The sequence below is a fragment of the Asaia siamensis genome (assembly GCF_014635085.1).
Classification (GTDB): domain Bacteria; phylum Pseudomonadota; class Alphaproteobacteria; order Acetobacterales; family Acetobacteraceae; genus Asaia; species Asaia siamensis.
Genome location: NZ_BMCH01000001.1, coordinates 394494 through 451484, shown reverse-complemented (window position 1 = coordinate 451484; position 56991 = coordinate 394494). Strand labels below are relative to the sequence as shown.

Below are 56991 nucleotides of genomic sequence, written 5' to 3'. Positions count from 1 at the left end.
TTCGACAGATCGGCACCCGAGAAACCAGGCGTACCGCGCGCGATGACCTTGGGATCGACGTCAGAGGCAAGCGGCACCTTGCGCATATGCACACGCAGGATCTTCTCGCGACCAGAGACGTCCGGGTTAGGCACCACAACCTGACGATCGAAGCGGCCGGGACGCAGCAGCGCGGGGTCAAGCACGTCCGGGCGGTTGGTGGCGGCAATCAGGATCACACCTTCATTGCTCTCAAAGCCATCCATCTCGACCAGCATCTGGTTGAGGGTCTGCTCGCGCTCGTCGTTACCGCCGCCGAGACCAGCGCCACGATGACGGCCCACAGCGTCGATTTCGTCGATGAAGATAATGCAGGGAGCAGATTTCTTGCCCTGCTCGAACATGTCGCGGACTCGGGACGCACCAACACCTACGAACATCTCGACAAAGTCGGAACCGGAAATCGTGAAGAACGGCACGTTGGCTTCGCCGGCAATGGCGCGCGCCAGAAGGGTCTTGCCTGTGCCCGGAGGACCGACAAGCAGCGCCCCCTTGGGAATCTTGCCGCCAAGACGCGTGAACTTCTGGGGATCTTTCAGGAATTCGACAATTTCCTCGAGCTCAGCCTTCGCCTCATCGATACCCGCAACATCATCGAAAGTGACGCGCCCCTGCTTTTCGGTCAGCAGACGGGCCCGGGACTTGCCGAACCCCATCGCACGACCGCTGCCGGACTGCATCTGACGGAAGAACAGAATGCCAATCCCGAGCAGGAAGATCATCGGTAACCAGCTCGTGACCGCCCGCAGGATGGGGCTGCCATCGGCGTCGAGCGGCTTGGCGACAACCTCAACTCCCTTGCCAGTCATACGGGGCACGAGGCCCGGGTCGACGGGGGCATAGGTCTCGAAGGATGTGCCATCCTTGAGCGTACCGGTGATGTTCTGGTTCTGAACCACTACCGATCGCACCTTACCCTGATCGACGTCAGTGACGAAATCGGAATAGGCGAGTTGCTGGGAGGCGTGCTGGCTTCCACTTGGCTGGAACGCCAGGAAGAGCAGCAGCGCCAGAACGATGATGATCACCCAGAGTGCCAGATTACGGCCGAAATTGTTCATCACTGTCTCTATTGTTTCCAAACTTTGGGTCGAAGACTGCTCGACGATGACACGACAGTCCCTGGTTCTCTGCCAGGGACCGGCAGCAACCACACTTTGCGAACTAACATAAGCATTCGGCAGTATGTTCCCACCCCCTTGCGATCAAGTTTTCACTGTTTCGCGGTATTCCGGCCAGAATGAGGGATCGCTGAGGGGCGTGGCCGGACTGAAAGAGAAACGCAGCCTCGCCCAATGAGGCGCAGCAAAAGCACCCAGCTGAGGCACGGCCATCAAGCGTGTCCCGATCCAGAGCGCAGGCAGCCCGCTCAGGATTTTTGCCGGTAGCGCATGGTCTCGAAAGTGACGCGCCTCGGCGCCAAGAGCCGCGATTTCTGTCCCCGGCTCTGGCACCATGCCCCGAAGGGTGAACCTTCCGTCCCATGTCACACCAGACTGCGCTGCGATACGTCTAGCAATCGCTGCGGGCTCTCTCACCAACAGCCAGGTTTTACCCAGCCGCCCGGCAGCGCAGAGCTGCGCGCCCGCCAATGTCGCCGGCCTTGGCGCCGCAATCAACGCGGCAAGAGCCTGAGGAGACGGTGGATAGGCGGCACCGGAAACGCTCTGCCAAATTCGCCCGAGAAGGGCTGGATCGCCGGGCAAGGAATCCATGACCACAAATCCCAACGGATCGGCATGCAGTTTCGAGAGTGCCGCCACGTTCACCAGAGCGGCCTCGTTTCGCTGTCCTGCATGAAGAGCAAGCTGGGCCCGTGCCGCTCTATGCCCGGATTCATCAAGGGAAAGACGGATACGAACGCGCTCAAACACAGGATTGCGATTGCTGGGATCCTCAACCCACTGGATCCCTTGCTGTCGCAGGGTCGCCCTCAGACGTTCCGGCGCGATTTCGAGCAGTGGTCTGAGGTATCGCAATTGCGGCGTCTCTCTCGCGAACGCCATGGCGGCCAGACCATGGGTCGAACTCCCATGGGCCTCTCGAAGCAGAAACGTCTCGACCTGGTCGCGCTCATGGTGGCCCAGCGCCAGATCGAGAATACCACGAGAATGGCAGGCCGCCTCGAGCGCCTCATAACGAGCGATACGGGCGTTTTTCTGCAGGCTCCCCGTGCGAATAACGGAGTCGAGCCTGAGAATGACGGAGGGGATATCGAGCGCCTGCAGTCGGGACGCCGTCTCTGCCGCCTCGGCTGCGGAATTGTCTCGCAGACCATGGTCGACAACCAGCGCCAGGACCGCATAGCGCCAGCGTCGCATCAGCCAGGCAAGGCACAGACTATCTGCCCCGCCTGACACAGCAATACCGATGGGAAAGCGGGCCTCATCAGGGAGGAAAGGCCCGAAGACAGACATCAGGCTGGCGAACTCACTCTCGCCAACCGGGTGAGCTTTTCTCAATGGCAGCTTGCGCGACCCTTGAAGGTTGTCACAGCGGCCTTCACGCGGGGCGTGGCCGAGGGAAATTCAGCGTCCAGCTTCTGCAGGGCCTGACAGGCAGAATTCTTGTCTCCGAGCGCCAGCATCGACGCGGAAACGCCCAACAGCGCCTCAGGCGCACGCGGCGATTTTGGTGCGCGGTTATAGGCATCGAAATAGGCGACGGCCGAGTCACGATACTGCTTTTGACCGGCGAGAGACTGAGCGAGAAGGAACTGCGATTCGAGCTTGCCATTGGGTGTCTTGGCGAGTTTCAGCGCCTGACTGGCGTCACTGTGCGCTGTCGCGTAATCGCGGCTCTTGAGCGCTGCCTGCCCGGTCTTGAGCAGCTCAAGCGCCGTTACCGGCTTGTCGGCTGCGGCAGGGGCTGCGGGGGGCGAGGCTGGCGCGTCGGATGCCGCAGGCGCTGCTGCCGGTGCACTGCCGCCGCCGCCATTCTGCGCGGCAAACTGCATATCACCAATCTGCTTGGTGAGAGTCGCGTTTTGCGTCTGGACCTGATTCGTGAGCTGATCGAGCTCGCCGCGCATTTCCCGATTCTCGTTTTCGAGGGTCGAGACACGCTGCAGGAGCTGCGAAACCAGATCGCCACTGCCAGCCGGAACAGATGACGCGGCACCTCCACCGGAAACAGGAACGCTCTGCGCGCTGGACTGAACCTGCTGAAGCTGTTCGCTGAGCTGCTGGATCTGGTTCTGAAGGGCGATGCCTTCGCGGCTCGTGACCTGAGCCTGTGCGGCAGAAGCGCCGAGCACGGAGAGCAGGGAAACGGTCGAGAGGATGAAGAACCGGGAAACTCGGGCACCGCGCATGGCGCATCCTTCAGTCAAATCGTGGGAGCGGGCAGCATGCCACGCAAGATTGCATTCACCATAAAACAAAACCGGCTGACGCATAAGCGCCAGCCGGTTTCGAGGCTTTGCTCGCTGGGTACCGTCTCAGGCAGTTGAAGGCCTGAGACAGAAACTTCTCCCCGTCCCGCTTGCGCTGGACGGTCCGCCGTCAGACGTCGGTCGGAGAAACGCCCTTTCGAGCGTCGAACCGATTACTTGACCGAGGTGATCCCGTTACGGTTCTGAGCCCATGCCTGCTCGTCGTCACCATCGGCGGTCGGACGATCCTTACCGTAGGAGATCGTCGTGATGCGCGAAGGAGCAACGCCCTTGGCGACCAGATAGTCGCGCGCTGCGTTTGCACGACGCTGACCCAGAGCAATGTTGTACTCTTCCGTGCCGCGGTCATCGCAGTTGCCGGCGATCTGGACGCTGACCTGCGGGTAGCGGGCGAGCCAGGCTGCCTGCTTGTCGAGGGTTGCCTGCGCATCGCTGGAGAGCGTGTTGCGGTTCAGGTCGAAGAAGACGCGATCGCCGACATTGGCGACCAGATCGGCTTCGCTACCGGGCGCAGCGCCGGTTTCCTGAGCCGTTGCGCCTGCACCGGTCGATGCACCCTTGTTTGATTCGTCCGAGCAGGCAGCCAGAACGACTGCCAGACCAAGCGCACCGAGAAGCTTGAAATTCATTTTTGCCAACCCTGAATATAGTCCCCATCCGGGACCAGGAAGCGTGACGACAACTAATTACGAAGGTCGGAGTTCCCGTTTTGCTTGCTGGTTACCAGAACCATTGGGCCTCACCGATCCCGACGACCAAGATCGGCCATACTCATTCCTGAGAACTGTGGTCAAGCGGGATGATAACCGTCACGAGCCAAGTCGCGCGGAATTCATGAGAAATTCAGAAACTAGTGTCTCCGACGCCACAAAAAGCGGCGCCGGGGACACGAAACTCAGCCCTGCAGCGGCGACCAGGCCGGATCGGATGCACCGGTTTCGGTACGGATCGGACGCTCGTGGAAACCGGTAATGTCGATCGTTCCGATTCCGCTCGAGAATCCAGCGCCACCGGCACCAGCCGCAGACTGGCGGCAGAAGGCAATCACGCGGCCATTGGGGCAGAAGGTCGGGCTCTCTACGGTGAAGCCCTCTGTCAGGATGCGCTCACCCGAGCCATCGGGGCCCATCACGCCCAGAGAGAATCGACCGCCGCTGAGACGGGTAAACGCAATCTGGTCCCCACGCGGCGACCAGACGGGCGAACCGTAAGTGCCATGACCGTAGGAAATGCGTCGTGCCCCGCCGCCCGATGCGCTCATCATGTAAAGCTGAGGGGAACCGCCACGATCGGAATTGAACACGATCTGGCTGCCATCCGGGCTAAAGCACGGGCTGGTGTCGATCGCACCCGAATTGGTAATCTGACGCTTGGCACCCGACCCCAGATCGACAACGAAGATATCTGACCCACCACCACGCGTGGCCGACAGAACGACCTGGCTACCATTGGGAGAGAAGCGCGGCGCGAAGGAAATGCCGTCGAACTCACCCAGCATGCGCTGGCTGCCTGAGCCCAGATCGAACGTATAAACGCGCGGGCGGTTATTCGCGTACGACATGAACGCAATCTGGTCACGCACCGGATTGAAACGCGGCGTCAGGGTCAGCCACTGTCCCGACGTCAGGATGTGGTTGTTTGCCCCATCCTGATCCATGACAGCCAGACGGGTGATCTGATGATGGCGCGGGCCGGTACGGGCGATATAGGCGAGACGCGTGTCGAAATAGCCCTTCTCGCCCAGCATGCGCTCGTAGATCACGTCAGCAATCGTATGGGCGATGCGGCGCCAGTTTCCTGCCGATGCCGTATAGGCCGTACCCTGGATCTGCTCACCGGTCAGGACGTTCCACAGACGCATCTCGACGCGCGTGCTGCTCGACCCGGCGGCGCTGCCCGTCACGGCGGCGCGGGCGCCCTGCGCCTTGAGAGCTGCAAAATCAGGCGTTCCGGACGAGCCGGGCAGAATAGTGAAGAGTCCGGTCGAATCGAGATCGGCCGACACAACACTGGTGATCTGCTCACCAAGCCCCGGTCCGAAGGAGGGGATCGAGATGGGGATCGGTGCCGTACGGGCCTGATCGACCGTAATCTCGGCTTCACCCGGCGCACTGGCTGCCTGGGCAAAGGCACTGAGCGGGGTGGCCATCAGGCCGCCTGCAGCAATGGATGCACCAAGAAGGGAGCGGCGGGAGAAAAGGGTGGAAAGGCTCTGTGCCTGATCGTCGGTCAACAGGGGCATATCGACTGGCATGACTTCGCTTCTCTTGCGCTCTTTGAGGATCATGGGCGGAACACGAATTTGAGTTCGTGCGTCTTGCCCAGAAGGTTTGAAGGTATGGGAAGTTTCGAACAGGTCGGGCTCAACACGGCATCACGTGCCCGCTCGGCCAGCGCCCGATAAGACGGGTCGGCATTTGCCTTCGCCTGTGTATCGGGTGCGAAACGCGCCATTCTTGCCTCTCCGGTCGCATCAACGGTGACGATAAGATGCGCAGTAAATGAGGCATAATTACGTGCTTCGGTGTCTTCCGAGTAGCAGCGCCGCACGGACCCGCCGATTGCCTTCTGCTCGGCTGAGCTCAGGGCGTTGGTGATATCGCCATTGGGGGCACCACCACCATTGGGCGCACCGCCTTGCTGCGGGTTGGCGCGTGCCTTTGGCGGATGGGTCTGCTTCTGGTCTGCACGTAGGGCGTCCAGCGTCGCGAGCAGTGAATGCGAGTCGGCCTGCGTCTTCTTCGTCGGGTTGGGCTGCGTGATATGCGAGAAAGTCGGTGTCTCAGGCAGCTTGTCGACAGGCTGTGTCTGCGGCGAAGGCGGCGCCACCTGCTTGGAAGCGGATGGCGGTGACGGCTTGGGCGGCGAGGCCTTGATGGGCTCGGCCGAGTCGTCGACCATCTTCTCCGGCGTTTTCACGTCGGGTAAAGGCGGCGTCTTGCTCTCTGCCGGTGGCGGAACAGCCTGAGGCGGCGGCGGCGGCGGCTGAGGCTCTTCAACAGGCTCAGGCGTGGGGGGCGTGGGCGCCGGAGGTGCGTCGGTGGGCGTCGGGGCGGGCGCAGGAGCGGGCTTGGGCGCAGGCGTATCAGCCTTGTGCGGCGTCGCCGGCGGGCCGGAATCCTCGAAAGCCATTTCGATCGGCGGGGGTTCGGGGGGCTCGGGCGGCTTGCTCATCGGCAGCCGCACGAGAAGAAAGCCGATGAACAGCGCGTGCGCTGCAACCGACGCTCCCAAAGCATAACGGAAGCGCCGGACATCGGACCGACGGGGACGCAGCAAGGCTGCTTCTCCTCTGGTTACTGGCCCGCGGCGGGCTGCTGGGCAAGCAGCGCCACGTGCGTGAAGCCACCCGAGGTAATCTTCCCCATGATGTCCATCACCTGACCGTAATTGATATGAGCATCGGCACGCACGAAGATGCGATGCTCCTTGTCGTTCTGTGCCGCCTGCTGAAGCTGCGCCACCAGCTGGTCGGCCGAGACAGGATCTTCACCCATGAAAATGCTGCCATCAGCCTTGATCGACACCGTGATCGGCTTCGTATCGGCGTTGAGCGGGCTCGCATCGGTCTTGGGCAGATCCACATTGACGCCGCTCGTCATCATGGGGGCTGTCACCATGAAGATGATAAGCAGCACCAGCATGACGTCCACAAGCGGGGTCACGTTGATTTCCGACGCCGGGCGTCGCCTGCGGCCGCGCGCGGGGCCGCCCCCTGCAGACATGCCCATCGGTCTTAGCTCCGCTCTTCCGACTGGCGCGACAGGATCGCCGCGAACTCGGTGCCGAATGCATCCATACGCTCGGCGAAGTGGTCGAGCGCGCTGCTTGTCACGTTATAGGCGACATAGGCCGGAATGGCGGTCACGAGACCAATGGCTGTCGCGAAAAGCGCTTCGGAAATACCCGGCGCCACAACCGACAGATTGGTGTTGTGCATGGCGGCAATCGAGCCGAAGGCATGCATGATACCCCAGACCGTGCCGAACAGACCAACGAACGGCGCTACAGGGCCGATGGTGGCAAGGGCCACGACACGACGGCTGAGGCGATCCATTTCACGCGTGACGGTGATGTTGATGGCGCGATCCACGCGGTCGCGTACGCCACCGCGTGCAAGATCGATGCCGGTGATACGCGCCGAACGACGCCATTCGCCCATGGCTGCGCCAAATACGGCAGCCATCGGATGAAGCGGCTTGGCGCCGTCGGAATCGTAAAGATCCTCAAGGCTGCCACCGGACCAGAAGCGGTCCTCGAATTCCGTCGCTTCGCGATTGACGCGACGCATCAGAATGATCTTCTCGATGATCACGGCCCAGACAAAGGCGCTGCACAAGATCAGCCCCAGCATGACCAGCTGCACCACGATGGACGCATGAAGGAACAAGTCCAACGGTGACAAACCAGAAGCGGCGGCCCCTAGGTCAGCCGCATTTACCGCTCGATCCAAAAAAACCTCCTGAGGCTTCGTTCTGCGTCACGCCTATACAGTGCAAGCGATACCGGCGCCTATCCCGAATCGTTACGCGCAATCGTTCCCGCCGATCCTCAGCTCTGGTTCGATAACGCCTGCAGGGAAGCACGCCATCGCGGCGGAATTCGGGCGGGCCGCCCGGAATTCTGCATGATGCATGCTAGCTCGACTGTCAGCGTGGCGGCACGCATGTCGCCACACGTCACGATCTGACGCAACTGGCAACGTGCGGCCCCTACCGTATCAATTGTAGTTGTGATCTCGGCCCAGTCATCCAGACGCAGGGGCTGATGATACTCTATGCCCAGCTTTGTTACGACAAAGACCAGACCTGTTTCTTCCTGGAGGGCAGAAACAGGCGTTCCGGCCATCCGCAACGCCTCGGTGCGCGCCCGCTCGGCAAAGGCGAGGTAACGCGCGTGATAGACGATTCCGCCTGCATCGGTGTCTTCGTAGTAAACGCGAAAACCCGTCTTATGCGCCTTCATCATTTTCTCTCAGCAGATCGAACTGGGCAGCGCTGGCCGAGGCAGGCGCCTTCATGCCCAGATGGGCCCAGCCGCGCTCACCGAGCATGCGCCCTCTTGAGGTACGCAGCACGAGCCCTTCCTGGATCAGATAGGGCTCGATGACATCTTCAAGCGTGTCCCGTGCTTCGGCCAGCGCCGCAGCCAGGGTTTCGACACCAACCGGCCCACCATGATGATGCTCGGCGATACGCAGCAGATACCGGCGATCCATGGCATCCAGCCCGACCGAATCGACTTCCAGACGTGACAGCGCAGCATCGGCCATCGGGCGCGTGATCGCCCGCCCCTCCGGCGCGCCTACCGCAGCGAAATCACGAACACGACGCAGCAGCCGACCGGCGATACGGGGCGTGCCACGCGAGCGCATGGCGATTTCCTCTGCGCCTTCTTCGGTCAGATTCATGCCAAGTTTTGCGGCACCACGGGAGACGATCGAACGCAGTTCCTCGGGCGTATAAAAAACGAGACGCAGGGGAATGCCAAAGCGATCGCGAAGAGGCGTTGCAAGCAGGCCTGCGCGTGTCGTCGCCGCAACGAGCGTGAAAGGCGCCAGATCGATACGCACGGAGCGCGCCGCCGGTCCCTCACCGATAATCAGGTCGAGCTGGAAATCCTCCATCGCGGGATAGAGCACTTCCTCGATCGCAGGCTGCAGCCGATGAATTTCATCAATGAACAGCACGTCATTGGGCTGCAGATTGGTCAGGATAGCCGCAAGATCGCCCGCGCGCTGGATGACCGGCCCCGATGTCGCCCGAAACCCCACCCCGAGTTCGCGCGCCACGATCTGCGCAAGCGTCGTCTTGCCCAGTCCTGGCGGACCGTGAAGCAACACATGATCAAGCGCCTCGCCGCGACTGCGGGCCGCCTGAATGAAGACGGACAGGTTTTCGCAACTCGCGCGCTGCCCCGTGAAATCTTCCAGTGTCTGCGGCCGCAGCCCGTGATCACTGTCGTCCATGCGACGCTCGGGGTTCAGGGCACCGCGATCTGTTTCATTCATGATCCTGCTCCGCCCGCTCCGTGGCCTGACCGTGTGGTTGAACGCTTACCTGAACCCTTACGGAGCTGCTCAGACCTCCCTGCCGGGCTCATCGGGCCAGATCCTTCAGAGCCAGCCGGATGACCTTGTCGAGACTCGCCCCCTCATGGTCAACCAGAATACGGCTGAGAACGGGCCATGCCTCGGCACGACGGAACCCCAGACCGGCCAGAGCCTGGAGGGCATCCGCCTCGACGCTCCCGACCGCAGACCCAGCAACCTTCCCCAATGGGGCGCCGCCGCCGCCGGGCATTTTGCCCACCTTGTTCTTGAGTTCGGTCACGATGCGTTCGGCCAGACGTGCCCCGACGCCTGCCGCTCTGGTCAGCATCGCCTTGTCTCCCGCACTGATCGACAGAACGAGATCTCCCGGCGTCGAAACGGAGAGGATGGCAAGCGCCACCTTGGCCCCTACCCCCTGCACCGTCGTGAGCAGACGAAACCACTCCTGTTCTTCCGAGGCCAGAAACCCGAAGAGCTGGATGGCATCCTCACGCACCACGGTCTCGATCAGAAGACGTGTCTTCTCGGGGGCGGAAGGCAGATTGGCGAGCGTTCGGCTGGAGGCAGAAACGAGATAGCCCACCCCGTTCACATCAAGAATGCAGCGATCCGTTTCCGTGCTGACAATCATGCCGGTCAGAAGTCCGATCATGCCATGCGCTTTCCGGCCTGAACGAGACGCGAGGTCTCTCGATGATGTGCATGACAGATTGCCACTGCGAGAGCATCTGAAGCATCGGCCTTGTGGATTACCGCACCGGGCAGAAGGCGCTTGACCATCATCGTGACCTGCTCCTTCGTCGCAGCGCCCGTGCCCACAACCGACTTCTTGACCATCATCGCCCCATATTCGGCAACAGGCAGGCCTTCATAGGCGGGGGTCAGCAAGGCGACGCCGCGTGCATAGCCAAGCTTGAGTGTCGAAGAGCCGTTACGATTGACATAGGTTTCTTCAACGGCAGCTTCGGCAGGCTGATAGTCACGTATCAGCTTCTGCAAGGCGCCGTGCAATTCGCACAGGCGCAGCGGCACCGACTCAGCCCCGTCGGTTGCGATAACGCCTGAGGCCACATGTTGAAGGCGATTGCCTTCAACATCGATCAGACCCCAGCCCATGAAGCGCAGGCCGGGGTCAATCCCGAGAAGTCGGATCAAGCAGCCAATGCCTGGGCGACGTAATCGGGGATATCGAAATTGGCATAGACGGCCTGAATGTCGTCATTGTCTTCAAGCACGTCGATCAGCTTCAGCACCGAGCGTGCCTTTTCCTCATCCAGCGTCACCGTGTTTTCAGGGCGCCAGTCGAGCTTGGCCGAGCTGGGTTCACCAAAACGCGCCTCGAGCGCGTCACGCACGGCAAAGAGGTTTTCCATGGCGCAGGTGATCTCATGCCCGTCTGCTGTCAGCTCGGCATTATCGGCACCCGCCTCAATGGCGGCCTCCAGCATGTCTTCTTCAGACGCGGCGGCGACCGGATAGGTCACGACGCCAAGACGCTGAAACATGAACGACACCGAGTTGCTTTCGCCCATCGACCCGCCATGCTTAGAGAAAGCGGCGCGTACTTCGCTGGCGGTGCGGTTGCGGTTATCGGTCAGGCCTTCGACAATCACGGCGACGCCAGCCGGGCCATAGCCCTCATAGCGCACTTCCACATAGTCCTCGCCACCGCCGGCACCGCTGGCTTTCTTGATGGCGCGCTCGACATTGTCCTTGGGCATGTTGGCTTCACGCGCTGCAATCATGGCGGCACGCAGACGGGGATTGGAGGTGGGGTCAGGCAGGCCCGAGCGGGCCGCGACCGTGATTTCACGCAGGATCTTCGCAAACTGCTTGGCGCGCTTCGCGTCCTGCGCACCTTTGCGGTGCATGATGTTCTTGAATTGCGAATGACCGGCCATCAGAGCCTCTCCTCAACCTTGCTTTTTTTCTTCAGGCCAGACGGCCATGACAATGTTTGAATTTCTTGCCCGACCCGCAGGGGCAGAGCGCGTTGCGCGGCGTTTCCTGCGCATAGGTCTGGGCCTCTGACACGTTCAGCCCATCGGCCGAAGGCGCCTGAAACAGACCTGAAGGCTGCGTCCCGACCTGGCGCGGCTCCAGCCCCGCAGAAGAGAAGCCCTCGTCATTGGGCGCAAATATCTGCTGCGCCTCGGTTCCGGGGAACGGATCGGCCTGCTGCACCACCTCGATACGCGACATGGTGGTGGTCACGCGCAGACGCATGTCATCCAGCATGGCCGTAAAGAGCTGGAAGGCCTCGTGCTTGTATTCGTTCAACGGGTCGCGCTGGCCATAGGCACGCAGGCCGATGCCCTGACGCAGCTGGTCGAGCGCATGCAGATGTTCTTTCCACACGGCGTCGAACGAGGTCAGCAGAACCTGCTTTTCGATATGGCGCATGATATTCGGGCCGATATTGGCCGAACGCGCTGCCTGTGCCTGATTGGCGGCTTCCTCGACGCGCTGGATAACCAGCCCCGCATCCATGCCATCTTCCTTCGACCAGTCGCTGATCGGCAGGTTCAGGTTGAGAAGCGACAGCAGATCGGCCTCGAGCGCCTCGCTCTCCCACTGCTCTGCAAAAGCCTTTTCGGGGATACGCGCATGGACCGCCTCCTCGATACTCTGCTCACGCAGATCCTGAACGATGCTGGAGACATCCTCCATCGCCATGTATTCGCGGCGCTGGGCGTAAACTTCCTTACGCTGGTCGTTCATGACGTCGTCGTATTTGAGGACGTTCTTGCGCATGTCGAAATTGCGCGCCTCGACCTTTTTCTGGGCGCGCTCCAGGGCCTTGTTCAGCCAGGGATGAACGATGGCCTCGCCTTCCTTCATGCCGAGCTTGGTCCAGAACGCCCCCATGCGCTCGCCACCATAGATGCGCATCAGATCATCTTCGAGCGAGAGGAAGAAGCGCGACGCGCCCGGATCGCCCTGACGGCCGGAACGACCACGCAGCTGGTTGTCGATACGACGGCTTTCGTGACGCTCAGTGCCGATTACATAGAGCCCACCCAGTTCCTTGACCTTGCCGTGATTGACCGCGATTTCCTCGCGCAGACGCAGGGTCTCGGCTTCGTGCGCCGACTCATCTTCGATCTTTTCGAGGCTCTGGCGGATCAGCATGTCGAGGTTGCCGCCGAGCTTGATGTCAGTGCCGCGGCCTGCCATGTTCGTGGCAATCGTGATGGCACCCGGCGCACCGGCCTGCGCAACGATCTGCGATTCCATTTCATGAAAACGCGCATTCAGCACGCTATGCGGGATTTTCTTGGAGCTGAGCAGGTTCGAAAGATGCTCGCTCTTTTCGATGGATGTCGTGCCTACCAGCACAGGCTGGCCGGATTTCGAGACTTCCTGAATCAGATTGGCTACCGCCTCGAATTTCTCGCGCGCCGTAATGTAAACCTCATCATCCGTATCCTTGCGCGCGACCGGGAGATTCGTCGGAATCTCGACCACGTCGAGCTTGTAGATCTCGGCGAATTCGTCTGCCTCGGTCATGGCCGTGCCGGTCATGCCGGAAAGCTTGGGATAGAGACGGAAATAATTCTGAAAGGTGATCGAGGCCAGTGTCTGGTTCTCAGGCTGGATCTCAACATGTTCCTTGGCTTCAAGCGCCTGATGCAGACCATCGGAATAGCGACGGCCATCCATCATGCGGCCGGTGAACTCGTCGATAATGATCACCTTACCGCCACGCACGATATATTCGACATCGCGCGCGAAGAGCGTATGGGCGCGCAGCGACTGCTGCACATGATGCATGACGGCGATATTATGCACGTCATACAGGCCGCCTTCATTGAGAACGCCTGCCTCATGCAAAAGCGCCTCAACCTGGTCTGAGCCCTGTTCGGTCAGGATAACCGTGCGCAGCTTCTCGTCACGCTCGAAGGCTTCCTTGTTCTTCACGAGCTCAATGACGACGTCATCGACCGCGCGATAGAGGTCCGAGCTATCATCGGCAGGGCCGGAGATGATGAGCGGGGTACGCGCTTCGTCGATCAGGATCGAATCCACCTCGTCGACGATCGCATGATAGAATGGGCGCTGGACCATTTCTTCCAGCGTGTATTTCATGTTGTCGCGCAGATAGTCGAAGCCGAATTCGTTATTCGTGCCGTAGGTGATGTCGGAACCGTAAGCCGCGCGACGCTCGTCGTCCGACAGATTGGGAATGATCACACCGGTGGTCAGGCCAAGGAAGGTATAGAGCTTGCTCATTTCCTCGGCGTCGCGCTTGGCCAGATAGTCATTGACCGTCACGACATGCACGCCCTTGCCTGCGAGCGCACTGAGATAGACCGCCAGTGTCGCCACCAGCGTCTTGCCCTCACCTGTGCGCATTTCGGCAATGCGACCCGAATGCAGCACCATGCCGCCCACGAGCTGCACATCGAAATGACGCATGCCCAGCACACGACGCGAGGCCTCACGGCAGACGGCAAATGCTTCGGGCATGATCTTGTCGAGGCTTTCACCCCCGGCGATACGGCCCTTGAATTCCTGAGTCTTCGCGCGCAGCGCCTCATCGTCGAGCGCCTTGACGGCAGGCTCGAGCGCGTTGATTTCAGGCAGGCGCTTCTGATAGCCCTTCAGTGAGCGATCATTGGCGGTGCCGAACACGGCGCGGGCGATACGAGCGAACATGACTGTCCTTCTGGCGACCTGGTCCGAAACAGACGGACCGCGAACTGAGAGGCGGATTATCCCGACCCGCCCCTTTCGGGTTGTTCCGAAGCCGAAAGCGTCGAAACCCGGAATACGGCGAAAGCGCGGCGCACCCGCCGAAGCAGGATCAGGATCGTCCACGCGGGAAATGAGATAAGGCGCGCCCTTGCCCCGGTCAACCGAGCCCCCTGCGTTCAGGCCGTCTGAACAGGCTGCAATGCACGATTTCTTCATGAAGAGTGCCATCAAAACACGCCAAGTTCCGGCAAGCGGCCTTGCCGCGAGGTAAAGCCTGCGCCATGCTGGCAGAAGTTCCACGAGTTTTTCGAGGTTGTTTCTCCATGCGGCTTATCCGCCCGGCTCTTTTCTGCGCTGCTCTCCTCTCCGGCACGACTCTGGTAGCGCCGTCCTTCGCTGCCCCGGCTCCCGCCGCTCCGGCGAATGCGGCCCCGGCCGCTGCTCCGGCGGCTCCTGCCGACGCCAATCCGCTGATCGCCTCGGTCAACGGCCAGAAGATCTATCTGGATGACGTCAAGAAGGCCGCGGCCGGCCTGCCCCCGCAGGCGCGTCAGCTGCCGCCCAACACGCTGGTCAACATCCTGCTGAACCAGATCGTCAGCCAGAAGGCCATCCAGATCGACGCCCTGAAGGAAGGCCTCGACAAGAAGCCTGACGTGAAGGCCCAGATGCAGGAAGCCGCCGATAACGCGCTGCAGAATGCCTATCTGCAGGAGAAGGTCGGACCGCTGGTCACCGAAGACGCCATCAAGCAGGCTTATCAGGCGAATTACGCCTCCAAGAAGGGCGAGCAGGAAATCCATGCACGCCACATCCTGGTTGCTGATGAGGCCACGGCCAAGGACGTGATCAAGCAGCTGAACCACGGCGCGAAGTTCGAAGATCTCGCCAAGAAGCTCTCGACCGACAAGGGGTCGGGCGCAAGCGGTGGCGATCTCGGCTGGTTCAAGAAGGACGATATGCTGCCGGAATTCTCCAAGGCAGCCTTCGCCATGAAGCCGAACACGATCAGCCAGACCCCGGTCAAGACCCAGTATGGCTGGCATGTCATTCAGGTTCTGGCCTCGCGTGAAGCCCCCGTGCCGCCGCTGGAGCAGGTTCATGACGAGATCCGCCAGCAGCTGATCCGCGACAATGTGCGCGATATCGTCAAGGCCGCTCAGGACAAGGTTAAGATCGTGCGTTACGACGCACAGGGCAAGCCGCTTCCCGACGCGCCTGCAGCCGCTCCTGCTGCCCCCAAGAAGTAAGCGCTAACGCTCACTTTTCACTCAGAAATCCGGTCTTTTCGCCTCATTCAGGGGCGAGGGGCTGGACCTGAGCCCCAAGCCGTGCATCCTCCTTCCGACCTTCCCAGTTCGGAGACAGATCATGGCAAAAGCCCTTCCCCTCTCCCCCCTCGCCCAGCCTTTGCCGCGCCTCGAGCCGGTAGCAGGCGTGCGGCTTGGCGCTGTCGCCGCTCAGATCCGCTACAAGGATCGCCCCGATCTCATGATGATGGAGTTCGAGCCCGGCACGACAGCAGCAGGCGTTTTCACCCGCAGCAAATGTCCCGGCGCCCCCATTGACTGGAGCCGCGCTGCCCTGGCCCAGGGTACGGCACGGGCGCTGGTTGTCAATTCGGGCAATGCCAATGTCTTCACCGGGCGTGCCGGTGTTCTGGCCACCCAGATCTCTGCCGCTGCTGCTGCACGCGCCGTTCATTGCGCCGCCACTGAAGTCTTCCTCGCCTCGACGGGCGTGATCGGCGAGCCGCTGGACGCCGAACGCATCAGTGATGCGATGCCGGGTCTGTACGAGACGCTCACACCGAGCGGCTGGGAAGATGCGGCACGCGCCATTATGACCACCGATACCTTCCCCAAGGCGGCCACACGCAAGGTCACCATTGCAGGGAAAGATGTCACTATTCAGGGCATCGCCAAGGGGAGCGGCATGATCGCGCCCGACATGGCGACCATGCTTGGCTTTGTGGTGACGGACGCTGCCATTTCCCATGACGTGCTGCAGGCCATGCTGCATGTCGGCACGGATCACAGCTTTAACGCCATTACGGTCGATTCTGACACCTCCACCTCCGACATGGTGCTGGTTTTTGCCACTGGCAAAGCCGGACACCCCCCGATCACCTCTCTGGCCGATCCGGAACTAGCTGCTTTCCGTGAGGCTTTCGAATCCCTGCTTCTCGAACTGGCCCTGATGGTCGTGCGCGATGGCGAAGGCGCCTCGAAGCTCTTCACCGTGCGTGTGAACGGTGCAGTTTCCGACGAGTCCGCCAAGAAGATCGCGCTTGCCATCGGCAACTCGCCGCTGGTCAAGACCGCCATCGCTGGTGAAGACGCCAATTGGGGACGTGTCGTAATGGCAGTCGGCAAGAGCGGCGAACCCGCCAATCGCGACACCCTCTCGGTCGCCATCGGAGGCACCTGGATTGCCCGCCAGGGCACTGTCGTCGAAGGCTATGACGAAGCGCCGGTTGTCGCCCATATGAAAGGGCAGGAAATCGAGATCCAGATTGACCTTGGGCTGGCCAATGGTCATGCCCAGATCTGGAGCTGCGACCTGACCCATGGCTATATCGACATCAACGGCTCCTACCGGAGCTGAAATTTCCGGCGACCGGCTTTTCAGGTCGGTCGCCCAGCGACGACAAGAGCGGCATTAGATTGCCCTCATAGTCGGGCCTTCTCTTTGTTGAGAACCGCTTGCATCTGATTGCGTTCAGATTTAGTACCCTGTCTGTCCATTTTTGATCGTCCGAGGGCTTTCAGCGACTGGACGGACGGATCGATTGCACCCACATTATGGGTCGATAGCTCCGAGAGCTACTCCAAAACGCAATCAGATCAGCGTCGTATACGCGCCCGAACGACGCTGAGGAGGAACAGGCATGGCAAATGCATTTCGCGTGGTCATCATTGGTGGTGGCGTTGCCGGGATGGAAACGGCAATGACCCTCGGTCGTGGGCGTCATCGCCTGATCGAGACCACGCTGATCGACAAGGGTGCCGTGCATTACTGGAAACCCATGCTGCATGAGTTTGCCGCGGGCACCGGCCAAGAATCGCGTGACTGTACGACCTTCGTCGAGGCGAGTCGCCGCTTCGGCTTTCGCTTTGTGCAGAGCTCGCTGAGCAGCGTTGATCGCGAAAAGCACGAGATCCGTCTCGCGAATGACGAGACCGTTCCCTACGACATGCTGATCGTGTCTCTTGGCTCCCGCTCGAATGATTTCGGCATCGAAGGGGTCATGGCCAATTGCACCTTCATCGATTCCCTGCCCGATGCCAGCCTGTTCCATGAAAAATTCCGTGCCGCCTTCCGCGAGGCAGCTGCGGCCAACCGCAAGCTCGATGTCGGCATTGTCGGCGGCGGCGCAACAGGCACACAATTGGCCGCTGAGCTCTGCAGCGCCATCGACCTCGCCCCCGGCTATGGCAAGGAAGCCAGAAAGAACATTCTCAGCCTTTCCCTGATCGAGACAGGCAAGCGCATTCTTCCCGCTTTCCCCGAGCGCGTTTCCAACGATGCCCGCAAGCAGCTTGAGGCGCTTGGTGTCAGCGTTCTGACCGAGGCGATGGTGACCTCGGTGGATGAGGAAGGCTTCCACCTCAAGGATGGCCGTGTCGTTCCCGCCGAGCTGCGCGTCTGGGCGGCAGGTGTGCGAGCAAGTGCCGCAACGGAATTGTTCGAAGGGCTTGATATCGCCCGTGGTGGACAGATCGTCGTCAACCATCACATGCAATCGACCCGCGATACGTCGATTTTCGCTCTCGGCGACTGCGCGCGCATTAATGACGCGCCGCTTCCTGCCACGGCACAGGTCGCCAGACAGCAGGGCATCTATCTGGGGCGCGCCATTCCTGTCATCGCGCAGGGACGTGAGCCCTCGACATTTGTTTACCGCGATCGTGGTGCCGTGGTCTCGCTAGGTGACTATAATGGTTGGGGTATGGTCGGCTCCTCGACGAGTTTCGGAGGTGGCCTTCTGCGTGGGCTTGCACCGCGATGGCTGCATGATCTGATTTTCCGTCAGCATCAGATCGGCGTCATGGGTCTTGCGCGCGGAACGGCAGCTTTCCTGAAGGCACATCTGTTGCCGACTCGTCCGCGTCTGGACCAGTAACCTTCGATCAGCGGTAGATTGACGTCATGCCCTTGCAGCGTTCTCAAGTCCTTCCCCCAGCCGAATCGGCGCGCCTCGACACGATGGTCGCGACCCTTCAGGAGAAGGGGTTCGCTTTCGAACGCGGCAAGGAAATGCGTTCCTTCCTGGAAGCCTTCGGCTTTCAGGACTGGGAAAACTTCGCTGAAAGCTGGAACCGCCTAGGTCTCGACCGTTACATGGCCGATGGCGGGCGCTACCGTAAAAGACGCTATGCTACCTACGCGCTGACGGGCGGGCGTATCGAGCGCAAACGCCACCAACCGCATTATCAGAGCCGCGATTACAATCTCCTCAATGGCGGCATAGAACGCTGGTTTGGCCCCATTGAGGATGCGATTGCCGCGCATCCCGTCATGCTATCCATTCTGAATGCCGCCCATCTTCTGGCGCTGCGCATGACACCCGCCTCGACGCAGCCCGATAGTTGGCACGCTGAAATTCATCAGTTCCGCATAGAGGCGCAGGCGGGGAAGAATGGCCGCCCCACACCCGAGGGCATGCATCGCGACGGCGTGGACTGGGTCTTCGTGCTGATGGTCAATCGCGAGAACGTGGCTTCAGGAGTGACCTCGATCCATAATGATCATCGTGAGGAAATCGGTTCTTTCACTCTTGAGGCACCGCTCGATACGGCCCTTGTCGACGATCATCGCGTCTATCATGGCGTAACTCCTGTCGAGCCGATTGACCCCGCGCGTCCGGCCTATCGTGACGTACTGGTCGTGACACTGCGTCACGCCTAAAAGAGCCGCAAAGGCAATCTGCCCACGACTCGCCGAAAGAGCGATCCGATACTGAATATGAAAGAAATTCCGATGCGTTTTGGTCTTGCTGTGGCGAGTATCGCAGTCATGGGGCTGGCCATACCAGCGAGCCTTGCCCGAACGCATCACGCCACGACAAATACCGCCCAGGCAAAAGACGCCTCAGGGCCTCGGCCGGTCATTCTGAGCGCGCAACCCGGCACCAATCTCGATCAGGTTGCCCGCCAACTCAACAGCGCCGATCTTGCCGATGCCGCCAAGCATGATGACAATCCGGTCGTTCTCGTTGCGTCAGCCCCGCTTTCGTCTGATCGCAGCGATATGGCGCTGTTCGTGCAGCTGCAATCAGCGCGCCTCTGTGGTTCCGCAGGATGCTCGACCTCGGTCTATCTGCGCCATAAAGGCGGCTGGAAGCTTGTTCTGGATTCGGTCAGCGGGGCTATTTCGGTTTTGCCAAGCCGGCATAATGGCATGCATGATCTGCTGATCGACAAGAATGATCGCTGGACCTGGAATGGTTCAGGCTATCAGGACGGCGCTCCTGCCCCGGCTGCCCCCTCGGCCCCAAAAGACAAGACGCCGGAAGCGCCAAAGAAGAAGCTTCTGCGCGGCTGAACTATTTCGAATTTTCAGGGGAATTCTGGAGCGGGTGAAGGGAATCGAACCCTCGTATGCAGCTTGGGAAGCTGCCGTTCTACCATTGAACTACACCCGCATGGCGCTCCTTCTATCGCAGCTTGTGTCACGATGCAATCACGCGGCATCGGTTGACGAAGCAGGCTCGCTTTGCGCATAGTTCCGCCGTCGCTTCTCGAAGGAGGGCGTCCCTCGCGATTTGAAAGGCCGGATTGCGGCGAGGCTAAACAACAGCGCTAAAGAGGCCCGGGATGTTCTGCATTCCAGGTTTTCCACGGCCAGAATCGCACCACTTTCTTTTAGGTGCATTTTGGAGCGTCTTTTCCATGACAGATACATCCTACGGCCCGTCGACCAAGCTGCTTCATCAGGATGTCAGCCGCACCGAGCACGGCGAAACCAGCGAAGCGATCTTTCTGACCTCCGGCTTTGTCTATGACAGTGCCGAGCAGGCAGCCGCCACCTTCACGGGCGATGTCGCCCATTATCAATATTCGCGTTTCGGCAATCCGACGACCGATGCCCTGCAAGCCAGACTGGCCCTGCTCGAAGGGGCTGAAGCCTGCATCGTCACAGCCAGCGGTATGGGCGCCGTCTCTTCCGCCCTACTCGCCCACCTCAAGCAGGGCGATCGCGTCGTGGCCTCGCGCGCTCTTTTCGGCTCGTGCTACTGGATCGTCACCACGCTGCTGCCGAAATACGGCATCGAGACTGTATTGGTCGACGGTGATGACTGGGCTGGCTGGGAAGCGGCCCTCTCACAGCCGACAGGGGCGGTTCTGATCGAGAGCCCCTCCAACCCGATGCTTGATATTCTCGACATCGAGCGCATTGCGACACTCGCCCACAAGGCAGGCGCATTGCTGATGGTCGATAATGTCTTCGCCTCACCGGTAGGCCAAAAGCCGATCGCTCTGGGTGCTGATGTGGTGCTGTATTCCTGCACGAAACATATCGACGGTCAGGGGCGCGTGCTCGGCGGTGCTGTCCTCGGGCGCAAGCAGTGGATCGAAGAGACACTGCAGCCATTCACCCGCAACACGGGTAACGCCCTCTCACCTTTCAATGCCTGGGTATTGCTCAAGGGGATTGAAACCCTGCCATTGCGCGTCAATGCCATGGCGGCAAATGCGAGTGCGGTGGCTCATTTCCTCGAAAATGCGCCCGGTATTGCCCGCGTTTCCTACCCGGGTCTGGCCTCTCACCCGCAGCGTGCGCTCGTTGAAAAACAGATGAGCAATGGCGGCTCACTCGTTGCCTTCGAAGTTGAGGGCGGCAAGGAAGGCGCTTTCCGTTTCCTCAATGCCTTCAGGCTCATCGCCATTTCGAACAATCTCGGCGATGCACGCTCTTTGGCCACACACCCGGCCACGACGACCCACTCCAAGGTAGACGTGCAGGAACGCGCACGGCTTGGAATCACGGACGGGGCCATACGGCTTTCGGTGGGACTTGAAGACAGCAAGGATCTGATTGCCGATCTTGAGAGGGGCCTCGCCGCGCTCAAAGCCTGATTGCTTTTAGCGTCTCCATGGGCCTACAAGGCGGGCATGTCGCATAAGCCTGCCCCTCCCCGCCTTGTAGCAGACCCGGAAGCGAGTCTTGCTGAAGCTATGGATGCCGCTCCCCGCTATGAAGCGGTGACAAGAGACATCACGATTTCCGTGCGTACGTTCTGGCTCGAGGATCAGTCCCTGCCCGAAGACCATCATTACGCATGGGCATATCATATCCGCATCGAAAATAGCGGCGATGAAACCGTCCAGCTCCTGAGCCGGTCATGGGAAATAACCGACGGACGCGGTAAAACGGATCATATTCACGGCGAGGGCGTTGTCGGCGAGCAGCCCATTCTAGTGGCGAATGAAGTTTTTGAGTACACGTCGGGGGCTGCTCTGCCGACGCCTTGCGGCTTTATGCGCGGTCTTTTTCATATGATCGTTCCCGCCACATCGGAACGCTTTGAAGCCACGATCCCGGCCTTCAGTCTGGATAGCCCTCATCGTCTTGGTCTTGTGCACTAACCACGATACGGCCTCGTCCCTCAAGCTTGGCCTTGTACAGAGCCCGGTCGGCGCGCTCGAGCGCATCTGCCCAGGCCTCCTCTGCTCTCGTGCGGGCTATCCCGACGCTGCAACCGATCGATAACGGCCCTATCTTGGTTTCGAAGGGCACATCGCTCAGTCCTGACAACAGGCTCGCGATACGTGCTTGCGCATCGTCAAACTCCCCCTGCACGACAATCAGGAATTCCTCGCCGCCGTGACGGCCAATGATTTCTTCCTGCCGCTTCGCCTGAATCAGACGCGCGCCAATCCCTGCCAGAATTTCGTCTCCGATCGCGTGACCAAAACTGTCATTGATTGACTTGAAGTAGTCGACATCGAACAGTGCCAGGGTAGCCGAGCGCATGACCCCCGTATCGTCGGGGCGTGACAATTTCTCGAGCAGACGCATGACGCTCGCCTCGGCAGTTCGCCGGTTCATAAGCTTCGTAAGACCGTCCTGACGAGCCTGCTGCTCGAGCGCCGTCTGGGCCGCTCGCATCTCGATCGTGCGTTCATCGACCAGAGCCTCGAGATGGCGCTGGCGTTTCATCAGATAACGAAAACGCAGCTTGTTCAGCGCATAAGGCAGCGCGATGATCGAAACCGTATAGAGCAGGATGAGCGGCCATGCGCTCCACCACGGCCGCTGCATCCGGATTTCTAGGACGATAGGCTCGGAGACCAGATTGCGGTTATCATTCAGGGCCTGCACTATCAGGCGGGAATGTCCCGGCGGTACGAAATTGTAGCGAATTTCGCCGGTCGTCGTTGTAATCCAGTTCCCATCCACGCCGTCGAGACGATAGCGGAAATAAGTCGTGGAAGAGAGCGCTGTATTAAGAGCGCCCAGAGTGACCATGAGCGGGTCACGCGAATAAGGCACAGCTTTTTCCGGCAACATTTTCTCGCCCAGCATCACCTTGATGAAAACTGGCCTGAGATCCTGCTTCTGAAACAGATGCTCTGGATGCATAAGATGCGAGACGCCGCGAGACGCCGTTATCCAGATTGTCCCATCCCGGTCCTCTGAAAGACCCTGCTGGTTGATGTTCGCTGCGATCAGACCGTCATCCCTGGTCGCACGGACCCACTGATGCCCGTCAAACCCCGCCAGTCCATTCTCCGTTCCGACCCACAGACGCCCCCTTGAATCCCAAAGCAGACTGAAAACAATCGAAGAGCCAACCAGCGAGGGATCGATCTGTTCGATTCTGCGAACATGATTCCCCTCAAGCGTGAGATGCAGAAGTCCGTTACGAGCCCGCAATCCTCCGATCCACAGATCGTTCCGCGATGAGAAGGTCATGGCAATCGGCTTGAAATCAGCAGAATTCGGCCAGTGCGTGACGACAGGGACCCATCGCTCGTCAGCCGATTTTCGATAGAGAATGTTACCCTCAACGGCCCAGGGCGTTCCATCTTTCCTGAGTGCAACTGTGGCGGCCGGGGCCGCAAGCGGCCTTCCCTGCACATCCCTAACCATATCTGGCTTCGCTTCCGTGCCGGAGGCGAAAGACAGCAAACCGTCATCGGAGGCGATCCATAACGTGCCAGATCGTCTTGAAAAGGCCAGACCCATCACACGGCTAACCTCGAGATGTCTATCACATGCCAGCATCAGATTTTTTATACGACAACGAAGTAAGGTCGCATCGTTTACAGGAGCCCAGAATGCTCCTGCGCCATCGCTCGTTCCGAAGAAAAAGTTCCCGTCCGCAAGCCTGTGACCCAATTCATCGCCGGAGAGCGCATATATTCCTTGGCCTGTGAATACGAGGTTATCATCGCCAGTTGGCAGGACTGACCAAACAGAACGGATGTCCTGCGGTTCGAGATTTTCCCAATCGCCCCAGCCAATCAGCTTGTCGAGTTCAACCAGATCCTGTGCGGTCCAGAGCTGCTTGTCCCGGTCGACATAGGCGAAGGTAATATCCTGCTCACGGCTCAGATCGTGGTTGAGAAAACTCCAGTGTCGACCGTCAAATGATCGCATCCAGTTGCCATCGAAGAAAATAGTCGCATCGGATGAGCCGACAGCAAAGGTGGGTCGTTCTCCAAGATCTGCCACATTGAACTCCCAATCGATAGGAGCTTGAGAAAGAACGCCAGCGCTATCGGAGGACGTTAGATTTTTTTCGCGCAGCAGGCAGATGTTCAAGCCAGCAGGCGCGTTTGGACAGATCGAAAACCCTGACGATCTTGAGGAAGGAATAACGTCCCGCCCACTCAGATCACGAACTGAGGTCGCATTCCTTGAAACGACGAGAACACGATTGCCCGTCTGATAGATTGAAGCGCCTCTCGTTCCCGAAACACTCTGTTCCGCACAAGAGAGCATTTCTGACTGCGGGGAGAAACTACATCCGTGAAGACCTGATCGATCCTGCAGAAAAACCTGATCACTACTGACAAATATCCCATCAATGTGCCCCTGATGATCAAAGGGCAATGTATCGAACAACAATGTCGATGGGGAACGGCGAACAGACGTTTCGCCTCTGGAGATCAGCAGGTGGCGCCCGTCGGAGAGCAGCATTCTGCCATCCGGTATCTGGCGCATCATTATAGTACGGTTACCCGTCGAAAGCGCGCTCCCTACCGGGAGACGGTAAAATCTGGTTCCGGAAAAAAAATAGATCCCTCTTATTGTCGAGAGATAGATATAACCCTGACGGTCTTGGGACATATCGAAAATATACGAATTGTCTATGCCGTTCTGCTGAGCAAAACGCTGCATACCCAGAGCGATGTCACTCGAATGCGCTGGCAAGACAAGAAACATAGCTCCCAACAGAGCGATGCAAGCATGCCCGAATAATATACAAAGCGTATGACAAAGGGTGGCCAGCGTGATTGATCTGCTGGCCCCCTTGTTATCAGAGGCGACCGGTAAAACTGTCAGTGCCTAGTCCTCGCTATACGGACGGTTCATTTCCACAAACACACTAGGCTATCTCACAAGGGCGGTCGTTAAAAACCCGCTATATCATCCGATATGTGCGATGCAATTACCAGCGATTGTGCAAGGGTCAATGTTTGTGCCCTTCTCAGGACGCGGACCTGTCAGAGCGATACGCGCGCCGTCATTCTTGTCGGCGTGAACTGCGAGAGCATTCGCAGGCACGACCTGGCTGGCAGCGGCAACAGAACCAGCGAAAACAAGAATCGAAAGACCACGTGAAACAATTGTGAAAATGTTCATGATATCTTTTCTCTATCAGAAGTAAGCATGATTGCTTGATCCATAGATAAAAGACCAATTGAACAATGTCTCGACTAGTTATAGAATGGCACGACGTAAGAGTTGTGAAAAAATTAAATACTATATATTTATAAAATATTTATTTTAATTGATGTTATCATTTTATTTACGTTTTTGATTCCACGTATTTATAGAAAATCGACCTATTTTATCGGTTATATTATAGATAAACTTCGTTACTTTCAATTTTGATGATAAATTAATCCATTACTCGCGCGCCCCTTTACAACGTCGCGGCTTGTCACGAGCGCTGCGATTAATCGGACACACTCAATGGCTCATGTTATGGGTCACAATGAATTTGGTTTGAAATAACGTCCCGGATGGTAGAACATCACATCCATCCTGAGACTTCCCGTGTCGCGCAGTAGGGCTTTCACGATACACACGCTCAGGTTTTCTCGACTAAGGTTCCCTCACATGAGTCATGGTTCTCCTTCTGCTCCAAGCGAAGCGAAAGTTCCGCTGGTAGGAAAAATGATGCTCGCAGCAATTCTGGCCGCTGTGGCCGGATTGATGTTCGGGCTCGATATCGGTGTGATTTCCGGAGCGCTCGGCTTCATCACCAAGGAATTCAACGCCAGCGTTCCCGCGCAGGAATGGATCGTCTCTTCAATGATGGTCGGCGCCGCATTCGGCGCTCTCTGCGCTGGCCGGCTGTCCTACTCCATCGGCCGTAAACGCGCTCTGGTTCTCAGCGCGGCGTTGTTCATGATTGGCGCCCTGTGCTGCGTCGGCGCGAACTCGGCCACGATGCTGATTGTCGCTCGCGCCATTCTTGGCCTTGCGATCGGCGTAGCGAGCTTCGTTGCCCCTCTGTATATTTCGGAGGTCGCTGACGAGCAGCACCGTGGAAGCCTGATTTCGGTCTACCAGCTCATGATCACGATCGGGATTCTGCTGGCTTTCGTGTCTGACGCCATTTTCGCCTATCGTGGCGCCTGGCGCTGGATGCTGGGTATTGTCGCCATTCCAGGCGCCTTCTTCCTGGTTGGATCGCTGTTCCTGCCGGACAGCCCGCGCTGGCTGATGCTACGAGGCCGTCACGATGAGGCACTGGAAACCCTCACGGCACTTCGTCCGTCGCGTGAAGAAGCCGAAGGCGAGATCAGGGATATCCAGGAAGGCCTGAAGCAGAAGCAGCGCGGCTTTTCGATGTTCCTCGAAAACCCGAACTTCCGCCGCTCGGTCATGCTCGGCATCGGTCTTCAGATCGTGCAGCAGCTCACCGGCATCAACGTGGTCATGTACTACGCCCCGCGTATCTTCGAAGTGGCCGGGTTCGGTCAGGACGGTCAGATGTGGGGTACGGCCATCGTTGGTCTTGTGAACATGCTCGCCACCTTCATCGCCATTGGTTTCGTCGATCGCTGGGGCCGTCGCCCGATGCTGATCGCCGGCTTCATCATCATGGCCATCGGCATGGGTGCCCTTGCGGTTCTTCTCTCGCTCGGACAGGATTCGAGCACGCTGATGCATTACCTCTCGGTTGCCGTGCTGCTGCTCTTCATCACCGGCTTCGCCTTCTCGGCCGGTCCGCTGATCTGGGTACTCTGCGCCGAAGTCCAGCCGCTGCAGGGCCGCGATTTCGGTATCGCCTGCTCGACCTTCACCAACTGGATCGCCAATATGGCGGTCGGTTCGACCTTCCTGACGCTGCTTGGCGCGCTTGGCCCGTCGCATACGTTCTGGCTCTATGCCGCCCTTAACGGCGTCTTCATTCTCGTGACTCTCGCCTTCGTGCCTGAGACACGCGGTGTTACGCTCGAATCCCTTGAGCACAAGCTCAACCAGGGCGTCAGACTACGCGATATCGGCCGCTGACCGCCGACTGAAACGACCTGTTTCAAAGTTGAGGCCCCGCAGTTTCTGCGGGGCTTTTTCTTGGCTTGACGTGCAGGTGACAAATCCGCATTCCCTGAACACCATGCGTATTGCTGCCATCCTCCTCGCCGCCGGTTCCGGTCGCCGCTTCGCTGATGCCAGCGCCGCCGCTACCACCGGCCTCGCCGCCATGCCGAAGCAGTATATGCTGCTCGGTGGCAAGACAGTCATTCGTCATGCAGCCGAAGCGCTGCGAGACCATGTGACCCTCATCCAGCCGGTCGGAGACGATCCGCTCCTACTGCAGGCGCTCGACGGCCTCGAGACCCTGCCCCCGGTCGCGGGTGGGCGGGAGCGTCAGGACAGCGTCCGTGCCGGGCTCGAAGCCCTCGCGCAGCTTCCCGAACCACCCGATCTGGTGCTGGTTCACGACGGTGCCCGTCCCTATGTCCCTGCAGATGTCGTGCGCAACGTGCTGTCAGCTTTGGAGCGCCATCCCGGCGCCATCCCAGCCGTTGCCATTGCTGATACGCTCAAGCGCGGTCGCGACGGCCTGGTGGATACAACCGTATGCCGCGAATCGCTGTGGCGTGCCCAGACGCCCCAGGGCTTCCACTTCCCGCTTCTGCTGGACCTGCATCGCACCCATCAGGGTCCGGTGACGGATGATGCTGCCCTTCTCGAAGCGGCCGGCCACCCCGTCGCTCTGGTTCAGGGAGCCGAAGACAATATCAAACTGACCCTACCGGAGGACCTCGTGCGTCTGGAACGACTGCTCGGCTCGACCCCACTCCCGCGCACCGGGCTGGGCTATGATGTTCATGCCTTCGAGGCAGGGCGCCCCCTGATCCTTTGCGGCATTACCATTCCCCATGATCGCGGCCTTGCGGGTCATTCGGATGCCGATGTCGGCATTCATACGCTGTGTGATGCCATCTATGGCGCGCTGGCCGAGGGCGATATCGGGCGGCATTTTCCCCCGACCGACAATGAATGGAAAGACATGGATTCAGCCCGCTTCCTGATCCATGCAGGTGAGCGTATCCGCCAGCGCGGCGGAATGCTGATCAACGCCGATGTCACGCTCATCTGCGAGCGACCGAAGATCGGCCCCCACGCACAGGCCATGCGCGAGCGCCTTGCTGCCCTGCTTCAGGTCGATGTTGAGCGGATCTCGGTCAAGGCCACCACGTCCGAACGCCTCGGCTTCACAGGGCGCGAGGAAGGCATTGCTGCGACCGCAGTTGCGACCGTTCTGGTGCCCTGAGAAAGGCCTCTTCCAGAACAGTCCGAGCGCAAAAAAAGCCCGGTATCAGCCGGGCTTTTTTATTGGCGGTTACTCTTGCGACCAAAACCGGAAATCGCCCGGTCCTATCCCTTGATGGCGCAGATAATAACGATGACCGGCGTTGCAGCGAGGAGGAGCCATACGTTCTGGACACAGCGCGCCACGAAATGAGCGGATCTCACTTTGAAAGGGATTCTGCGGATAAGAGCCTCTGCCGAGATGTTGTCTTCGATTACAGCGTGAATACGAGAAGACATCGATCATCCTTCCATGATAACGCCTGATTACCTGATCGGTTCTAGTCATCACCCCAAGACCAGTCGAGTAACCAATGGTCACCTAATGTGATGGCTGGCGTGGTCAGGAGTTAGGCAGCAATCGTGGCGAAATCATGCCTCGTTTGACGCTTTTTCATGCGAAAGAGTAACAAAATCCAACGCCGCACTTATGTCGTCGGCATTGCGCCCCATTTCCTGCAGAAGCGCGTTATCCTCGCCCCATTGCGCCATCTGGTGACGCTCCTCAACGCTCGCCATGGCACAGGCCGTGACCACATCGATCCAGCCCTCTGCCAGACCGATCGCCAGGATGAGACTCCCTGTCGCCGGGGCACAGACTGCCGCACAGGTCAGCGCCGCATCATCGAGTCCATCAAGAGCGGCCGCATACGCACCCTGCACCTCGATTCCAGCATGACTGGGCAGAAGACTTCTCGTGATCGGCGGCCTGACGCCGTAGCGGGCCTCGAACAGATCGAGAGCCGGATCGAAAAGTGTATCCTGCTCGCGTCCGAGCGACCCGGTCGCGCGATAGCAGAGGAGATCGCTCTCACCATAGGCCATCAGCCCACCAATGATCTGCTGACGGTCTGGTGCAATACGCTCGATCTGCGTCCCAGCCATCTGCGTCAGAGGTAGGTCGCTGGTTCTGAACGCTGCGCCGGGCACAATACTGCGCCACTCTTCGGCGATACGGTCAGCCAGCGCTCTTGAAGCCACGATAAGCGGGTTGCCCCCCGGTAAACGGAAGGAGCGCCCATCGAGGCGTATCTCGTGACCCGGAGGCACCGCGCTCGGTACGACGTGGACCTCTTTCCAGAAGCGTTTGATTGTCTGGCTCAATGCAGCAGCCCCAGCCCATGAAGAAGTTCGGAAGCCTTGTTATGCTTCTTGCGTTCGGGTGCAGCCTCACCCGGCAGGTTCTCACGAGCGGCCTCAAGCACAGCCGGACAGGTATCGGGCTCGCTACCGCCAATTGTCAGCTCGAAGCGACCACCCGTATTCGCTTCCTGCTTCGCCTTGGGGGCATCGAGGGTGCCCGTCACCAGCACAGGCGTTGAGGCGCCGGTACCAGCGATGCCGATACGCGGCAGCAGATGCAGATCGAGTGTCTGGTCGACCAGACCATAGCTGCCATGGCCGGACAGGCTCAGAGCCCCTGCTTCCATACCTAGTGTATCGAACTGCGCGCGACCATCGGCGAAGCTGGCGTGAAGCCCAAGGCAACGCACCGAGAGATTGTCATGCGGCAGCAGTGCCCGGACCGAATCGCCAAGATAGGGGCCAAGCGGGCCGGTCGCGATCGAACCGCCCACCATCGAGAGGCCCAGATGGCCCGTAAGCGATGCGATCAGCGACGCTCTGGTATCGCCATGGGCTTCCAGCTGCCCGACGAGCATCAGCGGCCCTCGGAAAAATCCGGGCATGGCGAGCAGGTTCTGGGCCAACGTTGCAGGAAACAGGAGGGGTGTCAGAGAGAGGGTCAAGGATGCAGGCTTGACGCTCATGTCATAGACCGCCCGCCCCGACAGGGTCATGCCATTCCCGCTCCCCTTGACCGAATCGAGCGACAGTTTTCCCGATTCCAGACGCGCCTGAGCAGAGATCCCGCTGTAATCGGCAGCATTGAAACGCACCGTATCGGCGGAAATATCCAGCGTCCCGCGCCCTGTCGACACGAGCCGCGACCAGGAAAATGCGTCCGTTGCCGGAGGAGGCGATACTGAATTCTGCCCTGCCGCCGCGCTCGCCTGAGGAGACGCGCCAGCTGAAGGAGCCTGCTGCTGCGGCGCGGTCAGAGAAGCGACAGGACCAGGCAGAGCCGGTTGAGCCTGCGCGCTTGGCTGCGCGGCTTTGGGTCTGGTCCAGAGCGCGGCCAATGCATCGAGATCGAGATGCTGGAAATGCAGCTTGCCCTCCATCTCGGGCTGAGCCTCGTTCTGTGCCGCGGCATCGAGAACCGCAGTCGCCTCATGACTGTTCAGCGTGAACGCCTTGAGCGTCATCCGACCCGATACATCACGCTCGAAGGCGCCTTTGAGCGTGACGTCATGCAGGACTGACTGACGCAATGGCAGGGTATCAGCCCCACCGTCCAGTGACAGCGCGGTCCGGGAGGCTCCGATCTGACCCGCAACATGACCGTGAAGGCCCTCGGCTTTGCCCAGTCGATTGGCTTCACGCAGATCGAGCGAAACAGCGAGAGGCGTTTCGAGCGCCGTCTGCCAGGAAGTCCCTGCCTGAGCCAGCGTACCGAATGCGCCCTGAACCGCGAGCGCCGGCATCGGCCCCTGCACGGTGGCGGTTACCGTCAGAGCAGACGAGAGGGTCTCGGCATCGGCATGAAGAGCCGAGACCGACAGACCATGCAAGGGAGGGGCCGATTCGAGATGAAGATGAACGTGGTTCACGCCAAGTCGCGAGAGATCGAGCTTCTGCCTGTCGCTCTGCGGATCTGCGTCGAAAATCCCGATTTCACCCCCCAGCCCCGTGATTGCGGGCAGGTTGGCATTGGGGAAGAGCATCTCGGCATCCTTGAGCGAGGCCATCTCGCCCCGCAACACACCGGAAAACCCGCGCATATGGCGCATATCGCTGATCTGGCCGTCGAAATTCAGCCAGTCCTGCGGCTTGCTCTCCTTGCCCAGAGTGGCACCCAGGCTGAGCGCCCAGGGAGGATTGGCGCCCTGAAACAGGGAAAGCGGGCCGATATGGCCATTTACCCGAAATGGCATCTCGCCATGCGTGCCACGGATATCGAGATAGGGGGCGCTTGAAGCGAGACCATCAAATTCCGCATGAGTGATCGTCACCGAGCCGCCGTGATGGGCAAAGCGATCGTCCAGAGAGAAGGCCATACGATCAAGCTTCGCTGAACCGATTTTGAGGCTCCAACGCGCGGTCGGATGAGAGGGCTTGGCCGAACCCGTCGCCTTGTCGGCTGGCTCAGCATGAAAATCCCAGTTCGCCTGACCTGCCTCATCACGGTGCAGGACAACCGTGCCGCGTTGCAGGGTCACATTTTCCAGACGGATCTCCCGCCACAGAAGCGGGATGAGCGCCACGGAGGCGCGAATATCGCGCGCCTGCAACATGGGTGTGTTTGCAGCCCCCCCGATATCGGAGAAGGTGACCTCATGCGCGCTCACGCTCGGCCAGGGCAGAATGCCCACCGAGAACCGGGCCATGGTCAGATCGCGTCCGGTCTGGCGCTTGACCGCAGCAATGACGTCGGATTTCAGATTCGAGCGATCGATCAGAAAATCGGCCGAAACGGCCAGACCGGTCGCCAGCACGAGAACGACGATCAGTACTGCAGCCAGACGCTTCATTTTCTGACTCCCTTGAAGCCGATACGCTCGGGTTTGGGCGTATCGCCCGGAGTAAAGCCGAGATCCTTGAATGTCGTGCGCATATGCGGTGGCAAGGGGGCCGCTACACGCAGGCGCCCACCCGCCGGATGCGGGAATTCGAGAGACCGGGCGTGCAGATGCAGCCGATCGACGAAACCTTCCATATGCGCGGCCTTGCCACCGTATTTCGGGTCGCCAAGAATAGGTGTGCCAAGTGTCTCGCAATGCACGCGCAGCTGATGCGTGCGCCCGGTCAGGGGCTTGAGCGCCAGCCAGGACAGTCTCTTGCCGGCCGCATCAACGACTTCATAATCGGTCTTGGCGACCATCGCGTCTTCGTCTTCACGCGTTGCGGCGATCATCAGCGAGCCGTTGCCTGCGCCGAGCTTGGCCAAAGGCTGGTCAATGACACCAGAGCCGGGCATCGGGCGACCGACGACGATTGCCCAATAGGTCTTGTCGACATCACGCCCACGAAACGCTGCCGCGAGCTTGGCGGCAACACCCGGGGTACGGGCGAGAAGCAGCAACCCCGACGTGTCGCGGTCGATGCGATGCACCAGGCGCGGGCGGTCATGCAATTCGCCACGCAGACCATCGAGCATCATGTCGATATGCTTGGTGATGCCGGGACCGCCCTGTGTGGCCAGGCCGGAGGGTTTATCGAGCACGATCACATGGTCGTCGCGATAGATCACCATGCGCTCGATCTCGCGCGCCAGCTGCGGGTCGAGAGGAGCGGGACGATCGGACTGGGGCGCTGTCGGCGCAGGCAACGGCGGAATACGCAGGCTCTGGCCGGGGGCGAGGCGACTGGCACCGGTCACGCGCTTGCCATCAAGGCGCACCTGCCCGGTGCGACACAGCTTTTGCAGCGCACCCTGGGTGAGATCGGGGAAATGGCGGCGAAACCAGCGATCGAGGCGCATATCGGCCTCGTCTTCACTGACAATACGGGTTGTGACACTCATGGGCGACGGCTTGCCCGTATTGCGGCCTGCCTGTCCAGATTTTTTCTGATCTCCCGCTCCTGCCCGCGGTCGGTCGGCTGGTAAAGCGCCACGCGCTCCATCTCATCGGGGAAGTAATTCTGACCCGAAAACCCCTCTTCCGTATCATGATCGTATTCATAGCCTTTGCCGTAACCGATGCTCTTCATCAGCTTGGTAGGAGCATTGCGAATGTGATGCGGTGGCCCAAGGCTGCCTGTCTCGCGGGCCAGTTTGCGTGCCTGATTATAGGCCCGATAGACAGCATTCGACTTTGGCGCCGTGGCGAGATGAACGACGAGTTGCGCCAGAGCCAGCTCCCCTTCCGGGCTGCCGAGGCGCTCATAGGTTTCCCATGCTGCTACGGCCAGAGGAAGCGCTGAAGGATCGGCCATCCCGACATCCTCGGCGGCAAATCGTGTCATGCGTCTGGCGATATAGCGAGGGTCTTCCCCCCCTTCCAGCATGCGGGCAAACCAGTAGAGACCTGCATCGGGGTCAGAACCGCGCAGCGATTTATGCAGCGCCGAGATGAGATTGTAATGCTCTTCGCGGTCCTTGTCATAAAGCACCGCCCGTCGCGCGACCACTGTGGCCAGACCCGCCGTGTCGAGGCGCTCGCCCTCGGGCAGGGCCTGGATCTGCTCGACCAGATTAAGCAGATAGCGCCCGTCACCATCAGCCATGGCCCTGAGAGACGCCCGCCCCTCTTCCGTCAGCGGCAATGCCTTGCCTGCCTCCTGCTCCGCGCGCTGCAGCAGTTTTTCGAGCCCCGCATCATCCAGACGGTTGAGCACCAGAACCTGACAGCGCGAAAGCAGGGCGCCGTTGAGGGCGAATGACGGATTCTCGGTTGTCGCTCCTATGAGAATGACCGTTCCGCGCTCGACATAGGGCAGAAACCCGTCCTGCTGGGCGCGGTTGAAACGATGGATCTCGTCGACAAAGAGCAATGTGCCCCGCCCCGTCTCCTGCTGGAAACGCGAGGCGGTCTCGAAGGCTTTTTTCAGATCGGCGACGCCAGAGAAAACGGCAGAGATCTGCTCGAAACGCAGCTTGGCCTCTCGTGCAAGCAGACGGGCGATGGTTGTCTTGCCGCAGCCTGGACCACCCCAGAGAATGAGGCTTGGCAGCGTGTTGCGCCTGAGCATCTGCGCAAGCAGACCCGTCGGGCCGAGCAGGTGATCCTGCCCTACGACTTCTGAAAGCTGTCTGGGGCGCAGGCGATCTGCCAGCGGCTGCGTCTGGCGCGCCATCTCAGGTGCGGCCGATACGGACGGTCGCTGTTGATGAGCCTGCACAGAAGCCTTGCCCTGACGGGGCGGCGGTGCGCCAAACAGATCTGCATTGCTGTCGTCGCGCATCGCGCCTCTCCCTGTTCTGCTGTCCGGAAACTGGCTGAAACACCTTTCACCCGGACGGGCCTTACGCCCTGCTGCCTGTTATTTGGCGAGCTGACGCATCACACCGGGTAATAGCATGGCAAAGGGATTGACCGAGAGTGTCGGATTGCCCGCCGTGCCCTTGACCGTAAATGTCGCCGCCAGAACCCCGCCCCCGGATTCGGGAGAAAAGAGCTTGCCGACATTGGGCAGGCGACCAGGTGCTGCGTTTATTCCGAAAACAGGTACTACCGTGCCCTGAAGATCAAGCTTGCCCTGATCGAGGCCGATCTTGCCCTCGAGCGTCGCCCCGAGCGCCGGATTGCCGAGATGTCCATCATGGATGGTCATGACATCATTAGTGATTTTGACCGGAAGATGCAGATGCTGCACCTCAAAACGGTCGCTGCTGGCCTGAGACCAGTTGAACACCGAAAGATGGGTCGCTGCCGTCAGCGCAGCCGGTGGCTGCCTGAAGGTGAAGGGGGAGACCGAAATGACCCCCTTGAAGGGCGGCAACTGACCTGTGCCACCATCCCCCACAGACCCGGCAATCTGGGCTTCTCCCCCCTCAAGCCTTTCCGTCATACCGGTCTGGCTCAGCAGCGTGCCGAGATTATCGACATTGAGCTGCAGATACCGCCCGTCCTTATGGGGCGTCAGTTGCATCTGTACGGCGACAGGTTGCCTGAAAGAAAAATGCCCCTTCTCAAGGCGATGATTACGATGTTCGAGATGAGCCACCACGCCGCCAAACGACCCGGTCTGGCTATAGAAGAGACGATCCGTCGCCAGATCGACACTCCAGCGCATCTCCGGTGCTCCGGCCCCGGCAGGCCTGGGGCCTGACACAGGCCCCGAAGGACTGGGCTTGTCTGTAGCAGTCGCTTCCTTTGCGTCATCCCCATGGAGCAGCGGCGCCAGATCGAGATCATGGGCATGCACATGCACATTGACTGGCGCGTTATCGAAGCCGGGCAGCTCGATCACGGCATCTCCGTTCGACCGCCCCACAACGAAATTATCGAGTGCAAGGCTTTTCACCTTCCCGTCGCTGACCAGCCCTCTCCCCTCGACATGCAGTTCGGGCCCTTCTGCCGCAATCTGGTCGAGAGCGACAATCTGCCCCTGTTTCAGCCCGATATGTGCGGCGGCGGTCGCCTTGTCGCCACGCGCCTTGCGCCAGACCGGAATGGACAGGGCCGAGTCAGCAAGATCGAGCGATAAGTGCAGATCAGCACGCCCGTCGAAACGCGCCTTGTAATCGGCCACAAGCTGGGCCGTGCCATGAAAGAGAGACTGGCTGCCAATATGGGAGCGCTGGAGCGCATCCTCGTCGAAAACCGAGACAGCGTGCACATCTTCACGCAACCCGCCGTCGCGACTCAGAAAATTCTCTTCGAGCCGTGCCGTCGTCGGCACATTATCGAGCAGCCCCTCTCCTGTGAGGCTAAGATGACGTTCGGTCGCCTTCATCGTGCCGCTGGCATTTGTCAGATCGCGGCCGAGCACGACATTGCCCAGCGCAACGTTCCGGAAACGCGCCTCTGCATTCACGTGAATCTGGTCATTCTCGATATGGGACGACAAAGGCAGCGTGATCTGTCCGGTGACTGTCACCGGGCCGGAGGGATGCGTGAAAGGCAACGGATGGCGCGACAGAAGATGCAGTCGCTGATGCGCCAGCAGCCCCATATGGGCGGCGAGATCGCCAGACATGGCCAGATTGATCGTACCCATCTGATCACGCGCCAGAAGATCGCTGATCAACATGCTTCCGCTATCAAGATGCAGAAGTGGCGCGTTGGCCGCATCACCGCTGGGCTGGATTCCCCCAAGAAAATCAATCCTAAGCGTATCGGGTCCGGCGAAACTGAAACGTGCAGAGACATTGCGCGCCGGGGGGATGGGCCTAAGCCAGTTCACGACGGCATCTTTCACATCCAGCGTCGCCGCCGTCTGTGTTGGCCGTATATGCGCCCAGCCCGAGCCGCTGTGAACCGTCGCGTCGATTGAGAGATTGCTGCCTGTTCCCTCGGTGAGGTTACGCGTCACCCAGCGGCGGGCGCCCTTCATCACGATAGCTGGCCAGATGGAAGCGAGATGGGGCACATCGAGCGTCGTTGCCGAAGCAGAGACGTGGCCGTCGATCTGTTTCGCCTGCATCAGGGAGTCGACAGCAAGGGTTCCACTTGCCGCGAAATGCGTCGGGTGGCCCTGATCATCGATAAGCGTGATGCCCGCGTGGAAATCGTCGAGAACAGCCTGTTTGCCCTTCAGGGCAAGATGGGCCGCCACACCCGCCTCAGAAACCTGTAGCGGTGAGCCTTCTTTCTGATCGATCTGCCCTGCGCGAAAAGTGACTGAAAGCCGTGCTTCGGAGACGGGAAGGCTGCCATTGCGGACATGACCCGATGGCGGGATGACGACATGAGACTCGGCCGTAACCGGCAGGCGCCATGATGCGGCGTGGGGCAGCAGCCCAGCAAAAAGCGCAGGCGATACAGGGCCAAGTTTCAGGTCCCAGGCAGTAGAACCACCTTCACCTGCAGCACCATGAGCCACGAAAGTCATCCGGGGTAACGAAGCCGGGCCGAAGGCACCCTCGACCGTGCCGAGCCATTGCGACAGATCTGCCGAAGGCGGGCGGGAAAGCGCCGCCCTGGCAATTTGCAGCGTCAGATCACCCGCGCCCTGCGCATGATCAGGAAGAGCATCGCGCAGGGTTACGCTGACATCATGCAGCGCTGCCCCGCGCAGAAAATCGATCGAAAACCCGCCGGAATGGGAAGATCGGTGCACCGCGCCGGGCCAGTCGAGGTCGATCGACCCGTCCTGCGATCGCTTGAGGATAATTCGAGCCCCATCGAGCGCGATCGTCCTCGGCTCCAGACTACCGCGCAGGAGCGGTGCCATCCTGAAGGCCACGCGCGCATTCCGCGCAGCGAGTGTGGCCGTGCCATCCTGACGAAGGATACGGAGATCTTTCGCGTCGATGATCAGAAGAGGATGGATATGCCTCAGGCCGGGCTGCCAACTCAGGAAGACCTGCTGCCAGACCAGCCTGCCCGCAGGGTGACCGGGCTGCTGCCCTGCCTGAATGGCCACGGGGGAAAAATGACGGGCAATGGCCGTCACATCCAGAGGTCCGGCAGCGAGGCGCCACAGAAGTGCGGCGCCCGCCACCAGCACCAGAGCCAGCGGCAGGATCAGCACAAGCGCCCCAAGACGGAACGCCCGCCAGGACGCACGATGGAAAAGATCGTGCGGCACTATTCTTTCAGAAACCTACAATTCGGAGGCGGCTTCTGTCACGAGCGCAACATGCTCGGCAGGTTTCACCTTGCGCCATATGGCGCGGATGACGCCATCGGCATCGACCAGAAAGGAGCTGCGCTCCATGCCGAAATAGGTCTTGCCGTAATTGGTCTTCTCTACCCAGGTGCCGTAACGATCGGCCAGCTCATGCTCGGCATCGCTGGCGAGCGTGAAGTCGAGCCCGTATTTCTTGGCGAAACGCTCCAGCTTTTCGACCGGGTCGGGGCTGATGCCAATGACCTTCAGCCCCAGAGTTCCAAGTGTCTGCTTCTGGTCGCGCAGGTCGCAGGCCTGGGTCGTGCATCCCGGCGTGTCGGCCTTAGGATAGAAATAAACCAGATAGGGCTGCCCCTTGAGACCCTCGCTGTCAATGGTCTGACCACCGGCAGCGGGAAGGGAAAAAGCGGGCGCGCTATCGCCAATAGCTACCATGATGAAATCGAGACCTCGTGCTCAATATGCGGGATATGCCGGGTAGGAGGGATAGACCGCAACTGGCGGCGGGTAAACTACCCGCGGCGGGGGCTGATAAACGACTGGCGGGGGCGGTGCATAAACGACCGGCGGCGGGGGCGGTGCCACATAGGGACGCGCAATTGCGCCAATCACGGCACCACCGACAAGACCGCCGACCAGCCCACCGACAAAGGCATTGCCACCGCCACCGCGACGCCAGCCACGATCACCACGCCAACCGGGGCCACCACCGTGCCAGCCGGGGCCACCGCCCCAGCCATAGGGGTGAGCCTGAGCCAGGGGAGCGCCTCCCAGAAGACCTGCAAGAGGCAGAGCCGCAAGGCCAATTTTCAGGATATGACGCATTTGGAAACCTCCTCGACAGATCGGGCCAAACAGAGCGGCCGATCCGACATGAACGTTATACCCTCCATATGGTGTCGAATTTTGGACCGAACAGGACGAAAAACGGGCAGAAATGTAACATAATCGCGCAAAATGGCCCGTTTGCCGTCCCAAGGCGTCTGAAACGGCCTACTGGGCCAGTTTCATCGCATCGATTTCGTGAAAGCCTTCCGGCTCCCTGAAGATTTCGGGCCCCTGAGGCGTCTCTGCATAAGCGACAGCACGAATGAGCGGCGTGCCATCATGCGTCGCCAAAAGCAGCACGCCGTTCTCTGCGTAACAGAAATCGGCAGTCCGACCGTCAGTATCGGTCGTGGTCCAGTGGGTGCAGGCCTGGTTCGCCACGCGATCCGCCACTCCTCTGATCCATTGGCCCGAAGCCCGCTGTCCGGGTGGCGCAAATTGCGAATCCGGTGCGCCCGAAACCGTGTAGGTTTTCTCGCGCGTATCGACCACAGACAGGCGATGAGCGCGATAATCGGTCAGCATGATGAGCCCTGTCGACGTCATGTCGAGACGCTGCTGCCAATGGGCCGCGTTCCAGCGCATGCGCTGTGGATAGACGTGTCCGTCCGGCCCGGTGGCCTCATAGGTGACATCCACATCGACCTGAGGCGTCACATAAGGCGTGGTCGCGGCTGGCGGAGCGGCCTCATCGGCGAGAGCCGATGAGGCCGCAGAAGAAAGCGCGGCAAGGGCAAGGCCGCAAAGGACGGAAGCCTTCATGATCACGGCTTGGCAGAGCTCTGCGGGCCGGCACCGTGCGGGATCGGCATCTGGGCGGTGATCTGCTGATAATCGGAGGGGGGAACGAACAATGTCTCGGCGATCGGTCCATACGTGACCTTCTGCGCTTCAAGCTTGCCATGCAGCCCGTCCGCATCGACGCCTTCCTCGCTCAGAATAACCCCGTCTTCCGTGACGCAGGCCACCGCGTTGCCGTGGGTGGAAGTGATGGTCCATTTGTTACAGGCAAGCCCTGCCACCGTGCCTGTGCCATCGGGCGCATATTGCATCGACATATCGAGCATGAACGGGTTGCGCAGGCCGTGCTTGGGCGCAAAGCTCGTATAGACGCGCTGCTTGTGCATGATCAGCGTGACGCGCTGGGCAGGCCGGTCAAGAATGGTCGAACCCGCGTGGTCCGGTGCGTCGATGCGCAGCTTGTCGCCCTCGGCCTTGAACTGGACGATGGCCTCTACAGGCTTGGGCATTTTTTCCGGCTGCACCGAATAAACGACCGTGACGTCGCGAGAGGGCGAAAGTCGCGGATGCTGCTGCGCCAGAGCCGTGCCAGCCCCACCCGTGACAAGGGCGGCCAGCGAAAGCGCCGCAGCGCCCTTTACTTGGAACATCGACATTTTATTCCCTCCAATACGCCCTAGCGAGCGTCGATACCGTCACGAAGACGGATGATCTCCTGCCGGAGTCTGCCCAGCGTGACATCTTCATCCCACGATGCCTCAATCGCGACCGCGTGGTCCAGCATCAACCGATAGGCTGCATCAGGAACGGCAAGACAACCGAATGTTTCCAGATGCGCCGTTGGAAACTGCGTATCGAGCAGCGCGAATCCCGAACAGCGCAGTGAGGCAACCAGATGGACCAGCGCCACTTTCGAGGCATCCGTGCAGCGCGAAAACATGCTCTCCCCGAAAAAGGCTGCACCCAGCTTCACGCCATAAAGGCCGCCGACCAGCCGACCGTCAGACCATGTCTCGATCGAATGGGCGTAACCGAGGCGATGCAGAAGATCGTACTGCGCCTGCAGACGCAGGCTGATCCAAGTGCCGCCTCGCCCCGGTGTCTCGGCACAGCAGCGGATCACCTCATCGAAACAGCGATTGCTCGTAACGTCGAAACGCCCCTGAAGCACGGTACGGGCCAGCCTGCGTGAGAGATGAAAGCGCGAGTCGAGAGGGAGAACGCCGCGCTCGTACGGGCGATGCCAGCTGATCTCATCGGAATCGCGTGATTCGGACATAGGGAAAATCCCCTGCCGATAAGCGCCCAGAAGATACTGCGGGGCGATCGGATCAGGCGGCATGGCGGGCATTCTCCCGAAGCGCAGCCCGACGGAACCCCGGGCGCCGATACGGTTTATCATGGGCACCGACCGGCTCATCATGGTAGGGCAACCCCCTCAGACCGCGAGATGGACTTTCTGTATGCCCCTCACTTTCGTTTATCTGATCGGTATAGCCCTTAGTGGTGTTCTCGCCTTTTTCGCCCCGCATTATCAGGGGCTGGCTTTTGTCATGACAGCGCTCTTTTCCATCCAACTTGTTCCAGCCGGATTGATCGAGGCCTTTCGCGCATCGCACCCGAAATAGGTATGCCGCCGGGGGCTGGGTTTTTCCCCCTGCCACCATGCGACAAAGCGGGCCCGACCCACATCGGACCCTCATATGGCGGGACAAACCCGCACAGGCGTTTCCGGATCCATGGCGTTCAGACCGGGAGATCCCACGCGGAAACCCCATAATGCGCGGCATCACGAGGTGGCGTCGGACGGCCCTGTATGGCGCATGTGCTGGGCGGTATCGCGCACGATGGGCCCGTGCTGGCGCTCAAGACGCCTGATCGTGAACTGCGCCCGCGCTACAGCGCGATAATGGGACAGGAAGGCCGCGTTCAGCGACGCACCGCAGAGCGCGCCCGCCACAGGCACCATCTGCAGGGCGAATTTACGCGACAGGCCGATTCCATAATGTGAGGCGACTTCGGCAATCAGCAGCACAATGGGCTTGCCGCGCATCAAGGCCCGCGCCGAGAAGAACCCGAGTTCACTCTCGTCACCCGCCTGACCAGCCAGAAAACCCTTCAGAGCGAAGACCTCAAGACAGGCGCGACGCGTATCCTCATCGCTCAGATCCTCACCCTCTTCGCGTGCGACACGGGCAATTTCGCGCATGATCGTCAGGGTCGTAAACCCGATATCAGGCATGAGCCCGACGACACCGCCAAAACCACCGAGCGCGCCCGATACGGCGACAGCGGCCTGAGCCGCGGGATCACGCCATTTCGGCGCCTTGACCGGTGATTCCTGGGCCATACCCAGAATGGCGATGTCGAAAGCCCGCGTGATCGATGCCTCGGCCAGACCCTGCAGCTTGGCCTGGATATTGGGCGCCATGCCAAGGCCCTGCATACCCAGACGAGTCGCCTGACCGACGGCGCCGCCCATCAGGTCGGCCAGACGCACGAGCACACCGCGCCCGTGCTCGACCTTGGCCAGCGCAGACTGAAGCTGCGCCAGAGACTCGCTGTCGAGAGAAAGCGGGGCGATTTCGCCGATTCCCGGGATTGTCGATCCGGTCGCTGAAGCCATGAATTCTGTTCTCCCTGAACTGAGCGCGCCTGCACGGCGAGGCCTGGCACGGGCGTGTGGACATAAGGTCCGTTGCACCCGACGCAACGCCTGACACACCCGGCAGTCACCAAAGTTTGTCGCGAGGCTGCTTTTTTTTCATCCTACAACGTCAGGAGAAAACGAAACAGCGGCTCCCCTGTTAGGTGGATGGATATCGCAAACAGGACACCCCGATGCTCAGGACATTCCCCCTTTACCAGTTCGGCCTCTGCATGACCGCGCTGGCCGCCTCATTGCCTCTGGGTCTCGGAAGCGCTGCTGCCGATCCCGCGTCACAACTCCATGCCATGGAACGCCCGCTCACCCCGGTCGAAAAAGTCGCCCTGCCCGATGGTGGCGCGCCGCCGCCGCCCCATGGCTATGAGGTGACAGATGATTTTGACAATTCGTTGCGTGGCTATTCCTATACCGTCCGATCCCATCAGGCGCTCGGCCTGCCGGGGTCGGAAGCGCATCAATCCACCCAGTTGCCGAATGATGCACCGTCGCATTTCTCGTTTCTGGGCTGGCCGGTGAAATTCAATGCGCCGGTACGCCCACCCTATGAAAACTCGGCGTATCACAATTATGCCGGTTCACCGGGCAACGGGCAGACGGATGTGGTCGCGCAATCTGACGCCGCCGGCACGGCTTTATGGACCAACAACCAGAGGTAGAGATCATGACCAGCCCGCACCCGAATGACGGTGTTACAACAGTCAATCCGGCCAGTGGTGAAACCCTGGCGCATTATCCGTTTCTGACGGATGGCGCCCTGCAGGACATGCTGCGACGCGTCGAGCGGGGTTTCGAGGGCTGGCGGGCCAAATCGCTCGGCGCACGCCTCGATCTTCTGCATCGCTTCGCCACCCGCCTGCGTGAACGCAAGGAAGAGCTGGCGCGTCTGGCCACGCTCGAGATGGGCAAATCGATCACCTCTGCGCGGGCAGAGATAGAGAAATGCGCTGCAGTGATCGACTGGTATGGCAAGCACGCTCCTGCCCTGCTGCGTGACAAGCCTATGCCTGTGCCCATGGGTGAGGCCCATCTCAGCTATGCGCCGACCGGCATCGTTCTTGCCGTGATGCCCTGGAACTTCCCCTACTGGCAGATCATCAGGGCGGCCGTGCCCATTCTGGTCGGGGGTAATGGCTTCATCGTCAAACCGGCGGAAAACACGCTGGGCTGTGGCCTGCTGCTCAACGAGATCGCAGCCGATTGCGACCTCGATGACGTCTTCATGAGCGCCAATCTCTCTCGCGAACAGACTGCCCATGTCATTGCGGATTCGCGCATCAGCGGTGTGACGGTGACAGGCAGCGTGCGTGTCGGGCGCATTCTGGCCGGTATCGCCGGACAATATGGCAAGAAATCCCTGCTGGAGCTTGGCGGGTCGGACCCGTTCATCGTGCTTGCCGACGCCGATCTCGACAAGGCCGTCGATGCCGCCGTGGCTGCCCGCTTCGCCAATTGCGGTCAGGTCTGCATCGCTGCCAAGCGCATCATTCTCGAGGCACCGATTGCCGAAACCTTCAGCGAGAAGTTTCTCGCGAAAGTGCGTGCCCTCTCTCTCACCAACCCGTTGGATGATGACGCCTTCATCGGCCCCATGGCGCGCACTGACCTTCGCGACGGGCTACATGAGCAGGTGCGTCGCAGCGTCGCTGAAGGGGCCCGGCTTGTGGTGGGTGGCGAACCGGGCGATCGCCCCGGCGCCTGGTACGAGCCGACCGTGCTCGCCGGTGTCACACCTCAGATGACGGCTTTCAGGGAAGAGCTTTTCGGCCCGGTCGCCTGTCTGATCGAAGCACACGATACCGATCACGCCATCGCTCTGGCCAATGACAGCACCTATGGGCTGGGCGCCAGTCTCTGGACCCAGAACGCGGCGCTCGGTCAGGCGCTGTCGCAGCGCATCGAAGCGGGTGGGGTCTTCATCAACCGGATTACCGCGTCTGACCCGGCCCTGCCTATCGGTGGCATCAAGGCCAGCGGCTATGGTCGCGAACTGACCGAACTCGGTCTCTACGAGTTCATGAACATCAAGACCGTCTGGGCCTGCTGAACGCCTCGCCCAGCCTCAGCCTGCCTTCTGAAATGCCTCAGAGGGCAGGTCCCTTTCACCGACTGACGCCCGCCGGAACCTCTCTCAAACAGCAACGCGCGCAAAAACATCTTGCGTTATATCTTAAGATAAGACACTCTTAAGATATAACAGGAGATACAAATGCCCTTTCGCCATCATCTACGCCATGTCTTCAGCCGTCACGACGGCTTCGGCGGCGGGTCAGGCCATCGTTTCGGCGGGCGGTTCGGCCGCCATCGCGGCGGCGATATTCCGAGCGGTCGCAAGCTCAGCGCCGAGGAGTTGCAGCTCGTGATTCTCGCCTTGCTGCAAGAGAGCCCTGCCCATGGCTATGAAGTCATCCGCAGGCTCGAGGAGCGGTCGAACGGCTTCTACAAGCCGAGCCCCGGCATGGTTTACCCGGCCCTGACCTATCTCGAGGAAATCGGCCTCGCCGCTGTCACGCAGGAAGGCACACGCAAGCTCTATACGATTACCGAACCCGGCGGGGCGCATCTGGCCAAAAACAAGGCAGAAGCCGATCGTATTCTCGATATCCTCGAGCGTATCGGCGCCCGCATGAGCGAGGTGCGCGAGGCTTTTGCCGGGTTGCACGATCTGGACCCTGAAGCCGCCGACGGTCTCCACAAGGCCCGGCATCTTCTCAAGACCACGCTTTACGCACGACGCGGGTGCAGCCCGATCGAGGCGCGTCGCATCGCGGCTATCCTGACCCGTGCCGCTGCCGAGATTGCCGAAGGAGAGAGCGCATGACTCAGGACGGCCTGGCTCCCACAAAGATCCGTCATGCGCTGCGGCTTAGACGCATCACGGTCGCGCAGATTATTCCGCTTTCCGATACGATGCGCCGTATCGTCTTCACCGGCGAAGATCTGCATGACTTCGTGACCGCTGGCGTGGACGATCACGTCAAGCTGTTCTTCCCGCAACCAGGCAGTGACACGCCGGTTCTGCCCGATCTTGGCGCCGACCGCAGCGCACCGCGTGACCCGCGCCTGATCGCGCGTGACTACACGCCGAGACGTTTCGATGAAGAGACGCGGGAACTCGTCATCGACTTCGTGCTGCATGATGAAGGCCCCGCCACGCAATGGGCTGCCCAGGCAAAGCCGGGCCATGTTCTGGGGATGGGGGGCCCCAAAGCCTCGCATATCGCGCCTGAGGCGCTGACGACGCATCTGCTGATCGGCGATGATACCGCCCTGCCCGCCATCGCCCGCACCCTCGAGACCCTTGCGCCCAACCATCGGGCCATCGTCCTTCTGGACACGCGCGAGACCGAAAAGACCTATCCGCTGATCAGCCATGCCTGGATCGAGGTGCATCGTTGCGAAAAGGGTGGCGATGAGACGCTGCCAGACCTGCTGCGCCACGTGGTTCTGCCCTCGGTCGAAAAGCTCAATGTCTGGATTGCGGCCGAAATCGAGGTCGTGCGCACGCTGCGCGATCATCTGGTCAATGAGGAAGCCGTACCCCGTACGCAGATACGCGCCGCCGGTTACTGGCGGCGGGGGGATGCTGCCGGAGGCGGCCGTCTCGACACATGACGACGCGCCCTCGCCGGGTTGCGAAATTCAGGCGATGAATTTCGCCTGCGCCTTTCGCAGGGACTCAGGGGGTAATGTCCCCTCTGGCGTATGAGCATCCTGAATGCCCGTACCGAGGGCGGTCACAACCGGCACGACCCCCCCCCAGAGTGTCGAGGGCAGATCTGCCGGATCTTCTACCGGCGGGCCGGTGCGTATCTTGGCACTTGCCGCCTCGATATCGAGCGCGATCACTCCTGTCGCTTTGAGTTCCTGCACGGTCATGCCCCGCAACTCGCTGCTGCGACCGGGCAGAAGATGGTCGGTAATCGCATCGAGAGCCCGTGCGTGCTCCTCGCCCCTCACCTTCCTCGCTTGCCCATGCACCACGGCGCAACGATAATTGACCGAGTGATGAAAGGACGAGCGTGCCACCACGATGCCGGTGAGCTGCGTTACTGTTACACAGAGCTTGAGCCCATCCAGCCCCATCAGCCGCGTCTTGGAAGCGCCATGCAGATAGAGCGTGCCGCCGCAACGCGCATAGGCCATCGGCATGACCATCGGCCTGCCATCGGCCACGAAACCCACATGCCCGACGAGCCCCGTATCGAGAATGGCGTGGATGGTCGCCTCGTCATAATGCGCGCGCTTGCCCTGACGGGCCTTCGCATAATCGGGAACCATTCTTGCCTCCTAGATCTGTCCTGAGCAATCGTCGCTTGACCGAAACGGATCTAGCGCGCCAACTGGACTGATTCGAGATCCGGTTTATCGATATTTCTTCATGCCAGTTTTTCTCCCCGCCTTTTTCCTGCCCGATCCGACACGCAGCGAGCCGTTACCTGTTCAGCTTTTTGCCGCTCTCGGGGCAGCCATACGCGCCGGACGTATTGCCGACGGGGCCGTATTGCCCTCGACACGTCATGCCGCGCAGATGCTCGGTCTCTCGCGCAGCTCCATCACCACGGCCTATGACCTGCTACGCGCAGAAGGCATTATCGAGATGCGGCCAGGCAGTCGGCCTAGGGCATGCCTGCCGACCACCCCCGCGACCGACAGGGTCGAAAGCATCACGCCAAGGGTCTCGACACGCGGGCAACGTCTGGCACATGACCCGCGCAAGGCGACCTATGTAACAGAGACGGGGCGACTGGCGCCCGGCCTGCCTGACGAGCATGAGTTCCCTGCCAGTCTCTGGGCCCAGATCCTACGCCGCCAGGCACGACCCGCACGGGGAGAGGAAGCGGGATATGGCGGCTATCATGGCACGCAGGCCCTTCGGGAAACCCTCTGCACGCGACTGGCCAGCGATCGAGGCCTTGCCATCAGGCCAGAACAGATACTGATCACGCCCGGTACGCAGGCCTCTCTCAGCCTTGTTACCCAGATCATGACAGATCCGGGGGATGTCATCGCCATGGAAGACCCCGGCTATGTCGGCGCGAAAGCGAGCTTTCTGGCAGCAGGCGCGACGCTTTGCCCTGTGCCGGTCGATAGCGACGGAATGCAGGTTGAGGCCCTGCCACCCGAAGCGCGCCTCATCTACATCACCCCCTCAAATCAGTATCCGCTGGGTGGGCGGATGGGGCTTGCGCGTCGCCTCGACCTGCTTGAGCGCGCGCGCAGTCAGGGCGCGCTGATCATAGAAGACGATTACGACAGCGAGTTTCTCTGGCATGGGCGCGAAATCGCGGCCCTTGCCGCGCATGGCAGCTTTACGGAATGCATCTATCTCGGTTCGGCCTCGAAGGCGCTTCTGCCGGGCCTTCGACTCGGCTGGATAGTCGTACCCGAAGCCCTGATCGACCCGATGCGGGCCGCGCATCGCACGATGGGCTGCGCCGCTAATCTTCACGCCCAGCTTGCTTTGTCGGAACTGATGGAATCGGGTCATTACCGCAGACATCTGCGCCATATCGCACGACTTTATCAAAGTCGTGGTGAAGCCCTCTATGAGGCGCTGCAAAATTGCGAGGGCGTTGTGGTCACCCGGCCACGCGGCGGCGTGCAACTGGGTCTCCGCTTTGTGGAAAAAGGCTTCGAACTGGTCAGTCAGACAGCCCTTGCGCAAGCGGGCTACCGTGTTGCCCGGCTTTCGGCCCTCTGCCACGCCGCAACACAGGAGGGACTTGTGATCGGTTTTGCGACACTGCGCCCGGATGACCCACAGCGTATTGCCTCGCTGCTCGGACAATGTCTCTCTGCCCCGGCAAAAGCCTGACCCACAGAGAGATCAGGGGCCCGAAAGGCTATTTTCCCTGCCACTGCCCAAGCTGGCAGAGATAGATCCATTCGCTTTCACGCACTGGCGCGACGGAAAGGCGGGACTGACGCAGAAGCGCCATTTCCGAGAGGGTTGGATCGGATTTGATCATCGCAAGCGATACCGGATTGGCAAAAGCGCCGCGTGCCTTCACATCAACGCAGACCCATTTCTCTCCCTCCGCTGTCGGGTCGGGATAGGCCTCACGCACCACTTCGACGACACCCACGATCTCCTTGTCCGAGACCGAGTGGTAGAAGAAAGCCAGATCGCCGCAGCGCATGGCCGAGAGATTGTTGCGCGCCTGATAGTTCCGCACCCCGGTCCAGGGTTCGACCCCGTTTTGGACCTGCTGCTGCCATGAAAATGTTTCTGGCTCGGATTTGATCAACCAGTACTGCATCAACGCCCCCTCTTCCATCGGCTCGGTCTGTGGAAAATGCCTGAATTAATTGCCCCTGCCCCGCTCCCCCTGCAGATTTTTTTGCATTATCAAAACGAATTCCGATCAAAAAAACTTCATCGGATAGGGGCGTTCTCGGGCTATACCATGCCCGAACGCCGCAGGAGAGAGGCCAAGAGTGACGAAAGCGACGCATCAGCCCCTGTCAGGGCGACCCGCGCAGGGGGCCTTCCTGCATCGCTTCGCCAATCCTGGTCGCTTCCTGCGCCTGTCTCGCTGGCTCTTCCCTGCACTATGCGCCTTTTCAGGCGTATTCCTTGCCATCGGTCTGGTCTGGGCTCTGCTCTTCTCGCCCGCAGACTGGCAGCAGGGCGATGCGGTGCGCATCATGTATCTGCATGTGCCCATGGCAATTCTGGCTTCAGCGGGCTACGCCACTCTGGCCGTCTGCGGCGTGCTGTCTCTGGTCTGGAAACATCCTCTGGCCGATCTCGCTGCTGTTGAAATCGGTCCCGTCGGCGCTGTGGTCACGGCGCTCTGCCTGCTGACAGGCGCCTTCTGGGGCAAGCCGATGTGGGGCGCCTGGTGGGTCTGGGACGCCAGACTGACCTCGGTACTCGTGCTCTTTTTTCTCTACCTCGGCCATATCGCGCTCATTCAGGCCTTCGATGACCCACAGCGCGGCTACCGCGCGGCCGCCGTGCTGGCGATTGCCGGTGTTATCGATCTGCCGATCATCAAGTTCAGCGTGACCTGGTGGAACACGCTCCATCAGCCAGACAGCATCACCCTCACCCATGCGCCCACCATGCCGTCATCGATGCTGCTGCCGCTCTCGCTCTGCATGATCGGTTTTGCCACCGGATTTGCAGCGCTCGTAACAGGACGTCTGAAAGCCGCCATCATAGAGACACGTGCGCAACAGATGCTGACCAGACGCGCCCGCCCTCTGAGCGAGTCGGCATGATTCATATCGCCTATACCCACTGGCCCTATATCGCCGCCTCTTACGGCTGTGCGCTGCTCGCCACTCTCTGGCTTGGCATAGGACTGGCCCTGCGCCTGCATCGCGCCACAACGCGACTGGCCCTGCTCGAGCGCCCTGACGCACGCAGAAAGCCGACAGTATGACAGTTCCTTCCTCAACCGGGACGTCACGGCATTCACCTGAGCCGCAAGGCAGCCGCCATAAAAGACGTATGACACGCAAGAGCCGCCGCCTGTGGCTGGTTCTGGCTTGTCTGGGGTGTTTCGCCGTGGCTACCGGACTAGTGCTGAACGCGTTTTCATCCAGCATCGTGTTTTTCATGGCGCCATCGCAGGTCCTGAAAGCACCACCTGCCTCTGACCGGGTGATCCGCCTCGGGGGAATGGTTGTTGCAGGATCGCTCAGGCGCAGCCTTGAGGGGCAGACACCAATCAACCAGTTCGAGGTGACGGACGGACAGGCCGCTATCGACGTGCGCTATGAAGGCATTCTGCCCGATCTGTTTCGCGAGGGACAAAGCGTTGTGGCTCTGGGCACCTATCGAGGCGGCTCCGCCTTTATCGCGTCAGAAGTTCTGGCCAAACATGACGAGACCTATATGCCCAAGGAAGTCGCCGCTGCCCTGCAGCGCAGCGGTAAGTGGGACCCGAGATTCGGCAAGCCGCCATCAAGCGAAAGCCTGAACAGCATGGCCCGTGGGGCAACAGGTGGCTCGAACGGTCGATGAGCAGTTTTTTCGGACCTGAACAGGGGCATTATGCCCTCGCTTTCGCCTGCGTTCTCGCGCTCACTCAATGCATCCTGCCGCTATGGGGCGCGTGGCGTGGGCAGCGCTTTCTGCTCGATCTCGCGCCACGTCTGGCCTTTGCGCAGCTTCTGGCGCTGGCCTATTCGTTCCTGAGCCTGATCGCCTGTGCGGTGCAGGATGATTTCTCGGTGCAGAATGTTGCCGCCAACTCTGCCCTGAGCAAACCGCTTCTGTATAAAATCACGGGGGTCTGGGGTAATCACGAAGGGTCGGTGCTGCTCTGGGCTCTTATTCTTGCCCTGTGCGGCGGGGCTGTCGCCCTGCTCGGACGGGGCCTGCCGCTGATCCTGAAAGCGCGCGTTCTGGCCATTCTTGGCGGTGTTTCGACAGGGTTTCAGCTTTTCTGCCTTCTGACTTCCAACCCCTTTGCCCGCATTTGGCCTGCCCCGGCCGATGGGCAAGGCATGAACCCCCTCCTTCAGGACCCCGGCCTCGCCTTTCATCCGCCTGTTCTCTACACGGGCTATGTCGGCTTTGCCGTACCCTTTGCCTTTGCCGTAGCCGCACTGATCGAGGGCCGGGTCGACGCAGCCTGGGGGCGTTGGGTGCGCCCATGGGCGGTGGCTGCCTGGTGCTTTCTGACCTGCGGCATCGCCATGGGGTCATGGTGGTCCTATTACGTGCTCGGCTGGGGCGGCTACTGGTTCTGGGACCCGGTCGAAAACGCCTCGCTCATTCCCTGGCTGACAGGCACGGCGCTGGTGCATTCGGCCATCGTGGTCGAAAAACGCGACGCGCTGCGTATCTGGACGGTGCTGCTCGCCATCGCCAGCTTCTCGTTTTCGCTTTCCGGCACTTTTCTCGTGCGCTCGGGCATTCTCAATTCGGTTCATGCCTTTGCGAATGATCCCGCACGGGGCGTCTTCATTCTCGGCCTTCTGGCGCTGGTTATCGGCGGGTCGCTTCTTCTTTTTGCCTGGCGGGCGCCGGGCCTCGCCCCCGGAGGCATTTTTGCGCCTGTCTCGCGAGAGGGCGGGCTGGTGCTCAATAACATCCTGCTCTGCGCACTCTGCGCCGTGGTCGTGACCGGCACCATGTATCCGCCTTTCATGCAGATCCTGACCGGGCGCACCCTCTCTGTCGGAAAGCCGTTTTTCGACGCGACCACCATTCCGCTGGCCCTGCCTCTGATGGTCGCGATGGCGCTTGGAACCATGCTCCCCTGGAAGCGCGGCAATCTCCGCCCGCTGCTGCGCCGCCTGCGTGTGGCGGCTCTGGTCGCGCTGATGGCGCTGATAGCCGGTTGTTTTCTGCTTGACGGTATCCTGCCGATCCTCTGCGCCGCCGCTGCCCTGTGGGTGATCATGGCGAGCCTGACCGATCTGGCTGCCCGTCTCGGCCTGCGCGACGGATTGAGCGTGGTGCGCCAACGCCTGCCCCGGCTGCCGCGGGCGGTCTGGGGAAGTGCAATTGCCCATATCGGAGTAGGGGTAACGGTACTGGGCATCACCGGCATGTCCCAGGCGCGTCACGCCGTGGTCGAGATCGGGATCGGCCAGACAATCCATCAGGGCGCACTCGACTGGCGGCTGGTTTCGGTCAGGCGTGAGACAGGGGCGAATTACAAGGCCCTTGTGGCCGACCTAACCGTATCGCGCCACGGTCGGGTGATTGCCACGCTCCATCCATCACGACGCGATTTCACGAGCCAGCATCAGGTGACGACCGATGTCGCTATTCGCACCAATCTTCTACGTGACCTTTACGCCGCGCTTGGCGAGAGCCGGGGCAGCGGTGCCGATGCCCGCTATGTGCTGCGCCTGCACAACAACCCCCTTGCCCCATGGATATGGCTGGGCGGCGTCATCATGGCCTTCGGCGGTGCCCTCTCCCTCGCCGACAGGCGCCATCGCTTCGGCGCACCCAGGAAAGCACGTGACAGAAGCGCCCACGCCCCCATCGTTCAGGAAAGCCGCTCATGACGATCTCGACGAGGCGACGCCTGCTCATGACCCTGCCGGTCGCGGGAGCCGGGCTGGCCGGTTTTGGCTGCTGGAGAATGCTCTCGGCCATGCAGGATGGCTCTTTCGACCCCCATGCCATTCGGCGGGACAAGGGCGACGCTCTCATTCCCGATTTTGCCCTTCCCGGCCTGTCGGGCCCGGATGACGGTTTCGATGCCGCCGCTCTCAGTCAGAATGCGAAACCGGTTCTGGTCAATTTCTTCGCCTCCTGGTGCATCCCCTGCGTCGCCGAAATGGCTGCGCTGAGGGAAATCGCCCGTCAGATTCCGCTCTGGGGCATCGCCTACAAGGACAAGCCGGAAGACGCCCGGCGTTTCATCACCCGTGACGGCTCGCCCTATGAGCGCGTGGCACTCGATCGAAGCGGCATGACCGCCATCGACTGGGGTGTCAGCGGCGTACCGGAAAGCTTTCTGATCGTACCTGGCGGTCGTATCGCCTGGCACGGCGCCTCGGCGCTCGATGAAACGCTTTTCCGTCGCGAAATCCTGCCGCTGGCAAACGCCACGCCATGAAGAAACTGGCCGTCCTTGCCTCTCTTGCCATTGGTCTGTGCGTCATGGCGCTGCCTGCCCGCGCCCTCGATGACCCGTCAGAGATGCTGCCCAACCCGACTCAGGAAAAGCGTGCCGAAGCAATCGGCGCGCAATTGCGCTGCCTCGTCTGCCAGAATGAGTCGATCGAAGACAGCTCGGCCTCTCTGGCACGCGATCTGCGTCATGTGGTGCGTCAGCATGTCGCTGCCGGAGAAAGCAACCAGCAGATCATGGCCTGGATGACGCAGCGCTATGGCGAATTCATCAGGCTGAAGCCTCGGCTTGCCGCCTCGACCCTGCTGCTATGGGCAATGCCGGTTCTTGCTCTTGCCCTCGGCGGCATTCTGGCCACCCTGATGCTGCGCCGCCCGCGCAAAACCGAGCCCCTCGATGACCAGGAAAAGAAGCGGCTTGCCGAACTCCTGCGCGAGCAGGAGATAACGCGATGAACTGGCTCGGCTTTCTCATCCCGACGCTCGTCATCCTGCTGCCCCTTCTGAGCTTGCTTCTGCCCAGACGACGGGACGTCGCATCACCCGTCAGCGCGAGAGCCTCCGCGCTGGCCCTCTATCGTCACCAACTGCGCGATCTCGACCGGGACCATGAAAACGGGTTGATGGATGCCGGTGAAGTTTCCCGCGCCGAACTGGAGATACAGCGACGCATTCTGGCTGCAGATCGTCTTCAGGAAACCACGTTCAGGATCCAGTCTCATCAGAGACTGCGTTTCGCCGTGCTTCTGGTGGCCCTGCCCTGTTTTGGCTTTGCGCTCTATCTTGCCAATGGTCACCCTTCCCTGCCTGCCCAGCCTCACAAGACGAGCGGGGTTAACGTCCCTCCCGCCATGCAGGCGCTATTCGAAAAGCTCGACAGACAGGTCGCCAGCATGACGCCGGACGATCTCGAGTATGTGCGTCAGTCTGTTCTGCTGGGTCAGGTCGATGAGGCGCTCAACCGCCCCGATGATGCACTGCGCGCCTATCGTCAGGCCCTGTCTGCGCGGTTCATTCCGGAACTGGCCGTGCAGATTGCCGAGCTTCAGACACAGCAGGACGGGCATATCTCGGCCGAAAGCCTCGCGCTATATCGAAAGGCACTCGATGCCGCGCCAGCCGACGCGCCCTGGCGCCTTGCCGTCGAAGCGCGCATCGCCGCAGGGGAGCACGATCAGAATCCCTGATCTTCGGCTCGGTGTGCAGGGGAGACCGTCAGGTTTCGGAAAATACGTCAGCGAAACATGATGGGCACGATGCTGCCATTTTGCTGTTGCAAAAACGTTCTCGATAACGGCAAGAGCGGTTCCATGGTGCGTCTCTCTCCCCTGCCCCGACAGCGATCCGTGCTGACCGGGAATTATCTGCCCGTACCGCGCCCTCCCGCGCAGGAGACGGTGGTGCTGTGCCCTGTCTGTCGCGGCAAGATGCAGCGCACCGATGAGGAATGCCCCAATTGCCATGCCGTGCGCCATTTTGGCCCGACACGGCGTGAGACCGTACTGAGCGCCCTTATCGGGGTGACGGGCGCCCCGGCCATATCGTTGCTGATCATCCGTCCATCATACTGGACCGCCATCGTTGCAGTGGTTGGATTGCTGGGGGGATTTTATGTTGCCCATAGCCGACATGCGAGTGATCGCTGGCTGCGTAATCCGCGCTGATCAGAAGATTTCGTAACAAGATGCAGCTTTCGACAAGTCTGGCGAAACGCTAAGGGCAATAGTTATGTCTGCTACGGCTTCACGCCCCCAACGTCGTTCCTTTCTGCTCTTGCGCGAACGCTACATCCTGCGTCAGCTTTTTCTTGGGCTGGTCGGGATTACCAGCGGCGCCATCGCTCTTATCTGGCTGATGCAATCACTGCGCTTTGTCTCGCTTGTGGTTGACCGCGGGCTGTCGCTTCGCGTGTTCATCCAGCTGACCTCGCTGATGATCCCGTCGTTTCTGGCGGTCATCCTGCCCATCACGACATTTCTGGTCGTGCTTTTCGGCTATCAGCGCATGTCTGGCGATCGCGAACTGACCGTCATGCAGGCCGCTGGCCTGTCTCCGTTTCAGCTGGCGCGCCCGGCCATGGCCTGCGCCCTCATCACCACGATTCTGGGCTATATTCTCAATCTATGGCTTGTGCCGGTCTCGTATCACGCGTTCAGACGCTACGAATTCGAGATCCGCAATCGTATGGCGGCCTTTCTGCTTCAGGACGGCGTCTTCGCGCAGCTTTCGAAAGACATGACCGTTTATGTGCGCAAACGCGACCGCGATGGCCAGATGCACGGTGTTTTCGTCGAAGACGACCGCATGCCCGAAGCCAGAGCGACGATCATCGCCGAGCGCGGCACCATGGTGGTGGTTGATAACCAGCCGCGCGTCGTCCTTTTCAACGGATCGCGACAGGAAATCGATCACCACACCGGGCGGCTCAATGTCCTGACTTTCCAACGCAATTCGATCGACCTTTCAAGCAGCAAACAGGCCGAGACCGAAGTGCGTGATGCCTCGGAAATGTCGCTGCCAGAGCTGTTCCATCCTGATCCGCGCCTTGTCTCCCAGCGTGACTGGGGCAAGTTTGCCGTAGAGGGCTGGCGCCGCCTGACAGCCCCGCTCACCACGCTCTCTTTCAGCATGATTGCGCTTGTGGCCATTCTGAGTGGTGCCTTCTCGCGTCATGGCAATATCAAGCGCCCTCTCGCCGCGATTCTGTCGGTCGTCGGGCTTATGGCCCTGTCGCTGATGCTGCAAAATCTGGCAGGTCGTAATCTGGGGCTTGTGCCCTTGCTCTGGATTATTGCCGTCGTGCCAGCAATCGGATGCGGCTACTGGCTCTTCTCACCCAAAGGCCTGACCGCAGCACGAAAGAAGAAACATGGCGCGTAGTCCTTTGGCCCTTCTCCGGGGGAGTTCAGCCGGCGTTTCGGTCACGCTCTCGCTTTATATTTCGCGCATTTTCACGCTCTTCGCCCTGGCCATGATTGCTGCGCTGACAGGGCTCGTTTCGCTTTTCGACTTCATCGATCTGCTGCGCCGTGTTGCGACCAAGCCTGACGTGCCGACGAGCCTCGTCACCGAGATCGCCGGATTGCACGTGCCGTTTTTCATGATCATGATCATGCCTTTCGGCATCCTTCTGGGCGGCATCGTCTGTTTCTGGCGTCTCACACGATCTTCCGAACTGATCGTTGCGCGCGCCGCAGGCATTTCGGCGTGGCAGTTTCTCGCTGCGCCGCTCGCCTGCGCCATCATGCTGGGCATGTTCGGCACCATGGCCCTGTCGCCGCTTTCCTCCATGATGTTCCGCAAGGCCGAACTACTGGATGAAGCCTATCTCAAAACCGGTGGCGGACCGCTCTCGCTCAATGGCGGCGCGCTATGGCTGCGCCAGCTCGATGACGAGCAAGGCGGCCAGGGCGTCGCCATTCTGCATGCACGCCATGTTTTCATGCATGACCGGAAACTGAGTATCAATGATATCAGCATCTTCCGCCTTGATGCGCGTGATCAGCTTGTTGTGCGTATCGAAGCCCCGCGCGGTGAGCTCGTCGCTGGCGCCTGGAAACTCGAAGACGCCGCGACGGTACGTCCCAATCATCTTCCGACGCGCATAGGCGACTATCTTCTGCCGACCAATCTCTCTCTGACCCGCGTGGAACAGAGTTTTGCTTCGCCCGATACGCTGTCTGTGTGGACGCTACCCGGTTTCATACACTTGCTGGAAAGGTCGGGTTTTTCGTCCATACGGCATCGACTGCACTTCCAGACTCTGTTAGCTCTTCCGATCCTGTGCGGTACAATGGCACTCGTTTCGGCTGGGTTCTCCATGCGTCCCTCGCGTCGTGGCGGTGTGGCGCGCATGCTTGGCTCGGGAATCGCTGCGGGTTTTGCGCTGTTCACCATCTCGAAGGTGGCGGCGCAATTTGGTGAATCCGGTGCCCTGCCGCCCGTCATGGCGGCCTGGGCGCCCACTGGCGCAGGTCTTTGCTTGGCGGTAGCCTTGCTTCTGCATCTGGAGGATGGTTGATGTCGAAACGGCGCGTTGCGCATCACAGGCGCAAGTCCTGGCTGGCTGCGTCCATGCTGGCTGGCACCGCGACTTTCGGCGCCATTCCGGAAGCCGATGCAACGATGCAGCGCCAGACCGGCCCGAAAGTTGCCGTAGGCAAACCCTCTTCGCAATCAGACCCGGTCACTTATCTGGCCGATCATGAGAGCTATGACCGCGCTGGCGTTGCCACCTGGACAGGTAATGTTCAGGTATGGCAGGGCGATCATGCCCTTCGCGCCGACAAGATCGTCTATGACCGCAACACGGGTGTCATGACCGCAACAGGCCATGTTGCGATGGTCGAGCCCGATGGCAGCACGAGCTATGCCAGTTATGTCGAGCTGAGCAATGGCATGCATGACGGGATTGCCCGGGCAATTTTCCTGCGCATGGAAGATAATGCCAAGATGGCAGCCAACGGGATGCGCCGCACGAACGGCAAGATCAACGATATGGCAAAGGCCGTCTATACGGCCTGCGAAACATGCGCCAAAGACCCGTCGCGCGCGCCATTCTGGCAGCTGCGTGCCTATAACGCGACGCAGGACACAGAGCACAAGCGCATCAATTTCAGCCATGCCTATCTCGACATGTTCGGACTACCGATCATGTATCTGCCCATTTTCTCGATGACCGATCCGAGTGTGAAACGTCAGAGCGGTTTTCTCAT

54 protein-coding genes, 1 tRNA gene and 1 riboswitch (2 of these 56 running past the window's edge) are annotated in these 56991 nt (G+C 60.5%); of the genes, 26 read left to right on the top strand and 29 right to left on the bottom strand.

The features are described 5' to 3' along the window. The 14 genes from ftsH to secA all read right to left on the bottom strand — a co-directional run. Positions 1-1100, bottom strand: partial view of an ATP-dependent zinc metalloprotease FtsH gene (gene ftsH / locus IEV53_RS01855; RefSeq protein WP_188425027.1) — the 5' portion only. The gene continues 823 nt to the left of window position 1, outside the view; only the first 1100 of its 1923 coding nucleotides appear in the window; its start codon is at positions 1098-1100; the stop codon falls past the left edge of the window. 144 nt (positions 1101-1244) lie between these two features. Then, entirely contained in the window at positions 1245-2456 is a 1212-nt protein-coding gene (gene tilS, locus IEV53_RS01850; protein ID WP_188425025.1) for a tRNA lysidine(34) synthetase TilS, read from the bottom strand. 41 nt (positions 2457-2497) lie between these two features. After that, positions 2498-3352 carry a hypothetical protein gene (locus tag IEV53_RS01845; protein ID WP_188425018.1) on the bottom strand — a complete coding sequence of 285 codons (855 nt, stop codon included), beginning with the start codon at positions 3350-3352 and terminating at the stop codon, positions 2498-2500. Positions 3353-3585: 233 nt separating this feature from the next. Next, entirely contained in the window at positions 3586-4062 is a 477-nt protein-coding gene (gene pal, locus IEV53_RS01840) for a peptidoglycan-associated lipoprotein Pal (RefSeq protein WP_188425016.1), read from the bottom strand. A gap of 266 nt (positions 4063-4328) precedes the next feature. After that, positions 4329-5687 (bottom strand): Tol-Pal system beta propeller repeat protein TolB, encoded by a 1359-nt coding sequence (gene tolB, locus IEV53_RS01835; protein WP_371869811.1) that lies wholly within the window; start codon positions 5685-5687, stop codon positions 4329-4331. 29 nt (positions 5688-5716) lie between these two features. Beyond that, positions 5717-6712, bottom strand: a complete 996-nt coding sequence (locus tag IEV53_RS01830; RefSeq protein WP_188425014.1) for an energy transducer TonB — start codon at positions 6710-6712, stop codon at positions 5717-5719. 17 nt (positions 6713-6729) lie between these two features. Beyond that, the gene (gene tolR, locus IEV53_RS01825; protein ID WP_188425012.1) at positions 6730-7164 is read right to left on the bottom strand and encodes a protein TolR; all 435 of its coding nucleotides are present in this window, start codon (positions 7162-7164) and stop codon (positions 6730-6732) included. Between the two features lie 5 nt (positions 7165-7169). Beyond that, positions 7170-7838: a protein TolQ gene (tolQ, locus tag IEV53_RS01820; RefSeq protein WP_371869809.1), complete on the bottom strand. Its 669-nt coding sequence runs from the start codon at positions 7836-7838 to the stop codon at positions 7170-7172. A 146-nt stretch (positions 7839-7984) separates the two neighbouring features. Then, positions 7985-8398, bottom strand: a complete 414-nt coding sequence (gene ybgC, locus IEV53_RS01815; protein ID WP_188425392.1) for a tol-pal system-associated acyl-CoA thioesterase — start codon at positions 8396-8398, stop codon at positions 7985-7987. Continuing rightward, on the bottom strand, positions 8385-9443 hold the full coding sequence (ruvB, locus tag IEV53_RS01810; protein WP_188425010.1) for a Holliday junction branch migration DNA helicase RuvB: 1059 nt from the start codon (positions 9441-9443) through the stop codon (positions 8385-8387). The genes ybgC and ruvB overlap by 14 nt, the downstream gene beginning before the upstream one ends. 88 nt (positions 9444-9531) lie before the next feature. Continuing rightward, positions 9532-10137 carry a Holliday junction branch migration protein RuvA gene (gene ruvA, locus IEV53_RS01805; protein ID WP_188425008.1) on the bottom strand — a complete coding sequence of 202 codons (606 nt, stop codon included), beginning with the start codon at positions 10135-10137 and terminating at the stop codon, positions 9532-9534. Continuing rightward, a complete protein-coding gene (gene ruvC / locus IEV53_RS01800) occupies positions 10134-10640 on the bottom strand; it encodes a crossover junction endodeoxyribonuclease RuvC (RefSeq protein WP_025823960.1) in 507 nt (168 codons plus the stop codon). The genes ruvA and ruvC overlap by 4 nt, the downstream gene beginning before the upstream one ends. Then, positions 10637-11386: a YebC/PmpR family DNA-binding transcriptional regulator gene (locus IEV53_RS01795; RefSeq protein WP_188425006.1), complete on the bottom strand. Its 750-nt coding sequence runs from the start codon at positions 11384-11386 to the stop codon at positions 10637-10639. Before IEV53_RS01795 ends, ruvC begins: the two co-directional genes overlap by 4 nt. A 31-nt stretch (positions 11387-11417) precedes the next feature. Then, positions 11418-14144 carry a preprotein translocase subunit SecA gene (secA, locus tag IEV53_RS01790; protein ID WP_188425391.1) on the bottom strand — a complete coding sequence of 909 codons (2727 nt, stop codon included), beginning with the start codon at positions 14142-14144 and terminating at the stop codon, positions 11418-11420. Between the two features lie 362 nt (positions 14145-14506). On the opposite strand from secA, the gene IEV53_RS01785 reads away from it, so the two are divergent. The 5 genes from IEV53_RS01785 to IEV53_RS01765 all read left to right on the top strand — a co-directional run bounded on the left by IEV53_RS01785 (position 14507) and on the right by IEV53_RS01765 (position 19730). Continuing rightward, complete coding sequence (locus tag IEV53_RS01785) at positions 14507-15433, top strand: peptidylprolyl isomerase (protein WP_229719480.1); 927 nt, start codon at positions 14507-14509, stop codon at positions 15431-15433. A 121-nt stretch (positions 15434-15554) separates the two neighbouring features. Then, positions 15555-16790, top strand: coding sequence for a bifunctional glutamate N-acetyltransferase/amino-acid acetyltransferase ArgJ (gene argJ / locus IEV53_RS01780; RefSeq protein ID WP_188425002.1), 1236 nt, complete (start codon positions 15555-15557; stop codon positions 16788-16790). Between the two features lie 283 nt (positions 16791-17073). Then, entirely contained in the window at positions 17074-18309 is a 1236-nt protein-coding gene (locus IEV53_RS01775) for an NAD(P)/FAD-dependent oxidoreductase (protein WP_188425000.1), read from the top strand. A gap of 26 nt (positions 18310-18335) precedes the next feature. Further along, entirely contained in the window at positions 18336-19094 is a 759-nt protein-coding gene (locus IEV53_RS01770) for a 2OG-Fe dioxygenase family protein (RefSeq protein ID WP_371869808.1), read from the top strand. A 72-nt stretch (positions 19095-19166) separates the two neighbouring features. After that, entirely contained in the window at positions 19167-19730 is a 564-nt protein-coding gene (locus IEV53_RS01765; RefSeq protein ID WP_188424998.1) for a hypothetical protein, read from the top strand. Between the two features lie 26 nt (positions 19731-19756). Here IEV53_RS01765 and IEV53_RS01760 read toward each other — a convergent pair. After that, positions 19757-19830 (bottom strand) — tRNA-Gly (locus IEV53_RS01760). 102 nt (positions 19831-19932) lie between these two features. Continuing rightward, positions 19933-20012: riboswitch (SAM riboswitch) on the top strand. A 65-nt stretch (positions 20013-20077) separates the two neighbouring features. On the opposite strand from IEV53_RS01760, the gene metZ reads away from it, so the two are divergent. Both metZ and apaG read left to right on the top strand, forming a co-directional pair. Next, positions 20078-21265, top strand: coding sequence for an O-succinylhomoserine sulfhydrylase (metZ, locus tag IEV53_RS01755; protein WP_188424996.1), 1188 nt, complete (start codon positions 20078-20080; stop codon positions 21263-21265). A 36-nt stretch (positions 21266-21301) separates the two neighbouring features. Next, complete coding sequence (gene apaG / locus IEV53_RS01750) at positions 21302-21775, top strand: Co2+/Mg2+ efflux protein ApaG (protein WP_188424994.1); 474 nt, start codon at positions 21302-21304, stop codon at positions 21773-21775. On the opposite strand, the gene IEV53_RS01745 is transcribed toward apaG, so the two are convergent. Continuing rightward, positions 21735-23867, bottom strand: coding sequence for a ligand-binding sensor domain-containing diguanylate cyclase (locus IEV53_RS01745; RefSeq protein WP_188424992.1), 2133 nt, complete (start codon positions 23865-23867; stop codon positions 21735-21737). The genes apaG and IEV53_RS01745 overlap by 41 nt on opposite strands. 1671 nt (positions 23868-25538) lie before the next feature. Here IEV53_RS01745 and IEV53_RS01740 point away from each other — a divergent pair. Then, on the top strand, positions 25539-26885 hold the full coding sequence (locus tag IEV53_RS01740) for a sugar porter family MFS transporter (RefSeq protein WP_229719479.1): 1347 nt from the start codon (positions 25539-25541) through the stop codon (positions 26883-26885). Positions 26886-26988: 103 nt separating this feature from the next. Further along, a complete protein-coding gene (gene ispF, locus IEV53_RS01735; protein ID WP_188425389.1) occupies positions 26989-28152 on the top strand; it encodes a 2-C-methyl-D-erythritol 2,4-cyclodiphosphate synthase in 1164 nt (387 codons plus the stop codon). 410 nt (positions 28153-28562) lie between these two features. Here ispF and IEV53_RS01730 read toward each other — a convergent pair whose 3' ends face one another. The 10 genes from IEV53_RS01730 to aat form a co-directional block, all read right to left on the bottom strand. Next, on the bottom strand, positions 28563-29294 hold the full coding sequence (locus tag IEV53_RS01730) for an ATP12 family protein (protein WP_188424989.1): 732 nt from the start codon (positions 29292-29294) through the stop codon (positions 28563-28565). After that, positions 29291-31783: an AsmA family protein gene (locus IEV53_RS01725; protein WP_188424987.1), complete on the bottom strand. Its 2493-nt coding sequence runs from the start codon at positions 31781-31783 to the stop codon at positions 29291-29293. Before IEV53_RS01725 ends, IEV53_RS01730 begins: the two co-directional genes overlap by 4 nt. Beyond that, positions 31780-32775 (bottom strand): RluA family pseudouridine synthase, encoded by a 996-nt coding sequence (locus IEV53_RS01720; protein WP_188424985.1) that lies wholly within the window; start codon positions 32773-32775, stop codon positions 31780-31782. The genes IEV53_RS01725 and IEV53_RS01720 overlap by 4 nt, the downstream gene beginning before the upstream one ends. Beyond that, positions 32772-34157, bottom strand: coding sequence for a replication-associated recombination protein A (locus IEV53_RS01715; protein ID WP_188424983.1), 1386 nt, complete (start codon positions 34155-34157; stop codon positions 32772-32774). The genes IEV53_RS01720 and IEV53_RS01715 overlap by 4 nt, the downstream gene beginning before the upstream one ends. A gap of 78 nt (positions 34158-34235) precedes the next feature. Further along, positions 34236-37448: an AsmA-like C-terminal region-containing protein gene (locus IEV53_RS01710; RefSeq protein ID WP_188424981.1), complete on the bottom strand. Its 3213-nt coding sequence runs from the start codon at positions 37446-37448 to the stop codon at positions 34236-34238. A 15-nt stretch (positions 37449-37463) separates the two neighbouring features. After that, positions 37464-37925 (bottom strand): thioredoxin-dependent thiol peroxidase, encoded by a 462-nt coding sequence (gene bcp, locus IEV53_RS01705; protein ID WP_188424979.1) that lies wholly within the window; start codon positions 37923-37925, stop codon positions 37464-37466. Between the two features lie 21 nt (positions 37926-37946). Next, a complete protein-coding gene (locus IEV53_RS01700; RefSeq protein WP_188424977.1) occupies positions 37947-38315 on the bottom strand; it encodes a hypothetical protein in 369 nt (122 codons plus the stop codon). 168 nt (positions 38316-38483) lie between these two features. Then, positions 38484-39080 (bottom strand): hypothetical protein, encoded by a 597-nt coding sequence (locus IEV53_RS01695; RefSeq protein WP_188424974.1) that lies wholly within the window; start codon positions 39078-39080, stop codon positions 38484-38486. A gap of 2 nt (positions 39081-39082) precedes the next feature. Beyond that, positions 39083-39715, bottom strand: coding sequence for a DUF4412 domain-containing protein (locus IEV53_RS01690; protein WP_188424972.1), 633 nt, complete (start codon positions 39713-39715; stop codon positions 39083-39085). 20 nt (positions 39716-39735) lie between these two features. Further along, positions 39736-40401 carry a leucyl/phenylalanyl-tRNA--protein transferase gene (aat, locus tag IEV53_RS01685; RefSeq protein WP_188424970.1) on the bottom strand — a complete coding sequence of 222 codons (666 nt, stop codon included), beginning with the start codon at positions 40399-40401 and terminating at the stop codon, positions 39736-39738. A 121-nt stretch (positions 40402-40522) separates the two neighbouring features. Here aat and IEV53_RS01680 point away from each other — a divergent pair, with 121 nt between their 5' ends. After that, positions 40523-40687 carry a hypothetical protein gene (locus tag IEV53_RS01680; RefSeq protein ID WP_188424968.1) on the top strand — a complete coding sequence of 55 codons (165 nt, stop codon included), beginning with the start codon at positions 40523-40525 and terminating at the stop codon, positions 40685-40687. A 161-nt stretch (positions 40688-40848) separates the two neighbouring features. On the opposite strand, the gene IEV53_RS01675 is transcribed toward IEV53_RS01680, so the two are convergent. Next, positions 40849-41685 (bottom strand): EcsC family protein, encoded by an 837-nt coding sequence (locus IEV53_RS01675; protein WP_188424966.1) that lies wholly within the window; start codon positions 41683-41685, stop codon positions 40849-40851. 215 nt (positions 41686-41900) lie between these two features. Here IEV53_RS01675 and IEV53_RS01670 point away from each other — a divergent pair, with 215 nt between their 5' ends. The 4 genes from IEV53_RS01670 to IEV53_RS01655 all read left to right on the top strand — a co-directional run bounded on the left by IEV53_RS01670 (position 41901) and on the right by IEV53_RS01655 (position 45339). Continuing rightward, a complete protein-coding gene (locus tag IEV53_RS01670; protein WP_229719477.1) occupies positions 41901-42383 on the top strand; it encodes a hypothetical protein in 483 nt (160 codons plus the stop codon). A 5-nt stretch (positions 42384-42388) separates the two neighbouring features. Then, positions 42389-43771 (top strand): NAD-dependent succinate-semialdehyde dehydrogenase, encoded by a 1383-nt coding sequence (locus IEV53_RS01665; protein ID WP_188424964.1) that lies wholly within the window; start codon positions 42389-42391, stop codon positions 43769-43771. 162 nt (positions 43772-43933) lie between these two features. Beyond that, complete coding sequence (locus IEV53_RS01660; protein WP_188424962.1) at positions 43934-44545, top strand: PadR family transcriptional regulator; 612 nt, start codon at positions 43934-43936, stop codon at positions 44543-44545. Beyond that, the gene (locus IEV53_RS01655; RefSeq protein WP_188424960.1) at positions 44542-45339 is read left to right on the top strand and encodes a siderophore-interacting protein; all 798 of its coding nucleotides are present in this window, start codon (positions 44542-44544) and stop codon (positions 45337-45339) included. The genes IEV53_RS01660 and IEV53_RS01655 overlap by 4 nt, the downstream gene beginning before the upstream one ends. Positions 45340-45366: 27 nt before the next feature. Here the strand turns inward: IEV53_RS01655 and IEV53_RS01650 are convergent, their stop codons facing one another. Further along, positions 45367-46005, bottom strand: a complete 639-nt coding sequence (locus IEV53_RS01650) for a pyridoxamine 5'-phosphate oxidase family protein (RefSeq protein WP_188424959.1) — start codon at positions 46003-46005, stop codon at positions 45367-45369. A 100-nt stretch (positions 46006-46105) separates the two neighbouring features. Between IEV53_RS01650 and pdxR the strand changes: the two genes are divergently transcribed. After that, positions 46106-47542 (top strand): MocR-like pyridoxine biosynthesis transcription factor PdxR, encoded by a 1437-nt coding sequence (gene pdxR / locus IEV53_RS01645; RefSeq protein ID WP_188424957.1) that lies wholly within the window; start codon positions 46106-46108, stop codon positions 47540-47542. A gap of 28 nt (positions 47543-47570) precedes the next feature. Here the strand turns inward: pdxR and IEV53_RS01640 are convergent, their stop codons facing one another. Beyond that, entirely contained in the window at positions 47571-47987 is a 417-nt protein-coding gene (locus IEV53_RS01640; RefSeq protein ID WP_188424955.1) for an EVE domain-containing protein, read from the bottom strand. Between the two features lie 178 nt (positions 47988-48165). Here IEV53_RS01640 and IEV53_RS01635 point away from each other — a divergent pair, with 178 nt between their 5' ends. The 11 genes from IEV53_RS01635 to IEV53_RS01585 form a co-directional block, all read left to right on the top strand. Continuing rightward, positions 48166-48954 (top strand): heme ABC transporter permease, encoded by a 789-nt coding sequence (locus IEV53_RS01635; protein ID WP_229719476.1) that lies wholly within the window; start codon positions 48166-48168, stop codon positions 48952-48954. Continuing rightward, positions 48951-49118 carry a heme exporter protein CcmD gene (locus IEV53_RS01630; protein WP_188424953.1) on the top strand — a complete coding sequence of 56 codons (168 nt, stop codon included), beginning with the start codon at positions 48951-48953 and terminating at the stop codon, positions 49116-49118. The genes IEV53_RS01635 and IEV53_RS01630 overlap by 4 nt, the downstream gene beginning before the upstream one ends. Positions 49119-49186: 68 nt before the next feature. Continuing rightward, complete coding sequence (gene ccmE / locus IEV53_RS01625; RefSeq protein WP_188424951.1) at positions 49187-49702, top strand: cytochrome c maturation protein CcmE; 516 nt, start codon at positions 49187-49189, stop codon at positions 49700-49702. Further along, the gene (locus tag IEV53_RS01620) at positions 49699-51705 is read left to right on the top strand and encodes a heme lyase CcmF/NrfE family subunit (RefSeq protein ID WP_188424949.1); all 2007 of its coding nucleotides are present in this window, start codon (positions 49699-49701) and stop codon (positions 51703-51705) included. The genes ccmE and IEV53_RS01620 overlap by 4 nt, the downstream gene beginning before the upstream one ends. Beyond that, the gene (locus tag IEV53_RS01615) at positions 51702-52262 is read left to right on the top strand and encodes a redoxin family protein (RefSeq protein WP_229719475.1); all 561 of its coding nucleotides are present in this window, start codon (positions 51702-51704) and stop codon (positions 52260-52262) included. The genes IEV53_RS01620 and IEV53_RS01615 overlap by 4 nt, the downstream gene beginning before the upstream one ends. Then, the gene (locus tag IEV53_RS01610; protein WP_188424948.1) at positions 52259-52732 is read left to right on the top strand and encodes a cytochrome c-type biogenesis protein; all 474 of its coding nucleotides are present in this window, start codon (positions 52259-52261) and stop codon (positions 52730-52732) included. The genes IEV53_RS01615 and IEV53_RS01610 overlap by 4 nt, the downstream gene beginning before the upstream one ends. Then, a complete protein-coding gene (ccmI, locus tag IEV53_RS01605; RefSeq protein WP_188424946.1) occupies positions 52729-53463 on the top strand; it encodes a c-type cytochrome biogenesis protein CcmI in 735 nt (244 codons plus the stop codon). The genes IEV53_RS01610 and ccmI overlap by 4 nt, the downstream gene beginning before the upstream one ends. A gap of 123 nt (positions 53464-53586) precedes the next feature. Beyond that, positions 53587-53940, top strand: a complete 354-nt coding sequence (locus IEV53_RS01600) for a hypothetical protein (protein WP_229719474.1) — start codon at positions 53587-53589, stop codon at positions 53938-53940. A 64-nt stretch (positions 53941-54004) separates the two neighbouring features. After that, on the top strand, positions 54005-55156 hold the full coding sequence (gene lptF, locus IEV53_RS01595) for an LPS export ABC transporter permease LptF (protein WP_188424944.1): 1152 nt from the start codon (positions 54005-54007) through the stop codon (positions 55154-55156). Then, positions 55146-56297 carry an LPS export ABC transporter permease LptG gene (gene lptG, locus IEV53_RS01590; RefSeq protein WP_188424942.1) on the top strand — a complete coding sequence of 384 codons (1152 nt, stop codon included), beginning with the start codon at positions 55146-55148 and terminating at the stop codon, positions 56295-56297. Before lptF ends, lptG begins: the two co-directional genes overlap by 11 nt. Next, positions 56297-56991 carry the 5' end (the start) of an LPS-assembly protein LptD gene (locus IEV53_RS01585; protein WP_188424940.1) on the top strand. 1618 nt of this gene lie beyond the right edge of the window, so the window shows 695 of its 2313 coding nt (coding positions 1-695); it begins with the start codon at positions 56297-56299; its stop codon lies off the right edge, out of view. Before lptG ends, IEV53_RS01585 begins: the two co-directional genes overlap by 1 nt.

What these genes read in the sequence shown, in the direction of transcription:
- tilS (WP_188425025.1), bottom strand. Translation starts at nt 2,456, where the DNA reads ATGTCTGTCTTCGGGCCTTTCCTCCCTGATGAGGCCCGCTTTCCCATC.
- IEV53_RS01845 (WP_188425018.1), bottom strand. Translation starts at nt 3,352, where the DNA reads ATGCGCGGTGCCCGAGTTTCCCGGTTCTTCATCCTCTCGACCGTTTCC.
- pal (WP_188425016.1), bottom strand. Translation starts at nt 4,062, where the DNA reads ATGAATTTCAAGCTTCTCGGTGCGCTTGGTCTGGCAGTCGTTCTGGCT.
- tolB (WP_371869811.1), bottom strand. Translation starts at nt 5,687, where the DNA reads ATGCCAGTCGATATGCCCCTGTTGACCGACGATCAGGCACAGAGCCTT.
- tolR (WP_188425012.1), bottom strand. Translation starts at nt 7,164, where the DNA reads ATGGGCATGTCTGCAGGGGGCGGCCCCGCGCGCGGCCGCAGGCGACGC.
- ybgC (WP_188425392.1), bottom strand. Translation starts at nt 8,398, where the DNA reads ATGAAGGCGCATAAGACGGGTTTTCGCGTTTACTACGAAGACACCGAT.
- ruvB (WP_188425010.1), bottom strand. Translation starts at nt 9,443, where the DNA reads ATGAATGAAACAGATCGCGGTGCCCTGAACCCCGAGCGTCGCATGGAC.
- ruvA (WP_188425008.1), bottom strand. Translation starts at nt 10,137, where the DNA reads ATGATCGGACTTCTGACCGGCATGATTGTCAGCACGGAAACGGATCGC.
- IEV53_RS01795 (WP_188425006.1), bottom strand. Translation starts at nt 11,386, where the DNA reads ATGGCCGGTCATTCGCAATTCAAGAACATCATGCACCGCAAAGGTGCG.
- secA (WP_188425391.1), bottom strand. Translation starts at nt 14,144, where the DNA reads ATGTTCGCTCGTATCGCCCGCGCCGTGTTCGGCACCGCCAATGATCGC.
- IEV53_RS01785 (WP_229719480.1), top strand. Translation starts at nt 14,507, where the DNA reads ATGCGGCTTATCCGCCCGGCTCTTTTCTGCGCTGCTCTCCTCTCCGGC.
- argJ (WP_188425002.1), top strand. Translation starts at nt 15,555, where the DNA reads ATGGCAAAAGCCCTTCCCCTCTCCCCCCTCGCCCAGCCTTTGCCGCGC.
- IEV53_RS01775 (WP_188425000.1), top strand. Translation starts at nt 17,074, where the DNA reads ATGGCAAATGCATTTCGCGTGGTCATCATTGGTGGTGGCGTTGCCGGG.
- IEV53_RS01770 (WP_371869808.1), top strand. Translation starts at nt 18,336, where the DNA reads ATGCCCTTGCAGCGTTCTCAAGTCCTTCCCCCAGCCGAATCGGCGCGC.
- IEV53_RS01765 (WP_188424998.1), top strand. Translation starts at nt 19,167, where the DNA reads ATGCGTTTTGGTCTTGCTGTGGCGAGTATCGCAGTCATGGGGCTGGCC.
- metZ (WP_188424996.1), top strand. Translation starts at nt 20,078, where the DNA reads ATGACAGATACATCCTACGGCCCGTCGACCAAGCTGCTTCATCAGGAT.
- apaG (WP_188424994.1), top strand. Translation starts at nt 21,302, where the DNA reads ATGTCGCATAAGCCTGCCCCTCCCCGCCTTGTAGCAGACCCGGAAGCG.
- IEV53_RS01740 (WP_229719479.1), top strand. Translation starts at nt 25,539, where the DNA reads ATGATGCTCGCAGCAATTCTGGCCGCTGTGGCCGGATTGATGTTCGGG.
- ispF (WP_188425389.1), top strand. Translation starts at nt 26,989, where the DNA reads ATGCGTATTGCTGCCATCCTCCTCGCCGCCGGTTCCGGTCGCCGCTTC.
- IEV53_RS01725 (WP_188424987.1), bottom strand. Translation starts at nt 31,783, where the DNA reads ATGAAGCGTCTGGCTGCAGTACTGATCGTCGTTCTCGTGCTGGCGACC.
- IEV53_RS01720 (WP_188424985.1), bottom strand. Translation starts at nt 32,775, where the DNA reads ATGAGTGTCACAACCCGTATTGTCAGTGAAGACGAGGCCGATATGCGC.
- IEV53_RS01715 (WP_188424983.1), bottom strand. Translation starts at nt 34,157, where the DNA reads ATGCGCGACGACAGCAATGCAGATCTGTTTGGCGCACCGCCGCCCCGT.
- bcp (WP_188424979.1), bottom strand. Translation starts at nt 37,925, where the DNA reads ATGGTAGCTATTGGCGATAGCGCGCCCGCTTTTTCCCTTCCCGCTGCC.
- IEV53_RS01700 (WP_188424977.1), bottom strand. Translation starts at nt 38,315, where the DNA reads ATGCGTCATATCCTGAAAATTGGCCTTGCGGCTCTGCCTCTTGCAGGT.
- IEV53_RS01695 (WP_188424974.1), bottom strand. Translation starts at nt 39,080, where the DNA reads ATGAAGGCTTCCGTCCTTTGCGGCCTTGCCCTTGCCGCGCTTTCTTCT.
- IEV53_RS01690 (WP_188424972.1), bottom strand. Translation starts at nt 39,715, where the DNA reads ATGTCGATGTTCCAAGTAAAGGGCGCTGCGGCGCTTTCGCTGGCCGCC.
- aat (WP_188424970.1), bottom strand. Translation starts at nt 40,401, where the DNA reads ATGCCGCCTGATCCGATCGCCCCGCAGTATCTTCTGGGCGCTTATCGG.
- IEV53_RS01680 (WP_188424968.1), top strand. Translation starts at nt 40,523, where the DNA reads ATGCCCCTCACTTTCGTTTATCTGATCGGTATAGCCCTTAGTGGTGTT.
- IEV53_RS01675 (WP_188424966.1), bottom strand. Translation starts at nt 41,685, where the DNA reads ATGGCTTCAGCGACCGGATCGACAATCCCGGGAATCGGCGAAATCGCC.
- IEV53_RS01670 (WP_229719477.1), top strand. Translation starts at nt 41,901, where the DNA reads ATGCTCAGGACATTCCCCCTTTACCAGTTCGGCCTCTGCATGACCGCG.
- IEV53_RS01665 (WP_188424964.1), top strand. Translation starts at nt 42,389, where the DNA reads ATGACCAGCCCGCACCCGAATGACGGTGTTACAACAGTCAATCCGGCC.
- IEV53_RS01660 (WP_188424962.1), top strand. Translation starts at nt 43,934, where the DNA reads ATGCCCTTTCGCCATCATCTACGCCATGTCTTCAGCCGTCACGACGGC.
- IEV53_RS01655 (WP_188424960.1), top strand. Translation starts at nt 44,542, where the DNA reads ATGACTCAGGACGGCCTGGCTCCCACAAAGATCCGTCATGCGCTGCGG.
- IEV53_RS01650 (WP_188424959.1), bottom strand. Translation starts at nt 46,005, where the DNA reads ATGGTTCCCGATTATGCGAAGGCCCGTCAGGGCAAGCGCGCGCATTAT.
- pdxR (WP_188424957.1), top strand. Translation starts at nt 46,106, where the DNA reads ATGCCAGTTTTTCTCCCCGCCTTTTTCCTGCCCGATCCGACACGCAGC.
- IEV53_RS01640 (WP_188424955.1), bottom strand. Translation starts at nt 47,987, where the DNA reads ATGCAGTACTGGTTGATCAAATCCGAGCCAGAAACATTTTCATGGCAG.
- IEV53_RS01630 (WP_188424953.1), top strand. Translation starts at nt 48,951, where the DNA reads ATGATTCATATCGCCTATACCCACTGGCCCTATATCGCCGCCTCTTAC.
- ccmE (WP_188424951.1), top strand. Translation starts at nt 49,187, where the DNA reads ATGACACGCAAGAGCCGCCGCCTGTGGCTGGTTCTGGCTTGTCTGGGG.
- IEV53_RS01620 (WP_188424949.1), top strand. Translation starts at nt 49,699, where the DNA reads ATGAGCAGTTTTTTCGGACCTGAACAGGGGCATTATGCCCTCGCTTTC.
- IEV53_RS01615 (WP_229719475.1), top strand. Translation starts at nt 51,702, where the DNA reads ATGACGATCTCGACGAGGCGACGCCTGCTCATGACCCTGCCGGTCGCG.
- IEV53_RS01610 (WP_188424948.1), top strand. Translation starts at nt 52,259, where the DNA reads ATGAAGAAACTGGCCGTCCTTGCCTCTCTTGCCATTGGTCTGTGCGTC.
- ccmI (WP_188424946.1), top strand. Translation starts at nt 52,729, where the DNA reads ATGAACTGGCTCGGCTTTCTCATCCCGACGCTCGTCATCCTGCTGCCC.
- IEV53_RS01600 (WP_229719474.1), top strand. Translation starts at nt 53,587, where the DNA reads ATGGTGCGTCTCTCTCCCCTGCCCCGACAGCGATCCGTGCTGACCGGG.
- lptF (WP_188424944.1), top strand. Translation starts at nt 54,005, where the DNA reads ATGTCTGCTACGGCTTCACGCCCCCAACGTCGTTCCTTTCTGCTCTTG.
- lptG (WP_188424942.1), top strand. Translation starts at nt 55,146, where the DNA reads ATGGCGCGTAGTCCTTTGGCCCTTCTCCGGGGGAGTTCAGCCGGCGTT.